The organism is Streptomyces sp. NPDC101219 (assembly GCF_044767675.1).
In the GTDB taxonomy this organism is placed as follows: domain Bacteria; phylum Actinomycetota; class Actinomycetes; order Streptomycetales; family Streptomycetaceae; genus Streptomyces.
The window spans coordinates 111,137-166,694 of the sequence record NZ_JBIWOK010000001.1; the positions used below are offsets into that span (position 1 = coordinate 111,137).

The following is a 55,558-nucleotide window of genomic DNA, read 5'->3' on the forward strand; positions in this document are numbered from 1 at the left end:
CAGCGTGTCGTAGAGCACCGACAGGGCGTGGAAGGAGCCGCCCGGGGAGTTCACGTAGAGCGAGATGTCCCGCTCGGGAGCCAGCTGCTCCAGGTACATGAACTGGGCCGTCACGTCGTTCGCGGAGGTTGCGTCGAGCGGGGCTCCGAGGAAGACGATCCGCTGCTCCAGCAGTTTCGCGTACGGATCGGTGGTCCGGTGTCCCGAGGCCGTGCGTTCGGTGAACTCCGGCAGGGCGTGGCGAGCGGACGGCCGGGTCATGGGACCCCCTCCTGGCAGGCTGTGTCTGTAAAAAATGTACAGGACGTACATCGCGTTAGGATGGAGGTATGGCCTACGAGATTCCGGTGACGCAAGCCAGGGCTGAGCTCGCCGACCTGACCAACCGCGTGGTGTACGGCGGTGAGCGCGTCGTCCTGACCCGGCACGGCAAGCCGCTGGCCGCCCTCGTCTCAGCCGATGACCTGCGACGACTCGAGGAACTGGAACAGCGGGCCCAGGCCGCGGAGGCGGCGGGGGAGCAGGTGGTGGTCAGCACGGTGTCCGGCATCCGCGGGACCGCGTCCGCTCCCGGCGAACAGCACCGCTTCGGCATCACCGCGGAGCACCGGGGAACGGCGCCTTCCTGATTCCGGCCCCCGCGCGGGAAGCGGCCCGCGCACCCCGGCCGCCCGGACACGCCGAAGGGGGAGGTGCGACCGGGACCCCGGCCGCACCTCCCCCCGGATGAACGCCTAGCGCTGCGGCAGCCGCCGCGTGCGCCGTTCGCCAGTGGCCTTCCGGACGGCCTTCCGCTCGGCGTCCGCGGCCTTGGCGGCGGCCGCGTACTGGTCGACGTACTCCTGCTCGGAGAGCGTCAGGATCGCGTACATGATCTCGTCGGTGATCGCCCGCAGGATCGCCTTCTCGTTCTCCATGCCCGCGTAGCGTGAGAAGTCCAGGGGCTCGCCGAACCGGATCACCACCGGGTGGATGCGCGGCACCACCCGGCCGGGGGGCTGGGCCTCGAACGTCCCGATCATCGCACACGGGATCACCGGGACACCCGCCTTCAGGGCCATCACCGCGACCCCCACCTTGCCCTTGTAGAGGCGGCCGTCGTGCGAGCGGGTGCCCTCGGGGTAGATGCCGAGCAGCTCCCCCTTGGACAGCACCCCCAGCCCTTCCCGGATCGCCGCCTGGCCGGCCTCCTTGCCCGAGCGGTCCACCGGGATCTGCCCCGCGCTGCGGAAGAAGGACGCCGTGAGCCGGCCCTTGATGCCGGGCCCGGTGAAGTACTCGGCCTTGGCGAGGAAGGTGATGCGCCGCTTGAGCACGGCGGGCATCAGGAAGTGGTCGGAGAACGACAGGTGGTTGCCCGCCACGATCGCGGCACCGGACGACGGCACGTGCTCCAGCCCCTCGATGCGCGGCCGGAACACCAGTCTCAGCAGCGGCCCCAGCAGCACGTACTTGAGCAAGTAGTAGAACAAGGCACGCTCCTCGGCTCCGGCGGGCCGGTGGACCGCCGTTCTCCAGCAGGCCGACCGGCACGTGGCGGGGTGTCAGTCTAGGTCCGGGCAGCACCGCCCGGCACCAGGTCGGACGGAGCGGCGCGCGGCGCCGCCCGCGGGCGGCACGACGCCCGACCACGCCCGTGCCGGTGGGGACTTGTGCGGCTGGGGTGGTCCGCGGGACACACCCTCCTGCCGGACGGGGGCCGACGGCAACCCGCGCGGGCGTGTGTGACCGGATCTTGAGGGTCGCCGCGGGCGCCCGCGCCCCGGGAGCCGGCCCCGGGAGCCGGCCCCGAGCGCCGCCGAGCAGGGCGTCCGTATGCGGGGCGGAGGTACACGGCGGGACAGGCGCTACGCTCGATGGCATGCGGATCTCCGTCTCCTCCGACATGGACGAACCCGTGGCCCGGGCCCTGGTCGCCGCTCTGCGCGAGCGCGGTCACGAGGTGCGCGCGCACGGTGCACTGAGCCCGGGCGACGACCCGCAGTGGGCGGTCTGCTCCGAGGCGGCCGCCCGCGAGGTCGCTGCCGGCACGGCCGACCAGGCCGTGGTCTGCTGCTGGACCGGCACGGGCGCCGCGATCGCCGCGAACAAGGTCCCCGGGGTACGGGCCGCGCTGTGCACGGACGCCTACACGGCGGACGGCGCGCGCCGCTGGAACGACGCCAACGTGCTGGCGCTCAGCCTGCGGCTGACCTCCGAGCCGCTGCTGGGGGAGATCCTCGACGCCTGGTTCGCGGGTGCGCCCAGCGAGGACGCCGAGGACCGGGGGAACGTGCGGCACATCGAGGATCTCGACGGCGCGCGCGCCCACTGACCGGACCCGGACCCGGACCGGACCGGACCCGGACCGTCCCGGGGAGGCCCGGCGGACGGGCCTCAGTCCGCCGGTCCGGTGACCGGCAGCTCGGCCCAGATGATCTTCCCGTGGGGAGCGAAGCGGGTGCCCCACCGCTGGGCCAGCTGGGAGACCAGCAGGAGCCCGCGCCCGCCCTCGTCCATGGCCCGCGGATGGCGCAGGTGCGGCGCCGTCGCCCCGCTGTCGAACACCTCGCAGACCAGCGAGCGCCCCCGGATCAGCCGCAGCCGCACGGGCCCGTCGGTGTACCGGATGGCGTTCGTGACGAGCTCGCTCACCACCAGCTCCGTGGTGAACACCAGGTCCTCCAGCCCCCAGTCGGCCACCTTCGCCGTCGCCGTCCGGCGCGCCTCGGCCACCACGGTCGGCGTCGACGGGAGATCCCACACCGCGACCCGGTCCTCACCGAGCCGCCGGGTGCGCGCCAGCAGCAGCGCCACGTCGTCGAACGGACGGTCGGGAACCAGCGCGTCCACCACGGCCCGGCAGCACACCTCGAGCGAGGACGGGTGCTCCCGCAGCGCCCTGCGCAGCCGGCTCCGGTCGGCCCCGGCCGCCTCCGGGCCGTCGCGGGCCAGCAGACCGTCGGTGTGCAGGGCGAGCACGCTGCCCTCCGCCAGCGACAGCTCCCGCGCCTCGAACGGCGGGCCGCCCACCCCCAGCGGCGGGCCCTGCGGAAGCTCGACGAAGGTGACCGTGCCGTCGGGCGCCAGCACGGCGGGCGCGGGCTGCCCCGCCGCGGCCATCGCACACGTGCCGTCGACCGGGTCGTAGACCACGTACAGACACCCGGAGCCCACCGACTGGTCCGGTGCCCCCTCGGGGTCGGAGCCCTCGTCCCGGGCCACGCTTCCCACCAGGTCGTCCAGGTGCGCCAGCACCTCCTCGGGCGGCAGGTCCAGCGCGGCCAGCGTGCGGACCGCGGTCCGCAGCCGGCCCATGGCCGCGGCGGCGTCGATGCCGTGCCCGGGGACCTCGCCCACGACCAGGGCGACGCGGGCCCCGGACAGCGGGACGAGGTCGTACCAGTCGCCGCCCAGGCCGGTCAGCTCGTCGGCCGGGCGGTAGCAGGCGGACACCTCGACGGCGTCCTGCTCGGGCAGCCGGCGGGGCAGCAGACTGCGCTGCAGCCCGAGGGCCGCGTTCCGCTCACGGGTGTAGCGGCGGGCGTTGTCGACGCAGACCGCGGCGCGGGAGACGAGGTCCTCGGCCAGGTTCAGGTCGTCCGCGTCGAAGGGGTCCTGGCGGCGGCGCCGGTAGAAGGCCGTCAGGCCCAGGGTGGCGCCCCGGGCCCGGATCGGCACGATCATCACGCTCTGCAGGCCCAGCTCCAGGAAGGTGGACTGCGACGCCCCGGAGTTCACCACCCACTCCGTCTCCAGCGGATCGAGCTGCTCCTGGCGCCAGGACCGGCCCGTGGTCAGGGCCCGGGCCGGGGGCGAGTCGGCGCGGTACGCGGCCACCCCGCCGGTCTCCACACCGGGCCGCGGCAGGTCCTCGTACACCGACCGGTGACCCGCCCGGCGCAGTTCGAGCGTGCCGTTCCCGGCTGCCGGCAGGGGCGGCAGCTCGGCGCCCCGCAGCACGGTCTCCAGCAGGTCCACGGTGACGAAGTCCGCGAGGTCGGGGACGGCGACGTCGGCGAGCTCCTGCGCGGTGCGGCCGATGTCGAGGCTGCGCCCGATGTGTTCGCCGGCCCGGTCCAGGAGGGCCAGGCGCTGCCGGGCCCGGTGCCGCTCGGTGATGTCGACGACTGTGTAGTACACCCCCATGGGGCGACCGCGGTCGTCGTCGAGCCGGTTGAACGACAGCATGTGCGCGGTCTCGCGCAGCGGCGCTGACCGCACCCGGCCGACGTGCTCGTAGCCGACGACCGGCTCCCCGGTGCGCAGCACGTGGCGCATCTGCTCCTCGACCGCCTCGGCGTCCATGCCCGGCTGGACGTCGGCGAAGCGCAGACCCAGCCGCCGGTTCGCGGGCCCGCCCCCGAACTGCTCCAGCGCCGGGTTGGACCACACGAAACGCAGGTCGGTGTCCACGATCGCGAGGCCGATGGGCGACCCGGTGACCAGTTGCTCCAGCACCGCCCGGCTCATGTACCAGCCGGTCGAGCCGGTCAGCTCCGACAGCAGGACCAGCAGCGACGCCTCACCGCGCGGTGCCACGATCGTCGTGATCCGCGCCATGAGCCGCACGGACCGGCCGTCGCGGTGCAGGGCCGTCAGCAGGCCGTCCCAGCCGCCCTCCGTCCGGCACCGCTCCACCAGGTCCGGCGCCCGCCGCGCGTCCTCCTCGGACAGCAGCTCGGCCAGCTTGCGGCCGACGGCGCCCTCGGCCGGATACCCCAGCAGCCGCTCGGCCCCGGGCGTCCAGCCCGACACGACGCCGTGCGGATCGGACAGCAGGGGAACGGCGTCGGCCACGTCGAACCCCTGCCGGGTCGCGTCCTGCTCCTCGTCTCCGCCCACGGCCGGCCTCGCTGTCGCTGGGGGTGGTCTGCGACCTCTTGCCCCCCATCTTCACCCCGGGACCGAGTGCGCGGCTCCCCGGAGCGCCCCGCGGGAAGGGCCGGACGGGAGGGACCGGTGGGACGTCCGGGGAGGGACCGGTGGGACGTCCGGGAGGGACCGGCGGGGCACCCGGCGCGGCACCCGTCCGCGCCGGCCGTCCCGCCGGTCCGCCGCACCCGGGCCTCAGGCCCCCGCGCCCAGCACCTTCTCCAGGGTCCCCAGGGCCCCCGCCAGCTCGTCCGACGTGATCGTCAGCGGCGGCGCGAGCCGGATCGTGGAGCCGTGGGTGTCCTTGACCAGGATGCCCTCACGCATGAGGCGCTCACTGACCTCGCGCCCGGTGCCGAGCGCGGGGTCGACGTCCACCCCGGCCCACAGCCCACGGGCCCGGAAGCCGACGACACCCTTGCCGACCAGCGACTCCAGACCGCCCCGCAGCACCACGCCCAGCTCGGCCGCCCGGCGCTGGAACTCGCCCGTCTCCAGCAGTTCCACCACCGCCGTGCCGACCGCCGCCGCCAGCGGGTTGCCGCCGAAGGTCGACCCGTGCTCGCCCGGGTGCAGCACCTGGAGCACCTCGCGGCGGGCGACCACCGCCGACACCGGCACGATGCCGCCGCCGAGGGCCTTGCCCAGCAGCACCATGTCCGGGACGACCGACTCGTGCTCCACGGCCAGGGTCCGGCCCGTGCGGCCCAGGCCCGACTGGATCTCGTCGGCGACGAACAGGCACCCCTTGCGGGTGGTCAGCTCGCGCACCCCGGCCAGGTAGCCGTCGTCCGGGATGATCACGCCGGCCTCGCCCTGGACCGGCTCGATCAGCACGGCCGCCGTGGTCTCGTCGACGGCCTCCTCCAGCGCCGCCAGGTCGTTGTAGGGGACGACGCGAAAGCCCGGCGTGAAGGGGCCGAAGCCGCCGCGGGCCACCTCGTCCGTGGAGAAGCTGACGATGGTCGTCGTCCGGCCGTGGAAGTTGTCCGCCGCCACCACGATCGTGGCCCGGTCGGCCGGTACGCCCTTCACGTCGTAGGCCCACTTGCGGGCCACCTTGACCGCGCTCTCCACCGCCTCCGCGCCGGTGTTCATCGGCAGCACCATGTCGAGCCCGGTCAGCGCCGTCAGCCGCTCCGCGAACTCGGCGAGCCGGTCGTTGTGGAACGCGCGCGAGGTCAGGGTGAGCCGGTCCAGCTGGCGGTGCGCGGCCTCGATCAGCCCCGGGTGCCGGTGGCCGAAGTTGAGGGCCGAGTAACCGGCCAGCATGTCCAGGTAGCGGCGGCCCTCCACGTCCTCCACCCAGGTGCCCTCCGCCCGGGCGACGACCACGGGCAGCGGGTGGTAGTTGTGCGCGAGGACGGGTTCCTCGGCACCGATCAGACCGGCGGACGAACGAGTACGGGCGGCAGTGGTCATGAGCGGATCTCCTGAGTGCAGCACTTGATGCCGCCGCCGGCCTTGTGGAACTCGGACAGGTCGACGGGGACGGGAACGTAACCGCGGTCGGCGAGCCGGCCCGCGAGGGCCGTCGCCCCGGGCGAGATGAACACGTGGCGGCCGTCCGAGACGGAGTTCAGGCCGAAGGCCATCGCGTCCTCGCGGGTGGCGAGCACCGCGTCCGGGTACAGCCGGGCCAGCACCTCGCGGCTGCCGGGCGAGAACGCCTCCGGGTAGTACGCCACGTTCTCGTCGTCCAGCACGAACAGCGCCGTGTCCAGGTGGTAGAAGTACGGGTCCACCAGCGTCAGGCCGATCACCGGCACCCCGAAGTGCTCCTGCACCTCGCGGTGCGCCTCGCGCGTGGTGCGGAATCCGGTGCCGGCCAGGATCCACCGCCCGGCCGGCACGAGGTCGCCCTCGCCCTCGCACACCGACTCCGGGTGGTGCACCTCGTAGCCCTCGGCCTTGAACCACGTCTCGTACGCCGCGGACTCCGGGCGCCGCTCGGGCGCGTGGAACAGGGAACCGAACACACGGCCCTCCACGACGACCGCCGCGTTCGCGGCGAACACCATGTCGGGCAGACCGGGTACGGGCTTCACGTTCTCCACGGTATGGCCGTGGTCCCGGTACGCGGCGACCAGCGACCGCCACTGGCGCTGGGCGAGAGAGACGTCGACGGGACGGTCGGGGTGCATCCACGGGTTGATCGCGTAGCGCACGGCGAAGTGTCTGGGTTCGCAGACGAGGTAGCGCCGCGGGCTCGGCACACGGGAGTCGGACACAGAGGGTTCCCTCCGCTTCCACACGGTGACGATGGGGTGATTCCACGGTATGGAGACCCCTGGGCGGCAGACAAGCGACATCAGCTGCGCGTTCGCGCACGAACGCTGCGTCTTCACCCCTCCTGGCGCACGTCTGCTGCGCCTTCCGGTGCTGGCTGGCTGGCACCCGCCTCCGGACTGTCCGGGATCAGGTGGGACAGCACCATGACGCTGATCGTCTTCCGCACGAACGGCTCGGCACGGATGCGCTCCAGGACCTCCTCGAAGTGCTCCACGTCCCGCGCCCGCACATGCAGCAGCGCGTCCGCGCCACCGGTCACCGTCATCGCCGCGGCGATCTCCGGATGGTTGCGCACCACCTCCGCCAGCCGCCGCGGCGGCGCCGCGCCCTCGCAGTACACCTCCACGTACGCCTCGGTGCGCCAGCCCAGCGCCGACGGCTCCACCGTCGCCGTGAAGCCGGTGATCACCCCGGTCTCCCGCAGCCGGTCCACCCGGCGCTTGACCGCCGTCGACGACAGCCCGACGGCCGCCCCGATCTCGGAGAAGGACGTCCTGGCGTTCGCCATCAGGGCATTGACGATCTTGCGGTCGAGCTCGTCGAACGGCGTGGGCCTGCTGTTCATGGCGGCACTGTATCCAGCGCCACCCGCCGCCCCCGGCAACCGTCCACCACCCTGTCCTGCGGGAACGTCGACCCGGGGGCGTGTCCAGACGTGGCGTTCGGCCCTAGACTCCCGGCCATGCTGCGCGCCCTCGCCGTCGACGACGAACGCCCCTCACTGGAGGAACTGCTCTACCTGCTCAACGCCGACCCCCGGGTCGGCAGCGCCGAGGGCGCCTCGGACGCCACCGAGGCGCTGCGCCGCATCAACCGCGCCCTGGAGTCCGGCCCCGACGGACCCGACGCCATCGACGTCGTCTTCCTGGACATCCAGATGCCGGGCCTGGACGGTCTCGACCTGGCCCGCCTGCTGTCCGGTTTCGCCCGGCCGCCGCTCGTCGTGTTCGTCACCGCCCACGAGGACTTCGCCGTCCGGGCCTTCGAACTCAAGGCCGTGGACTACGTCCTCAAACCCGTCCGCAAGGAACGCCTGGCCGAGGCGGTCCGCCGGATCGCCGAACGGCGCGTCCCCGCCCCGCGCGAGAGCGCCCCGCGCATCCCGGTGCACGAACCCGACCCCGACCACATCGCCGTCGAACTCGGCGGGGTCACCCGCTTCGTGGCCGTGGACGACATCACCCACGTCGAGGCCCAGGGCGACTACGCCCGGCTGCACACCGACCGCGGCAGCCACCTGGTGCGGATCCCGCTGTCCGCCCTCGAGGAGCGCTGGCGCTCGCGCGGCTTCGTCCGCATCCACCGCCGCCACCTGGTCGCCCTCGGCCACATCGGCGAACTCCGGCTGGACGCGGGTACGGTGAGCGTGCTGATCGGCACCGAGGAACTCCAGGTCAGCAGGCGGCACGCCCGCGAACTGCGCGACCTGCTGATGCGCCGGACCGCGGGATAGAGAAGGACGACGCCATGCCCCAGGACCCCACCGAGCGCCGCGTGGTCGTCACCGGACCGCCCCGCCGCGCGCGCCGTGCCTTCGGCTACTACCGCCCGCGCACCGAGATCGACGAGCAGACCACCCTCGGCCACACCTACGTGCGCTCCCTGATGCGCATCCAACTGCGCGCCGGACTCACCGTGTTCGCGGTGCTGATCCTGCTCATCGGGCCGCTGCCGCTGGTCTTCGCCGCCGCCCCCGACGCCGGCCTGGAGTGGGCGGTGCTCGGCTTCGGCCTGTACGCCCCGCTCGTCCTGCTCGCCCGCTGGTACGTGCGCCGCGCCGAACGCAACGAACGCGACTTCGTGCGGCTCGTCGAGGACCGCTGAGACCGGGACCGCCAGTGCCGTGAACTCCAGCTACGCCGTCCCCGCCGTCGCCCTCGTGCTCATCTCGACCGTCCTCGTGGGCGCCTTCGGCCTGCGCATATCCCGCACCACCTCCGACTTCTACGTCGCCTCCCGCACCGTCGGACCCCGCCTCAACGCCGCCGCCATCAGCGGCGAGTACCTGTCCGCCGCGTCCTTCCTCGGCATCGCCGGACTCGTCCTGGTACAGGGCCCGGACATGCTCTGGTACCCGGTCGGCTACACCGCCGGCTACCTCGTGCTGCTGCTGTTCGTCGCCGCCCCGCTGCGCCGCTCCGGCGCCTACACCCTCCCCGACTTCGCCGAGGCCCGGCTGGCCTCCCAGGCGGTGCGCCGGCTGGCCGGGGCGTTCGTCGTCGGCGTCGGCTGGCTCTACCTGCTGCCGCAGCTCCAGGGCGCCGGGCTCACCCTCACCGTGCTGACCGGCGCGCCCGACTGGCTGGGCGGGGTGAGCGTCGCCGTCGTCGTCACCGCCATCGTCGCCGCCGGCGGCATGCGCAGCATCACCTTCGTCCAGGCCTTCCAGTACTGGCTCAAACTCACCGCCCTGCTCGTCCCCGCCCTGTTCCTGGTCCTCGCCTGGCAGGGCGACGGAGCCCCCCGCCACACCTTCGACGAACCGGCGGCCTTCCGCGAGCAGCGCGCCGTCCGGATCGAGGACAGCCTCACCCTCCGGCTCGACGAGCCGCTCAGCGTCACCGTCGACGGCACCGTCGACGGCCGCCGCCACACCGGCGGCGAGGTCACCCTCCCCGCGGGCGCCCACCACATCGCCGCCGGCACCCGCCTCACCTTCGCCGAGGGCGCCGAGGTGCCCTCCGCCGGGCAGGGCGCCGACGACGCCCTCTCGCCGTCCCGGGCCGAGTCCCGTGAGGAACGCCCGCTCTACGCCACGTACGGCCTGATCCTCGCCACGTTCTTCGGGACCATGGGCCTGCCGCACGTCGTGGTGCGCTTCTACACCAGCCCGCACGGCGTCGCCGCCCGCCGCACCACCGTCGCCGTCCTCGGCCTGATCGGCGCCTTCTACCTGCTGCCGCCGCTCTACGGCGCGCTCGGCCGCCTGTACGCGCCCGAGCTCACCCTCACCGGCAACGCGGACGCCGCCGTCCTGCTGCTGCCCGGGCTGATGATCGGGGGAGCGGGCGGCGATCTGCTCGGCGCCCTGGTGGCGGGAGGGGCTTTCGCCGCCTTCCTGTCCACCGCGTCCGGACTGACCATGGCCGTCGCCGGGGTGCTCACCCAGGACGTGCTGCCCTCCCGGGGGGTGCGCCACTTCCGGCTGGGCACGGTACTGGCGATGGCCGTCCCGCTCGCCGGGAGCCTCCTCGTCGGCGGCCTGCCGGTGGCCGACGCCGTGGGTCTGGCCTTCGCCGTGTCGGCCTCGTCGTTCTGTCCCCTGCTGGTCCTCGGCATCTGGTGGCGCCGGCTGACCCCGCCCGGTGCGGCGGCCGGGATGCTGGTGGGCGGCGGCGCCGCCTTCCTGGCGGTCGCCGCGACCATGGCCGGCTACCCGGGCGAGGGCGCCTGGCACGCGCTGCTCGCCTGGCCCGCGCTGTGGTCGGTGCCGCTGGGCTTCCTCACCATGATCCTCGTGTCGCTGGCCACCCCCGGCCGGGTGCCGCCCGGCACGGCGGCCGTCCTGGCCCGCTTCCACCTGCCGGAGGAACTGCGCACGGAGGTGTCCGCATGAGCGGTTTCCTGGCCGGACTGCTGGTCGCCGTGCTGCCGCTGCTGGCCGCCGGCTTCTGGCTCGGCCGGCGCACCGCCCGCCCGGCGGGCCTGGCCGGACTGGGCACCGACGTCGAGCACGCCACCTTCGAGACCCTGCACACCGCCTCCCTGGCCACACCCCCGCTGCGGGCCGGCCTGACCGAGGAGACCGCCCGCAAGTCGGCCCGCAAACTGCGCTCCCTGCTCGGCACGGACGCCCTGTGCCTCACGGACCGCGAACAGGTGCTGGTCTGGGACGGCGTCGGCGCCCACCACCGTGCGGAGATCATGGAACGCCTCGCCGGTCCGCTCGACACCGGCCGCGGAGAGGCGTTCCCGCTGACCTGCGACACGGCCGACTGCACGGCGCGCTGGGCGGTCGTGGCGCCGCTCACCGTCGACGACCGGGTGCACGGCGCCCTGGTCGCCTGCGCGCCACGGGAGTCCGCGGTGCTCGTGCGGGCCGCCGGGGAAGTCGCCCGCTGGGTGTCCGTCCAGCTGGAGCTGGCCGACCTCGACCAGTCCCGCACCCGGCTCATCGAGGCCGAGATCCGGGCCCTGCGGGCGCAGATCTCCCCCCACTTCATCTTCAACTCACTGGCCGTGATCGCCTCGTTCGTGCGCACCGACCCCGAGCGGGCCCGGGAACTGCTCCTGGAGTTCGCCGACTTCACCCGCTACTCGTTCCGCCGGCACGGGGACTTCACCACCCTCGCCGACGAACTGCACGCGATCGACCACTACCTGGCCCTGGTGCGGGCACGCTTCGGCGACCGGCTCTCGGTGACGTTGCAGATCGCCCCCGAGGTGCTGCCGGTCGCGCTGCCCTTCCTGTGCCTCCAGCCCCTGGTGGAGAACGCCGTCAAACACGGCCTGGAGGGCAAGGCCGACAAGTGCCACATCCAGATCACCGCCCAGGACGCCGGCGCCGAGGCCCTCGTGGTGATCGAGGACGACGGCGCCGGAATGGACCCCGGCACACTGCGCCGCATCCTCGCCCACGAGACCGGCTCCACCGGCGGGATCGGCCTGTCCAACGTCGACGACCGGCTCCGGCAGGTCTACGGCGACGACCACGGGCTCGTCATCGAGACCGCCGTGGGGGCCGGCATGAAGATCACCGTACGGCTGCCGAAATACCAGCCCGGGGTCCATTCCGCGGGGCGGCTCGCCCCGAAGTGAACCAAGGAGGTGTGCTGCCACGCGCGGGCCTCAGCTGCGCGTGGCCGCGACTCCGAGGGTGATCACGCCCAGCACGACCCAGCCGAACCACAGCCAGCCGTTGCTGCCGAGCGCCACCGTGTAGGCCGTCACGGCGACCAGGGCGCCGATGGTGAGCGCCCCCATCGTCTTCACCGGAGTGGAACCGTTCGCAGAACCGGGCATCGCGACACCCTCCTCATGGTTCGGTTCCCTCCATGGTGCCCCCGTTGCGCCGCTTCACGGTGCACACGGCGACCTGTGGGCCGGTTTGCCATGATTTGTCGCTGGTCCAGGCCCCGGACACGTAGAGGGACGGGTCGAAGCCGTAGTCACGCGGCGGCACCTCCCGCGCGCAGGCCTCGACGGCCGCCCCCCGCCCGGCCCCCGCGCGAGGGACGTCCTCTTCGCCCAGTCGGGTGAATCCGAGCACCTGTTCCTCGTACCGCCCGCCGCACGGCACCAGCCGGGCCGTCCCGCGGGGTGTCGCGTCCAGGCAGTCCCGGCGCTGCATGGTCGCGGTGTCGGCGAACTCGGTGCCGAACCGGCGGCGGTCGCCCAGCGGGCCGGACACCGGCCCGTGCGCCCCCAGCACCAGACAGGCCGTGCGCCTCCCGGCCGCCTCGAAACCCTCCGCAGGGGGCACGACGGCGACCCAGCGGACGTCGGCCAGCCGCTCGCGGGCCTGCCTGGTCCGTTCCTCGCAGCGCGCCGCACCGTGGTCCCGCGCCTCCTCGGCGGAGGCGGCCTCCACCACGGCCATGACCTGGCCGTCGGGGGCCCGGTCCGCGCAGCTCGGGTCGACGGTGAGCCGGGGCGCGCCGGCGAAGCGGCGGGCCGTGGGCCAGTCGGCCAGCACGCAGTCCCCCTCCCGCAGCGGCTCGGCCAGCCCCACGGCCTCCCCGTAGGGCAGCGCCGCCGGGCCGCCGCCCCCGCCGGTCCGGTCGGCCAGGGCGTACCAGGCCCCGCCCAGCGACAGGGCGAGTCCGAGGCCGCCCGCGAGGAGGGCCCGCAGGGTGTACGGCCGGGGGCGGCGCCGGGCACCGCCCGGCCGGGGCGCGGGGGCGGTGCGGGAACCGGTGACCGGAGTCGTGCGGGAGAGGTCGCCCCAGGGCGGCTCGGACACCGGGTCGGTCCGCGGCCGCAGCTGCGACTCCGAGTGGGGCAGGACGATCCGCTCCAGTTCCGCACCGGCGGCCGTCGCGGTCGTGCGCCGCCGAGGGTCACACACCAGCAGCCCCCGCAGGACGGGCTCCAGCGCGCCGGCCCGCACCGGCGCCCGTGGCTCCGGCCGGGGCGCCGTCCCGGGAGGCGCGTCGAAGGGGTCGCGGCCCTCCACCGCGAAGTACAGCGTGCGCCCCAGGGCGAAGAGATCACCGGCGGGCCCTGGCGGTCCGCCCCCGGCCCGTGCCGACGCGCTCTGCGGTGCGGGCCCCCGGCTGCTCCCGGCGTCCGGCCCGGCGATGCCGTACCCCGCCAGCAGCACCCGCCCGTGGGGCGCGCCGGTGGCGTCCGGGGCGAGCAGGACGTTCGCCGCGCTCACGTCCCCGTGGGTCAGCCCCCGCGCGTGCCCGGCGGTGAGCGCGTCGAGGACGGCCAGACCGATCCGTGCGACCGCCGCCGGGGCCGGCGGTCCGCGCCGGGCGACCAGCTCCCGCAGGTGGACGGCACCGGCCACGTACTCCGTGACGGTCCACCGGCGCCCCCCGTCGTCCAGGACGTCGTGCACCCCGGCCACGTGCGGGTGGCCCCGCAGGACGTCCGCGCAGCGGGGGCCCGCGCCGCCGGGGGCGGCCGGGGCGGCCTCCCTGAGGACGACCTCGACCACGCGCTCGTGGTCGAGCGCCAGCCAGACCCGGCCCCCGGCGCCGCCCAGCCGGTGCAGCAGTTCGTAGCGGCCGGCCACGAACCGGCCCGGTCCGGACGTCCACGCGCGCAGTGACATGACCGCTCCCCCCGGCGGTTGCACCCTGGAGCGTCATGCTACTGACGGAGGGCACCCTTCCGGGCGAATCGGGGCGAAAGTGAAGAGATGTGCGAGACGGGACTCAGCTGCCCCGAGCGTGCAGCGAGGCGAGGTAGGCGTTGTACGCCTCGAGTTCCTTGTCGCCGTCCCGGTCGGCGGCCCGGTCCTTGCGCTTGGCCTGCCGCTGCTCGGAGGCGTACCACTGGAACAGCAGCGCTATCAGCACCAGCACGGACGGTACTTCGCTGAACGCCCAGGCGATGCCGCCGGCCGCGTTCTGGTCCGCGAGCGCGTCGATGCCCAGCGAGGCGGGCGGGTTCTCGTACGTCGAGACCATCGGCGTGGTCGCCATCATCAGGGCGATGCCGAAGAAGGCGTGGAACGGCATGCCCGCGAACAGCTCCAGCATCCGCATGAGGTGGTTCGGCCGGTGCGGGCCGGGGTCCACGCCCATGATCGGCCAGAAGAAGACCAGGCCCACGGCGAGGAAGTGCACCATCATCACGACATGCCCCACCCGGGAGCCCATCAGGAAGTCGAATCCGGGGGTGAAGTACAGCGCGTACAGGCTCGCGATGAACATCGGGATGGTGAACAGCGGGTGGGTGATCACCCGGATGTACCGGCTGTGCAGCAGCATCAGCAGCAGTTCGCGGATGCCCTTGCGGCCCCGTCCGGCCGTCGGCAGGGCGCGCAGCGCCAGCGTGATGGGGGCGCCGAGCAGGATCAGGATCGGCGAGACCATGCTGATCACCATGTGCTGCACCATGTGCACGGTGAACATGACCATGCCGTAGTCGTTGAGCGCGGTGCACATCATCAGCGCGACGCTCAGCACGCCGAGGACGAAGGACACGGTCCGCCCCACCGGCCACTTGTCGCCGCGCCGGGTGAGCCGTACCACGCCCCAGACGTAGAGGGCCAGTCCCAGGGCGCAGGCGACGAGGAAGAACGGGTCCGCCGACCAGGCGAGTCCGCGCCCCAGCGTGAACGGCGGCAGATCCATCGTCATGCCGTGCCCGCTGTGATCCATCCGCCGGCTCCTGTTTCGTGGGGGTTGTGCGCTGTCTGTCCGGACCCAGACTAGAACCGCCCCCGGCCGCGGCTGCGACCGGGGGCGGCTTTCAGCGGCCGCGAGGACCTACAGCACGCACTGCGACTCGGCGTAGCGCTCCTCGGGCACCGTCTTGAGCGTCGCCACCGCCTCGGCCAGCGGCACCGTCACGATGTCCGTCCCGCGCAACGCGGTCATCCGTCCGAACTCGCCCCGGTGCACGGCCTCCACCGCGTGCCAGCCGAACCGGGTGGCCAGCACCCTGTCGTACGCCGTCGGCGTCCCGCCCCGCTGCACGTGACCGAGGATGACCGGGCGGGCCTCCTTGCCGAGGCGCGTCTCGAGTTCGAGGGAGAGCTGTCGCGCGATCCCCGCGAAGCGCTCGTGGCCGTAGACGTCCTTGCCGCCCTCGTCGAAGTCCATCGTCCCGGGGCGGGGCTTGGCGCCCTCGGCGGCCACCACGATGGCGAACCGCTTGCCGGCCGAGAACCGCGCCCCGATCTTCGCGGTCAGCTCGTCGATGTCGAAGGGACGCTCCGGCACCACGATCGCGTGGGCGCCGGCCGCCATGCCGGAGTGCAGCGCGATCCAGCCGGTGTGACGGCCCATGACCTCCACGATCAGCACCCGCTGGTGCGACTCGGCGGTGGTCTTCAACCGGTCCAGGGCCTCGGTCGCCACGCCGACCGCCGTGTCGAAGCCGAAGGTGACGTCCGTGACGGCGATGTCGTTGTCGATGGTCTTCGGCACGCCCACTATCGGCAGGCCGTTGTCCGACAGCAGCCGGGCCGCCTTCAGGGTGCCCTCCCCGCCGATCGGGATGATCGCGTCGAGGCCCAGTTCCTCGACGTGGCCCCGGGCCCGCTCCACGCCGTCCCGCAGGTGCTCCGGACGGACCCGGGAGGAGCCGAGGATGGTGCCGCCGCGGGCCAGGATGCCGCCGACCGCGTCGAGGTCCAGCTTGAGGTAGTCGCATTCCAGGAGGCCCTTCCAGCCGTCCCGGAAACCGATGACCTCGTCGCCGTGGTCGACGACGGCACGGTGCACGACCGACCGGATGACGGCGTTCAGGCCGGGGCAGTCGCCGCCGGACGTGAGGACACCAATGCGCATAGCCCGAAACAACCTTCTCGAGTGGGCCGGGACCGGACCGCGCTGTCCGGCTCGATCCCCGCCACCCTAGCCCCACCGGGGGGCCGCGCCGTAGCACGCGTCCGCCTGCTGGACGACCCCGCTCACCTGTGCGGACCAGCCGTCAGACGGGCCGGTCCGCGACGGTCCGGACCGGGGTGCGAGCAGGCGGACGGCGCCCTACGCGGGCTGCTGCGCGGCGGCGATGCGCTCGTTGCGCAGGGCCTCGTACCAGCGGTCGTCGGTCGGGGGCAGCGCGTTGACGTCGAGCGCCAGCTTCAGCAGCAGGTCCGCGATCTGCGGATTGCGGGCGAGCACCGGGCCGTGCATGTACGTGCCGAACACGGTGTCGTTGAACGCGCCCTCCGTGCCGTCCCCGGTGCCGTTGCCGTTGCCGAAGCGCACCTGGGCGAACGGGCGGGCGGTGGGGCCCAGATGGGTGACGCCCTGGTGGTTCTCGAAGCCGGTCAGCGGGGGCAGCCCCAGCTGCGGGTTGATGTCCGCGAGCACGTCGCCCACGCAGCGTTCGCCCTCACCGCGCACCGACACCACGTCCAGCAGCCCGAGGCCGGGCTCCCGCTGGCCGAGGTCGTTGATGAACTCGTGGCCGAGGATCTGGTAGCCGGCGCAGACGGAGAAGACGATGGCGCCGTTCTCCACCGCCCGGTGCAGTCCGCCGTCCCGGCGCAGCCGCTCCGCCGCGAGCCGCTGCGGCCGGTCCTCGCCGCCGCCGATCAGGTAGATGTCGCCGGAGGTCGGGATCGGCTGGTCGCTGCGCACGTCGAGCCGGGCCACGTCGAGCCCGCGCTGCCGCGCCCGGCGCTCCACCACGAGCACGTTGCCCTGGTCGCCGTAGGTGCTGAGCAGGTCGGGGTAGATCCAGACGACCCGCAGACTGTTGTCGCTCATGAAGTCACTGTCCTTGTGAGTACGTCGTGCGTCGGGGTGCCGGGACGTCAGTTGCCGACGCGACGGCGCAGGTCCTGGAAGGCGGTGTAGTTGGCGATGACCTCGATCCGGCCGGGCGGGCACTGCTGCACCGCCTGGTCGAGGTCCTCGCACACCTGGAACTGCTGGTCGGCGACCTCCAGGCGGACCGCGAGGTCCAGCTTGCGGTCACCGACGACGCAGATCGGGTGGCCCGTCAGCCGGGTGTAGTCGACGTCCCACAGCCAGGAGGTGTCGGTGCCGTCCGCGGAGCGCGCGTTGACGGAGAGGATCACCGGGGTGGGCGGCGGGTCGATGAGCGAGAACGTCTCCAGCCAGCCCGCGGGGTTCTTGGCGAGCAGCAGGCGCAGGTCGCGCCCCTGGAACTGGACGACGTCGTAGCGTCCGGCCACGGCCTGCACCTGGTACATGCGCTCCAGGGCGACCTGCGGCGGCACGCCGAACACGGCCGCGACGGCCGCGGAGCTCGCCGCGTTGGCCTTGTTGGCGCGGCCGGGCAGCTGCAGGTGGATCGGCCACGCGGAGCCGTGCGGGTCCAGGACCTGGTCGCCGGACAGGGCCCAGCTCGGGGTGGGGCGGCGGAAGCCGCACTCGCCGCAGAACCAGTCGTCGCCGGGGCGCTGCATCACACCGCCGCAGGACGGGCAGGACCAGGCGTCGTCCTTCCACATCTGTCCGGCGGCGACCCAGATCACGTTGGGGGAGGAGGACGCCGCCCACACCACGAGCGGGTCGTCGGCGTTGGCGACGATGACGGCCTTGGAGCCGGCCAGCCCCTCGCGCCAGTTCTCCGCGAGCATCCGGGTCTCGGCGGCGCGGTCGAGCTGGTCGCGGGAGAGGTTGAGCAGCGCGATGCACTTCGGGTCGGTGGCCTGGGCGACGCCGACGAGGTACTTCTCGTCGACCTCGATGACACCGAAGCGGGACTCCGCGCCGGCCGCGAGGGCCGAGGTGATGCCGGCCGGCATGTTGGCGCCGAGGGCGTTGGAGACGACCGGGCCGGCCGCCTTGAGCGCCTCGGCGATGAGCCGCGTGGTGGTGGTCTTGCCGTTGGTCGCCGAGACGAGGGTGACGTCCAGGTGCTGGGCGAGCCGGGCGAGCAGGTCGGGGTCGAGTTTCAGTGCCACCCGGCCACCGATCACCGAACCGCTGCCGCGCCCGGCGGCGCGTGATGCGGCCGCGACCGCCTTGCCGGCGGTCACGGCCAGCTTGGCCCGCGGCGTGAGCGGGTCCGAGTTGCCTGCCATCAGTTCTCGATCCTCCTTGCGTACGCGCCGCGCCGGTGGGGGACGGTCACGTGGTGTGGGCCTCAGCCTATCGAGAGCGCTTCGCACTCCAGAACCGCGGCACCGTGGTGGGACGGACGTTGCCGCAAGGACCGTACCCTTGCCGCCATGCGACACGGTTCCATCCCCGGCGTCCGCGGACGTGTGCGGCCCCTGACCCTGTTCGGCGACCCGGTGCTGCACGCCCCGTGCCGCGAGGTCACCGACTTCGGTCCCGAACTGGCCCGCCTGGTGGAGGACTTGTTCGCGACGATGTACGCGGCCCAGGGCGTGGGCCTGGCCGCGAACCAGATCGGCGAACCGCTGCGGGTCTTCGTCTACGACTGTCCTGACGACGAGGACGTCCGGCACCTGGGGCACGTGGTGAACCCGCGCCTGGTCGAGACGGACGGTGTGGTGCTGCGCGGCCCGGAGGGGTGTCTGTCCCTGCCGGGCCTGGAGGCGGGCACCGAGCGTCACGACCACGCGGTCGTCGAGGGGTTCACGGTGACCGGCGAGCCGGTCACCGTCCACGGCAGCGGGTTCTTCGCCCGCTGCCTGCAGCACGAGTGCGACCACCTGGACGGCCGCGTCTACGCCGACCGTCTGACGGGGTGGCGCCGGCGCCGGCTGCTGCGGCAGGCCGCCCGGGCCGCCTGGGGCCGGCGCTGAGGCGTCAGAAGCCGGGGCCGCCGACCCGGTCGCCGGCCTCCGCCAGCCTGCCCCACAGCAGATCGGCCAGTCCGGCCACCAACTCGGCCCGCGTGCAGGGCCGTTCGCCGAGCCACCAGTCACCGGCCGCGTGCATCATGCCGACGATGCCGTGGCCCCAGACGCGGGCCAGCTGGTGACTGGCCGGACCGAGGTCGAGCCGCTCCTCGATGACCTGGGCGAGTTCCTCGCCCATCCGGCGCAGCAGGGGCGCCGAGTGCTTGCCGACGTCGAAGCCCTGGTCGCCCGGGGATCCCTCCGCCGGGTGCATGAGGAACCGGTACACCTGCGGGCGCAGCTCGATCGCCGCGAGGTAGGTGTCCAGGGTGGCCTCGACCCGCTCGCGGCGGTCGGCCGGGGCGTCCAGCGCGGCCCGCAGCGAGTCGAGCAGCGCGTCGGTGTGCCGCTTGGCCAGGGCCGCGTACAGTCCTCCCTTGTCACCGAAGTGCCGGTAGAGGATCGGCTTGGTGATGCCGGCCTCGGCGGCGATGGCGTTCATCGAGGCGCCCGGGCCGTCGCGCAGCACCACCCGGTCGGCGGCCTCCAGCAGCTCGCGCCGGCGGCGGTCGGCGGACCGCTGCTGGTCGGTCCGCTGTGTGGTGTCCATGATGTGCTCTCCCCACCCGTGCTGATTCGGTGACGCCTGCGCAAACTAGCACTGACGGCGTCCGGTCCTCCGAACGGGATATGAGGGGTCCGGAGGAGTTGACTTTCCCTACCGACCGGTAACAGACTGCGGTTACCGCAAGTAACATGCACGTGTGCCGCCGCTGGAGGAGTCATGGCCGAGTTCACCATGGAGCTCAACGACGAACAGAAGGAGGTGCGGGACTGGCTGCACGGCTTCGCCGCCGATGTCATCCGCCCCGCCGCCGCCGAATGGGACGAGCGTGAGGAGACTCCCTGGCCGGTCATCCAGGAGGCCGCCAAGGTCGGCATCTACTCCCTCGACTTCTACGCCCAGCAGTACTTCGACGCAACCGGCCTCGGCATCCCCATGGCGATGGAGGAGCTGTTCTGGGGCGACGCGGGCATCGCCCTGTCGATCGTCGGCACCGGCCTCGCCGCCGTCGGCGTCCTCGCCAACGGCACCGAGGAGCAGATCGGCACCTGGATCCCCCAGATGTACGGCGACGTCAACGATGTCAAGGTGGCCGCCTTCTGCTCCTCCGAGCCCGACGCCGGCTCCGACGTCGCCTCGATGCGCACGCGCGCGGTCTACGACGAGGTCAAGGACGAGTGGGTGCTCAACGGCACCAAGACCTGGGCCACCAACGGCGGCATCGCCAACGTCCACGTCGTCGTCGCGGTCGTCGACCCGGACCTCGGCTCCAAGGGCCACGCCTCCTTCATCGTCCCGCCGGGCACCCCGGGCCTGGCCCAGGGCCAGAAGTTCAAGAAGCACGGCATCCGCGCCTCGCACACCGCCGAGGTGATCCTCGACAACGTGCGGATCCCCGGCTCCTGCCTGCTCGGCGGCAAGGAGAAGCTGGACGAGCGGCTCGCCCGCGCCCGCGAGAAGGCCCGCAAGGGCGGCGACCGGGTCAAGAACGCCGCCATGGCCACCTTCGAGGCGTCCCGCCCCGCGGTCGGCGCCATGGCCGTCGGCACCGCGCGCGCCGCCTACGAGGTCGCCCTGGACTACGCCACCACGCGTGAGCAGTTCGGCCGCCCGATCATCGACAACCAGGGCGTCGCCTTCCAGCTCGCCGACATGCGCACCCAGATCGACGCCGCCCGCCTGCTGGTGTGGCGGGCCTCCTGGATGGCCGTCAACGGCAAGCCGTTCACGGCCGCGGAGGGGTCCATGTCCAAGCTGTACGCCAGCGAGACCGCCAAGAAGGTCACCGCCCAGGCGATCCAGATCCTCGGCGGCAACGGCTACACGCGCGAGTACCCGGTCGAGCGGATGCACAGGGATGCCGCCATTTACACCATCTTCGAGGGCACCAGCGAGATCCAGCGCCTGGTGATCGCCCGCACCCTGTCGGGCATGCCCATCCGCTGACCCGGCCCGGACACGGACGACCCGGCGGTGCGGACAGCACCACCGGGTCGTTCCCCGTGCGTGTGCCGGGCCCGTGCGGCCCGGCGGCGGCGAAGGACGGTCAGCTCCCGCTGCTGTGCGCGATGCAGGCCACGTCGATGCGGTCGGCCAGCTTCGCCAGCTCGATGGTGAGCGCCGCGACGGTGTCCTCGTCCAGCTTCTGCTCCCCGGACTCCACCAGGCGCAGCCACCGCCCGCCCACCGTGCGGAGCAGCTTGCTGACGTCGGCCGCGGCCACCTGCAGGGTTCCGCTGTCGTCGACGATCAGAGGCAGAGTCACTTCGCGGTTCACAGAGCGGATCGTAGTCGCGGAAGCATCACGCACCGTGCCAAACCGTGGTGATGTTGCAGAACTCGCGGATTCCGTGCCCGGACAGCTCACGCCCGTAGCCCGACCGCTTGACCCCGCCGAAGGGGAGCCCCGGGTGGGACGCCGTCATGCCGTTCACGAACACCCCGCCGGCCTCCAGGTCCCGGACGAACCGGTCCACCTCGTCCTCGTCCCGCGTCCAGACGTTCGAACTGAGGCCGAAGGGGGAGTCGTTGGCGATCAGCACCGCCTCGTCCAGGTCCGCCGCCCGGTACAGGGTCGCGACCGGGCCGAAGGCTTCCTCGCGGTGGATGCGCATCTCGCGCGTGATGTCCGCCAGCACCGTCGGCGGGTAGAACCAGCCGGGGCCGTCGGGCCGCTCGCCGCCGCACAGGACGGTGGCCCCGGACCGCACCGCGTCGTCGACCAGCTCCTCCAGGTCGGTCCGCCCCTGTTCGCTGGCGAGTGGCCCGACGTCCGTGCCGTCCTCCATCGGGTCGCCCACCGTCAGGGCCCTCATCCCCGCGGTGAAGCGCTCGGCGAACGCGTCGTAGACGTCGGTGTGCACGATGAACCGCTTGGCGGCGATGCAGGACTGCCCGTTGTTCTGCACCCGCGCGGTGACCGCGACCTGCGCGGCCCGCTCCACGTCGGCGGACGGCATCACGACGAACGGGTCGCTGCCGCCGAGCTCCAGCACCGTCTTCTTGATCATCTCTCCGGCGGTGGACGCCACCGCCCGCCCGGCCGGCTCGCTGCCGGTGAGGGTGGCGGCCCGTACCCGCTCGTCCCGCAGCACGTCGTCGACCGCCGCCGAGCCGATGAGCAGCGTCTGGAAGGCGCCCTCGGGGAAGCCCGCCCGGTGGAACAGGTCCTCCAGGTACAGCGCCGTCTGCGGCACGTTCGAGGCGTGCTTGAGCAGCCCCACGTTCCCCGCCATCAGCGCGGGCGCGGCGAACCGGACCACCTGCCACAGCGGGAAGTTCCACGGCATCACCGCCAGCACCGGACCAAGCGGCCGGTACCGCACCAGCGCCCGGGACGCCCCGGAGTCCTTCACGTCCGAGGCGTCGGGCTCCTCGTCGGCGAGGAGGTCCGCCGCGTTGTCGGCGTACCAGCGCATCGCCTTGGCGCACTTGGCGGCCTCGGCGCGCGCCTGCCGGAGCGGCTTGCCCATCTCCGTGGTCAGCATCCGGGCGACCTCGTCCTGGTCCTCGTCGAGGACGTCGGCGGCCCGGTGCAGCATCCGGGCCCGCTCGTCGAAGGTGGTCGTCCGGTAGGTGCGGAACGTGGCCTCGGCGAGCTGCAGGCGGCGCTCCACCTCCTCCTCGCCCATGGCCTGGTACGTCTTGAGCGTCTCGCCGTTCGCCGGATTCACCGTTGCGATGGGCATGGCTGACCTCCCTGGGGACGGGCTTCGCGTATCGACCTTCCCGCGCGCCGTGGGGCGGCGCAACGCGGGAGGGCTCTCAGGACGAGTGCTCCGTGAGGCGGTCGAGAAACGCCGTCTGCGCGGAGACGATCACCGCACGGGCCCGGTCCAGCGGCAGCCACGCCACCCGGTCCAGCTCGGGGAACTCGCGCGTGCGTCCCGACTTCGGCGGCCACTCCATCGTGAACGTCCCGGGCACCACCGTGGCCGGATCCAGATCGGCCTCCACGGCCCACACCGTGACCGTCTTGCCCCCGGCCTGCCGGACCTCGCCGAGCGGCAGCGCCGGCCCGTCCGGGGGCGCCACGCCCAGCTCCTCCCGGAACTCCCGGCGGGCCGCGTCGAAGGCGGGCTCGTCCGGCTCGTACTCGCCCTTGGGCACCGTCCACGCACCCGCGTCCCGGCGGGCGAAGTACGGGCCGCCCATGTGCCCGAGCAGCACCTCGACCTCCGGGCCGGTGCGCCGGAACAGCAGCAGACCGGCGCTGCGCGCGCCGCTCACGGCAGCACCCCGGGGTGCGCGGCGAGCAGCGCCTCGACGGTGTCCGCCTCCTCGGGGCGCTTGTCCTCCCGGTAACGCACCACCCGGGCGAAGCGGAGGGTGACCCCGGCCGGGTAGCGGGTGGAACGCTGCAGGCCGTCGTAGGCGATCTCCACGACCAGCTCGGGGCGCACGGTCACGACCTGGCTGCTCTCCTCCACGGCCAGCTCGCGCAGCCGCTCGGTCTGCCAGGCCAGCATGGCGTCGGTCATGCCCTTGAAGGTCTTGCCGAGCATGGCGAAACCACCGTCGGCGGTACGGGCCCCCAGGTGCAGGTTGGACAGCCGGCCGGTGCGGCGGCCGTGCCCCCACTCGGCGGCCAGCACCACGAGATCCAGCGTGTGCACCGGCTTCACCTTCAGCCAGGACGCGCCGCGCCGCCCCGCGCTGTACGGCGCGTCGAGCGCCTTGACGACGACGCCCTCGTGGCCGCGCGCGAGGGTCTCGGCGAGGAACACCTCGGCCCGCGCCGTGTCCCCGGGGCCGGACACCAGGGTGCGCCGCACCCGCATCGGCTCCGGGACGAGCCGGGCGAGCTCCTCGTGCCGGCCGGTGAACGGCAGGTCGAGCAGGTCACGCCCGTCGACGGACAGGGCGTCGAAGAAGACGGGGGCGACGGGCACCTCACGGGCGGCGGCCGTCACGTCGGTCCGCGAGCCGACCCGCCCCGCGGTCTCCTGGAAGGAGCGGGGGCGGCCGTCCCCGTCGAAGGAGATGACCTCCCCGTCCAGGATGAACCGCTCGCCCGGCAACTCCCGCGCCGCCGCGGTCACCTCGGGCAGCCGGTCGGTGATGTCGTCGAGGGTGCGGGTGTACACGCGGACCGTGTCGCCGTCGCGGTGCACCTGGACGCGGATGCCGTCCAGCTTCTCCTCGACCGCGCAGGTCCCCAGCTTCTCGACCGCCTCCGCGACCGAGGAGGCGCTGTGCGCCAGCATGGGCTGCACGGGACGCCCGACGGTGAGCCGGAACGCGGCCAGGGCCTCGGGACCGTCCGCCAGCAGGGCCTCGGCGACCGTCTGCAGGGAGCCCGCGAGCATCACCGCCCGCCGTACGTCCGGGGCGGGCGCCCCGGTGGCCCGCGCCAGGCCCTCCACGGCGACCGCGTCCAGTGCGCCCTGGCGGACCTCGCCGGTGAGCAGACCGACGAGGAACCGCTGTTCCTCCGCGGTGGCGGTGCCCATCAGTGCGCCGACCAGCCGGGCGCGCTCGGCCTGCGAGCCGGCGCCGGAGACCGCGCCGAGCCGGGTGAGGGCGGCGTCGACCTCCCGCACGGTCAGCGTGGGCTCGGCGGCCGGCTCGACCGGCGCACCGAGGGCCTTCCAGCCCACGCCGATCCGCCCCTGCGGCAGCCGGCCCGCCAGGTAGGGGATGACGATCGGCACGTCGTCCGCCTCCGCCTCCCGGAACAGCTCGGCGAGCAGGTCGATCTTCCGGGACCGCGCCGACGTGGCGGCGACCTCCCGGGACACGTGGGCCAGCCGGGTCAGCAGCATGCAGCCATGGTGCTACGCGAGCCCCCCGCGCACACCCGGACCGCGCCGGGCGCCAGGGCGTCCCCGGGGGGCCGCCTTCCGCGCCTACGGGGTGACGGCCGCGTCCAGGTCCTCCATGAGGAGGTCGCCGACGATGGCAGCCGCCGCCCGGTACCCGCCGCTGGCCGCGTGGATCACCTGCTCGGAGAAGCCGATCGCGTTGCCCGCCGCCCAGACGCCCGGCACCGTCGTCAGGCCCGTCGCGTCGACCACGGGGTAGGCGCCGAACGGGGTCTCTTCCAGCTCGGCGCCCAGCCGCTCCAGCAGGCCCGTCCGCGGCAGGGGCCGCGGGGCGACGTAGAGCACGCCGCGCGGGTGCACGGAGCCGTCGGCGAGGCGCACGCCGGTGAACCGGTCGTCCTCGACCACGAGCCCGGCGACCTCACCGGGCACCACGTCGACCCCGGCGGCGGCCAGGCGGCGCAGGTCCTGGTCGGTCAGCTCCGACTCGGCGACGGTGTGCAGGAACAGGGTCACGTCCTTCGACCAGCGGGAGACCATCAGCGCCTGGTGGACGCTCGCCGGGGTGGCGGCGAGCACCCCGAAGGGCTCGTCCCGGACCTCCCAGCCGTGGCAGAACGGGCAGTGCAGCACGTCCCGCCCGAAGCGTTCGGCGACGCCGGGGACGTCCGGCAGCTCGTCCTTCAGCCCGGTCGCGACGACGAGCCGCCGGGCCCGGACCGGAGCCGAGCCGTCCACCGCGACGGTGAAACCGTCGCCCCGGGTCACGTCGGTGACCCGGCCCCGGACCAGCTCGACGCCGTAGCGGGCGATCTCCTCCCGGCCGACGGCCAGGAACTCGGCCGGTGACATGCCGTCGCGGGAGAGGTACCCCTGCATGTGGGGCGACGGGGCGTTGCGTGGGGCGCCGGCGTCGACGACCAGGGTGCGCAGCCGGGCCCGGCCCAGGACCAGCGCGGCCGACAGCCCGGCCGCGCCGCCCCCGACGACGACCACGTCGTAGTGCGTGTGTGCGTGTGTCTCGGTCATGGTGACCACCTCCGTCACCGACCTTCCGCCGCTCCTGCGGGATTGACAAACAACTTTGCCGATTCTGCAATGGATGTCATGAGTATGGATGTCATGAGTACGGAGGAAGTTCTCGCGGACGTCGGCCCCAGGCTGCGGCGGATGAGGAAGGACCGGGAGGTGACGCTGGCGGCGCTGTCGGAGGCGACCGGCATCTCCGTCAGCACGCTCTCCCGCCTGGAGTCCGGGCTGCGCAAGCCCAGTCTGGAGCTGCTCCTGCCGATCGCGCAGGCCCACCAGGTGCCGCTGGACGAGCTGGTCGGAGCACCGCCGGTGGGCGACCCGCGCGTGCGGTCCCGGCCGATCGTGTGGGGCGGCCGCACTCACTGGCCGCTCACCCGCCAGCCCGGCGGCCTCCAGGCGTACAAGGTGCTGGAACCGCAGCGGAAGCAGGAGCCGGAGCCGCGCACGCACGAGGGCTACGAGTGGCTGTACGTGCTCTCCGGGCGGCTGCGGCTGGTGCTCGGCGAGCACGACGTGGTGCTGACGGCGGGGGAGGCTGCCGAGTTCGACACCCGGGTGCCGCACTGGTTCGGATCGACCGGGGAGGGGCCCGTGGAGTTCCTCAGTCTGTTCGGCCCGCAGGGCGAGCGGATGCACGTGCGGGCACGCCCCCGGGGAGCGTGACCGGCACGATGGTTCCCCGATCGGCAAGCGACCGCTTAGTATGCGGGGAACCCGGTCAGGGGAACACATGAGCGCACCCCGTGGAGGCTCCGTATGCAGGCATGGCAAGTACACGAGCTGGGAGAACCGGGCGAGGTGATGCGCCTCGCGGACACGCCGGTACCGACACCCGGTGACGGTCAGGTCCTGCTGAAGGTGCGCGCCGCCGGCATCAACTTCCCCGACGCGCTGATGTGCCGGGGCCAGTACCAGGTCCGGCCGCCCCTGCCCTTCACCCCGGGCGTGGAGATCTGCGGCGAGACCGAGGACGGGCGCCGGGTGCTCGCCAACCCGGCCCTGCCGCACGGCGGCTTCGCCGAGTACGCCGTCGCGGACGCCGACGCGCTGCGGCCCGCCCCCGACGCGCTCGACGACGCCGAGGCGGCCGCCCTGCACATCGGCTACCAGACCGCCTGGTTCGCCCTGCACCGCCGGGCTGCGCTGCAGACCGGTGAGACCCTGCTGGTGCACGCCGCCGCCGGAGGCGTCGGCAGCGCCGCCGTGCAGCTCGGCAAGGCCGCCGGCGCCACCGTCATCGGCGTGGTCGGGGGCCCGCAGAAGGCGGCCGTCGCCCGTGAACTCGGCTGCGACGTCGTCGTCGACCGGCGCGAGCAGGACGTCATCGCGGCCGTCAAGGAGGCCACCGGCGGCCGGGGCGCCGACGTGATCTACGACCCGGTCGGCGGCCAGGCCTACACCCAGTCCACCAAGGTCGTCGCCTTCGAGGGCCGGATCGTCGTGATCGGCTTCGCGAGCGGGTCCATCCCCAGCCCCGGCCTGAACCACGCCCTGGTGAAGAACTACTCGATCCTCGGCCTCCACTGGGGCCTGTACAACACCCGGAACCCCAAGCTGGTCCAGCACTGCCACGAGCAGCTCACCGACCTGGCCGCCCGGGGAGCGATCAAGCCCCTGGTGAGCGAGCGCGTCCCCCTCGCCGGGGCCGCGGCCGCCGTGCAGCGGGTCGCCGACGGCGTCACCACCGGCCGGGTCGCCGTGCTGCCCTCCACGGAAGGAGCCGCCGCATGATGGACGCCGCCGAACTGCGCCGCCGCACCCAGGAGTTCCTGGCCGCCCACCCGCCCGCCGACATCCCGCCGGCACCCCCGGCGGACGCCGCCGGGGACCCGCTCCCCCCGTCCGCCGACGCCGCCCGCCTCGACTTCCTCCGCGCCCGCTTCGACGCCGGACTCGCCTGGGTGCACTATCCCGAGGGCCTCGGCGGACTCGGCGCCCCCCGCGCCCTCCAGGCCGTCGTCGACGCCGAACTGGCCGCCGCCGGAGCGCCCGACAACGACCCGCGGCGTATCGGCATCGGCCTCGGCATGGCCGCGCCGACCATCCTCCAGTACGGCACCGACGAGCAGAAGCGGCGCTTCCTGCGGCCCCTGTGGACGGGCGAGGAGGTCTGGTGCCAGCTGTTCAGCGAGCCGGGCGCCGGATCCGACCTGGCCGCCCTCGGCACGCGCGCCGTCCGCCACGGCGACGAGTGGGTCGTCAACGGACAGAAGGTGTGGACGTCCAGCGCCCACGTGGCCCGCTGGGCCATCCTCATCGCCCGCACCGACCCGGACGTGCCCAAGCACCGGGGCATCACCTACTTCGTCTGCGACATGACCGACCCCGGCGTCGAGGTGCGGCCGCTGCGCCAGATCACCGGCGAGGCCGAGTTCAACGAGGTCTTCCTCACCGACGTCCGCATACCCGACGCCCACCGCCTGGGCGAGACCGGTGACGGATGGCGGGTCGCGCAGACCACCCTCAACAACGAGCGCGTCGCCATCGGCGGCATGCGGCTGCCCCGCGAGGGCGGCATGATCGGCCCGGTCGTGAAGACCTGGCGCGAGCGGCCCGGCCTGCGCACCCACGACCTGCACCAGCGGCTGCTCGCCCTGTGGGTCGACGCCGAGGTGGCCCGCCTCACCGGCGAACGGCTGCGCCAGCAGCTCGCCGTCGGCCAACCCGGCCCCGAGGGCGCCGGGATGAAGCTGGGCTTCGCCCGCCTCAACCAGGCGATCAGCGGCCTGGAAGTGGAACTCCTCGGCGAGGAGGGCCTGTTGTACGACGACTGGACGATGCGCAGGCCCCAGCTCGTCAACTTCACCGGGCGGGAAGCCGGTTACCGCTACCTGCGTGCCAAGGGCAACAGCATCGAGGGCGGGACCAGCGAGGTCCTGCTGAACATCGTCGCCGAGCGTGTCCTGGGCCTGCCGCCCGAGCCGCGCACCGACAAGGACGTCGCGTGGAAGGACCTGGCCCGATGAGCGACCTGCTGTACTCGCCGGAGGAAGAGGCGCTGCGCGCCGCCGTCCGGGACCTGCTCACCGACCACTGTGACCCGGCGGGCGTGATCGCCCGGACCGAGTCGGCCGCCCCGCACGACCTCGCGCTGTGGAAGGCGCTCGCCCAGGACATGGGCCTCGCCGGACTGCTCGTCCCCGAGGAACTCGACGGCCAGGGTGCCACGCACCGGGAGGCCGCCGTCGTCCTGGAGGAGCTGGGCCGCGCGGTCGCGCCGGTGCCGTACCTGACCAGCGCCGTCGTCGCCACCGAGGCCCTGCTGGAGTGCGGGGCCGACGACCTGCTGACGAAGCTGGCCTCCGGCACGGTGATCGGCGCGCTCGCGGTCGCCCTGAACGTCCCGCCCGGCGGCGCCCACCGGACCGTGCGCGCCGAGGACGGCCTGCTCCACGGCGAGCTGACCTCGGTGGCGGACGCGGCCGCGGCCGACGTCCTGCTCGTCCCCGCCGACGACGGCGGCCTGTACGCGGTCGACGCGACCGCCGCCACCGTCACCCCCCGGGTGTCGCTCGACCTGACCCGGCCGGTGGCGACGGTCTCCCTCGACGGCGTGCCGGGCCGCCGGCTCGGCGACGCGGCACCCGCCGTGCGCCGTGCCCTGCGGGCCGGGGCCGGACTGCTCGCCTCCGAGCAACTGGGCCTCGCCGACTGGTCGCTGACCGAGACCGTGCGCTACCTCAAGGAGCGCAAGCAGTTCAACCGGCCGGTCGGCGGCTTCCAGGCGCTCAAGCACCGGCTGGCCCAGCTGTGGCTGGAGGTGGCCGGCGTCCGCGCCGCCGCCCGCAACGCCGCCGACGCCCTGGCGACGGGCGAGGACACCGACGTGGCGGTCGCCGTCGCCCAGGCGTACGCCGCCCCGGTGGCCGTCCACGCGGCCGAGGAGGCGCTGCAGCTGCACGGCGGGATCGGCATGACCTGGGAGCACCCGGTGCACCTGCGTCTGAAGCGCGCCAAGGCCGACGCGCTCGCCCACGGCACCGCAGGCGCCCACCGCGAGGCACTGGCCGGACTGGTCGACCTGCCCGCGCCCTGACCGGCCCACCCGCCCGCGGCACACCCCGGGCCCGCTCCCCGACGGGAGCGGGCCCGGTCGCGTTCCCGTCCCGGGGGGCCGGTCGCGTTCCCGTCCCGGTGCGGGCCCGGTCGCGTTCTCGTCCCGGAGGTGCGGGCCCGGTCGCGTCCCACCCCCGACGGGGGCGGGGACCCCGTCGCGTCCCCGCCCCCCGGAGCGCCCGGGAACCGGTGAACGCACCGCGACCGTTCGGCCAACTCCCCGCACACCTCTGCTTCCTGATGCCCCGTGGGCCCCATACTCGCTGGGGTCGTCGTCCTGCACGGAACCCCGGGAGGCAGAGCATGGCCCTCACCACCCGCCGCAGAGCCCTCACCACCCTCGGCGCCGCCGTCGCCGGCACCGCCGCCCTGCCGGCCACCCACGCCCTGGCCGGTGAACACCCCCGCCACCCGCGCCCGTTGTGGCGCGCCCATGCCCACAACGACTACGAGCACCCCCGCCCGCTGTTCGACGCCCTCGACCACCGCTTCGGCAGCGTCGAAGCCGACGTCTTCCTCGTCGACGGCCGCCTCCTCGTCGCACACGACCCCGAGGACCTCGACCCGTCCCGCACCCTCGAATCCCTCTACCTCGAACCGCTCGCCGCCCGCGTCCGCGCCACCGGCGGCTCTGTGTACCGGGGCCACCGCAGGCCGTTCCAGCTCCTCGTCGACCTCAAGACCGAGGGCGTGTCCACCTACCTCGAACTGCACCGCCGCCTGCGCCGGTACCGGCACCTGTTCACCACCTGCGCGCACGGCCGGGTCCTGCCCGGAGCGGTCACCGCCGTCGTGTCCGGCGACCGGGCGGCCCGGACCCCGATGGCGGCCCAGCGGATACGGCACGCCTTCTACGACGGCCGGACGAGCGACCTCGGCGGCCCCGCGCGTGCCTCCTTCATGCCGCTGATCAGCGACAACTGGAACCTGCACTTCACCTGGCAGGGGACAGGCCCGTTCCCCGCCGCCGAACACCGGAAGCTGCGCGGCATCGTGCACACCGCGCACGCGCGCGGGCAGCGGGTGCGGTTCTGGGCCACCCCCGACCTGCCGGGCGCCGCCCGTGACGCGCTGTGGGGCGCCCTGGCCGACGCGGGCGTGGACCACCTCAACACCGACGACCTCGCGGGCCTGCAGACCTTCCTCGACCGCTACCGGCCCGGGTAGACACCACACGTTCGGCGGACACTCCAGCCGCCCGGACGAACCCTCCGCTACGCCACACTGACGGCCGAACGCCGCGAAGCGGACGTGGCGGAGGAGGTTGACGATGGCCGTTTCCATTTCTGTGGTGCTGCTTCTGGCGGTCCTGGCGGTGATCTTCCTGCGCAACGGCGGACTGAAGGTCTCCCACGCCCTGGTCTGTCTGCTGCTCGGGTTCTATCTGGCCGGCACGAACATCGCCCCGACCATCCACAGCGGCCTGACCGCCACCGCCGACATCGTCGGCAGCCTGCGGCCCTGACGCCTTGACGCCCCTCCCGGGCGTCAAGGCGTCAGCCGGAGGAGAAGACGCCGATGCCGTTCGGCACCGGCCGTTCGGCGCCGCCGGCGGGACGGTTGCGCACCGAGACGCCGGGTGCCCCGGGCATGCGGGCGACCAGCGTCGACGAACCGCCGCCGTCGAGACTGAAGCCGTCGACGGAGCCCAGGTCGCGCAGGGTGGCCGCGAGCTCCGCGACGGTCAGCCCGCCGCGGTACTCGGGCGCGCCGTCGAGCGCGAGCAGCAGCAGACGCCGGCCACCCTCCGCGGTGCCCATGGCCGTCCGTACCGCCGAGGCCGTGTCGTCCAGTCCCGGCAGGGGCCGCCCGCCGGCCAGCACGGGGCAGCCGCCGACAGCGAGCCGGTACGGGATCCGGCTCGCTGACGCCACCAGCCGGTGCCGTACCCGTACCGGCTCCCCGAGGGCCAGCGTCCGCAGGTACCGGGCGCCCTCCTCGCGGCCGACCAGCACCGTACTGCCGGGCGCCACGGGCCCGCTGCCGGGGGTGGCCGAGGTGGCCACCACCCGGCCGCCGCGCACCGTCACCTCGTGGGTGTCGGTACTGCACGGGGCGGCCCGGTCGGTGTCCGTGCCGCAGGTGGCGCGCACCCGGGAGACGCTGCCCCACGCCTCGGTGAACGCCCCGACGGAACCGACGGGCAGTGCGTACTGGTTGAGCCCGCCCAGGGGCAGCCGGGCCGTCCGGGTGCGGACCGAGCCGTCCAGGGCGAGGCGGTCGTGGCGGGCCCGCCGGTCCACCCCCACTCCGAACACGTCCTCGGTCGTCGTGCCCGGCGGCAGCGCGGGGCCGAACCGCTGCCCGTCCGGCACCGCCGCCTTCAGCACCTGCCCGTCCGCGATCGCCGGGCCGACGCTCGCGCCGGTCGCCGCGACGCCGGGGTGCTGGGTCTCCGTGATGTTGAAGAAGTCGCCGTTGACGCCCGCGACGGCGCCCCTCGCGTCCGCCATCACCGAGATGCGGGCCCGCGCGGCCACCGCCCCCGGGTACAGCAGGCCGACCCGGACACGCGGGTCGCGCAGATCGACGGTCAGCAGATGCGCGTGCGCCGTGCCGTGCGACGCCGGGATGTCGAACTCGCGGTAGGTGACCCCCGGGGCCACGTCGGCCGCCGCCCGCAGCGCCTCGGCCGGCGGCGCCCCGGCCAGGCCGGCACCGGCCAGCAGCCCGAGGGCCGTGAGCGCCGTGAGTATCTGCCTGCCCGCCCCGAACCGCCCGCAACGACGTGTCACCGGCACCGGCCGCCCCCTGATGTCTCGTCAACTCTCCCAGGACATCGGGAAGTCCACCAGACGGGGACCGTCCCGGGGGCGCCCTGGGCGCGACCCGTTCGGGAACGGCCGCAAAAGGCACTCCGGTGGAGGTGTGCGGGACCGGGTCGGGGGGTCGGGCAGCGTTGATGCGTTGCTGTGGACCGTCAGGGGCAGGCCGTGGTCCTCGGGGACGCTTGCGCTGCGGCGCGATGCGTCCGGTTCGAGGGTCTGCCGACGTCGGGAGCGGGCGCCTGCTCGCTCCGCGTGCCCCGGGCAGCCGGGGCCCGTCGACGGTGGTTCAGGCCGGCCGGACGGACGCCCCGGCGGGGTCGTCCAGGACGGCCCGCACCACCGAGTGCGCCGCGCCGAGGAGCGGCCCCTCCGGCCCCAGCGGGGAGACGGTGACCGGGCAGGCGGGGCCCGCCGTACGCCGGGCCAGCTCGGCGCGCAGCGACGGGAGGAGCCAGGGCGCGAGGCCGGCGAGCGCACCGCCCAGCACCACCGACTCGGGGTCCAGCAGGTTCACCGCGCCGGTGAGCGCGATACCGAGGGCCGTGCCGGCGTCGTCGAGGGCCCGGCGCACGTCGGCGTCGCCCTGCCCGGCGAGGTCCGCCAGCAGGCCGACCCGGTCCTCGCCCGGGGCGAGACCGGCCGCGCGCAGCACCGCCTCCTCGCCCGCGTACTGCTCCAGGCAGCCGCGCCCGCCACAGGGGCACTCCGGCCCGTCGGGGTGCACGGGCACATGACCCAGCTCGCCGGCGAAGCCGCGGTTTCCGTGCAGCAGCCGGCCGTCCACGACCAGCGCGGCGCCGATACCGATCTCGGCGGACACGTGGAGGAAGTCGCGCGGGGTCCCCTCGCCCAGCCAGAGCTCGGCGAGCGCACCGAAGTTGGCCTCGTTGGCCACCGTCAGCGGGAAGCCGTCGGGGAGCAGGGCGGCGAGGTCCGTGTCCTGCCAGCCCAGGTTCGGGGCGCGCACGACGGTCCGGGCGTCGCGCGCGACCAGGCCCGGTACGGCCACGGCGAGCCCGGCGGGCCACAGGCCCTCCTCCTCGGCCTCGGCGACGACCCGGTCGACCAGCCCGGTCAGCTCCCCGAGCACCGCCTCGGGGGAGCGGCCCCGGCCGGGGGCCTGGCGCACCGCGCGCGCCCGGACCTCTCCGCGCAGGTCGACGGCGCACACCGCCAGGTGATCGACGCCGATCTCGGCACCGATCCCGGCGGGGCCCCGGTCGCTGACGGCGAGCGCGGACCCGGGGCGGCCCACCCGGCCGGGCCGTTCGGGACCCAGCTCGACCAGGAGCCCGGAGCGGATCAGTTCGTCGACCAGGGTGGAGACCGCGGCCCGGGTGAGACCGATCCGCGAGGCGACGGCGGCCCGGGACAGCGGGCCCTCGGCCCGCACGGTGTGCATCACGCGCGCGAGGTTGCGGCGGCGCATGCCCTGCTGGGTGTCGGGCAGCGCGCGCCCCGGACCGGCCGGGCGGGCCTCGTGCAGTGGTGCGGTCATGCCTCAGTCAGTCCTCGGGTGGGGCGCCGTCGCGCGCGGTGTCGGACGTGCCGGCCTCGCGCGGGGCGCGTGGCCGACCGGGGCGGGTGCCCCGACGGGGGAGTGGTGCGCCGGGGCGGGAGCCCCGGGCTCGGAGCGGGGGCGGCCAGGGCGGGAGCCCCGGGCTCGGAGCGGGGACGCCCGTACCGGTACTGGTACCGGCGTCCCGGCGCGCCGTCGCCTGCCTGCCCGTCATCCGTCCCGCACGCCGTGGTCCCGGTCCAGCAGCGGGGCCGCGTCGGAGAGTACCCCGGAGAGCCTCGCCAGGGTCTCCTCGTCCCGCTCCACCGCCTCCAGTACCGGGCCCGCGGCCGTGTTCCAGCGGCGGGCGACCGCGGCCGGGTCCTCCCCGGTCAGCAGACCTGCCGCCTGGGCCGCCGCCCCGAGGGCCACCAGTTCCTTGGCCTCGGGGACCTGTACCGGCCGCCCGGAGAGGCGTCGCACCGTCTCCTGCCAGGCCGTTCCCCGCGCGCCGCCGCCGATCAGCAGCAGCGGGGCCGAACGGTCCGCGTCCTCCTCCAGAACCAGGTCGAGCGCACCGAGCAGGGCATGCACGGCACCGTCGTAGGCGGCCTGGAGCAGCTGCCCGCCGGTCGTGTCATGACGCAGGCCGTGCAGCAGCCCGGAGGCGCCCGGCAGGTTCGGGGTGCGTTCGCCGTCCAGGTACGGCAGGAGCGTGACGCCGCGGCCGGGCTCCACGGCCTCGCGGTCGAGGTGGAGCAGCGCGGCGACCCGGTCCACGGCGAGCGTGCAGTTCAGGGTGCAGGCCAGCGGCAGCCAGTCGCCGCGCGCGTCGGCGAACCCGGCCACCGTGCCGGTCGGATCGGCCGTGCGGCGCCGGGACACCGCGTAGACCGTGCCCGAGGTGCCGAGGCTCATCACCGGCACACCCGGGCGCACGCCGAGCCCCAGGGCGGCGGCGGCGTTGTCACCGGTGCCGCACGCGACCAGGGTGCCCTTGGAGAAGGGCAGGCCGTGGCCGTCGCGGACGGTGCCGGCCACCTCGCCGGGCCGCACGACGCGCGGCAGCAGCGCCGGGTCCAGCCCCACGTGGGCGAGGATCTCCTCGTCGTACGCCTCGGTGCCGGAGGACCACCAGCCGGTGCCGGAGGCGTCGCCGCGGTCCGTCGTGCCCTGCCCGGTGAGCCGCTCGGTGAGGTAGTCGTGGGGCAGACGCACGGCCCTGGTGGCCCGGGCCGCCTCGGGTTCGTGCTCGGCGAGCCAGGCCCACTTGGTGACGGTGAACGACGCGGTGGGCACGCTCCCGGTGCGCTCCGCCCAGCCCTTGGCGCCGCCCAGCTCCTCGGTCAGCCGGTGGGCCTGCGGGGCGGACCGCACGTCGTTCCACAGCAGCGCCGGGCGCACCGGCTCGCCCTGCGCGTCGAGGGTGACCAGACCGTGCTGCTGGCCGCCCACGGACACCGCCGCGGCCTCACGCGCGGGCTCCCCGCACTGGAGCAGGGCCTCCAGCAGGGCGTCCCACCACTGGCGCGGGTCGCTCTCCCGGCCGGCTCCCGTGGTCACCGTGTGCGGGGCCTGGCCGCTCGCGACGATCCTGCCGGTGGCCACGTCGACGACCAGCGCCTTGGTGGACTGGGTGGATGTGTCCACGCCGACGACGAGCGGACCCTCGGCTGCTGACATCGGTTTCTCCCTTTTCGGCGGCTCAGTGGGGTGGCTCTCTTCCCAGAGATGCTCCTGCATACTAATTTGTAAATCGCCATGACGAAATAGTCTCGGCGTTGCCTCAGCGAGCAAGGAGCCGCGGTATGAGCTACCAGCCCACCCCCGAGGACAAGTTCACCTTCGGCCTGTGGACCGTCGGCTGGCAGGGACGGGACCCCTTCGGTGACGCCACCCGGCGCGCCCTGGACCCGGCGGAGTCGGTCCGGCGCCTGGCGGAACTGGGCGCCTACGGCGTCACCTTCCACGACGACGACCTGATCCCCTTCGGCGCGACCGACAGTGAGCGGGAGGAGCACGTCAAGCGTTTCCGGAAGGCGCTGGACGACACCGGCATGAAGGTGCCGATGGCCACCACCAACCTGTTCACGCACCCGGTGTTCAAGGACGGCGGCTTCACCGCCAACGACCGGGACGTGCGCCGCTACGCGCTGCGCAAGACCATCCGCAACATCGACCTCGCCGTCGAGCTCGGCGCCCAGATCTACGTGGCCTGGGGCGGCCGTGAGGGCGCCGAGTCGGGCGCCGCGAAGGACGTGCGGGTCGCCCTGGACCGCATGAAGGAGGCCTTCGACCTGCTCGGCGAGTACGTCACCTCGCAGGGCTACGACCTTCGCTTCGCGCTGGAGCCCAAGCCCAACGAGCCGCGCGGCGACATCCTCCTGCCGACCGTCGGCCACGCCCTGGCGTTCATCGAGAAGCTGGAGCGCCCGGAGCTGTTCGGCGTCAACCCCGAGGTCGGCCACGAGCAGATGGCCGGCCTGAACTTCCCGCACGGCATCGCCCAGGCCCTGTGGGCGGACAAGCTGTTCCACATCGACCTCAACGGCCAGTCCGGCATCAAGTACGACCAGGACCTCCGCTTCGGCGCGGGCGACCTGCGGGCCGCGTTCTGGCTGGTCGACCTGCTGGAGTCGGCCGGATACAGCGGCCCGCGGCACTTCGACTTCAAGCCGCCGCGGACCGAGGACCTCGACGGCGTGTGGGCGTCCGCGGCCGGCTGCATGCGCAACTACCTCATCCTCAAGGACCGTGCGGGCGCCTTCCGCGCCGACCCGGAGGTGCAGGAGGCGCTGCGTGCGTCCCGCCTGGACGAACTGGCCCAGCCCACCGCCGCCGACGGGCTGCGGGGGTTGCTCGACGACCGGGCCGCCTTCGAGGACTTCGACCCCGAGGCGGCTGCCGCCCGGGGCATGGCCTTCGAGCGTCTCGACCAGCTGGCGATGGACCACCTGCTGGGGGCCCGCGGCTGACGCGGCCGAGCCGCCCGGGCGCGTGACCGTGCCCGGGCGGGGCCGACCGCGCCCGTCCGGCAGGGACGTGTCCAGGCGGGTGGGGGATGCGGGGCGTGGTTGCGGGCTGGTCACGATGCCGTGCGGCCGTTTCCCCGTGCTCACACACGTGTGGCGGGGGAGCTTCCGCTTCCTTGGGCGGAGGGCGCGCGGGCGTGGCCTTCGAGCGTCGCGACCGCGACCAGCTCGTGACGGACTACCCGCTGGGCGCCCGCGGCTGACGCGGCCGACCCCGCCCGGGCACGGGTGACCGCCCGGGGCGGGGCCGACCGCGCCCGTCCGGCAGGGACGTGTCCAGGCGGGTGGGGTCGCGGGGGCGGGCGCGAGCCCCGGGGCGTGGTCGCGGTCGCCGGTCACGACCCCGGGCGGCCGCTTCCTCGTGCTCACACACGTGTGGCCGGGGGGAGCTCCTGCCTCCTTGGGCGGAGGGCGCGCGGGCGTGGCCTTCGAGCGTCTCGACCAGTTGGTGACGGACCACCTGCTGGGGGCCCGCGGCTGAGCCAGCCGACCGGCCCGGGAGGGCGACCGGCCCCGGGCGTGCTCGTTCGCGTGGGCTCGGTCGCCGGTTCCGGGCCCGAGCCCGGCTGCTCCCGCGTGCTCGCACGCGTGTGGAGGCGAGAATCATCTTGTCCCCGGGGCGTCCGGCGTGCGAGTCGTCGACCGTGGGCCCTACGCGCTCGGGCGCACCTGCGGCGGCGCCCCGCCCTCACCTCCGGGCTCCGGGAGTCGCGCCCGGGGGCGGGCGGCAGCGCCCCTCACGCGCGAGCGCGGGACCGGCCGGGAGAAGCCGGGAGAGGCGGGTCCTGAGCGGGAGGATCGGGGGCAAGGGTCCGGGCGGGGTGTCGGTGACCGACCGACGGCGGGTGCGGCCGTCTTCCGCTGCCACGGAGGCCGCTCCCGCGCGGGCGCGGGACGGGCGGCGAGGGCCGCCCGTCCCGGCGCGCGGCGCCGCACCGGTCGGCGGCTCCCGCGCGCAGGGACGCGAATATGTCCCGTCGGAAGCACGGCGCACGCGCCCCGAGTGCCTGTCAACTCCGGGCGCCTCCGCGTGAAACCCTCGCTCCGAGGGGCCGCGGGAGGCGACCATGGCCGTATGGCCATGCCTCCCGTACCGCCCCAGCCGCCCTCCGGTCCGCCGGGTGACTCGCCCCCGCCGGGCGACGGCTTCGGACCGCCGCCCTACGGCGGGCCGCCCTCCGACGACGGCCCCCCTTCCTACGGCGGGCCGCCCTCACACGGTGGGGCGCCGCCGCCCGGGCCGCCGGAACAGCCTCCCGGGGACGACCACGGCGGACCGGGACGCGGGCCCGGCGGGGGCCGACGGCTCGTGCTGATCCTGCTCGCCGTCGTCCTGGCCGTCACCGCCGTCTCCCTGGTGGTGTTCCTGGCCGCGGACGGTGACAACGGACCGGAGCGGGAACCAGGCGAGAGCAGCACCAGTACCCGCGGATCCCCCGACCCGTCGCTGGGCATCCCGTCCGAGCTGCCCAGCGGCCTGCCGAGCCGGCTGCCGTCCGAACTGCCCACCGACCTGCCCACCGAGCTGCCGTCCGAGTTGCCGTCGGAGCTGCCGTCCGGCTTTCCGACCGATCTTCCCGGCGGAGTGCCCAGCCACCTTCCGAGCGGGCTGGAGTCGTTGCTGCCGTCCCCCGAGTGACCGGCCTCTTGCCCTGCCCCCCGTGACTCCCGTCCCGCGAGCTCGGGGTCTGCCTGGCGGGCCCGGCCACCGGAGCCGTCTGACCGGAACCGTCTGACCGGAACCGTCTGACCGGTTCCGGGGCCCCAGGAGCGAGACTTTCGCCCCGCTACGAGCCGCCCCGCGCGTGCGTGTCCTCGGCGTCGGTCCCTGCCGCGCGCTCCGCCGTGGCCAGGGCCGTCGCCGGGTCCCGGGAAGGGGCTCCCGCCGGGACCCAGCGCCCGCGCTCCTCGCGGTACGGCCACCAGCGCCCCGCGCGGTCCAGGCGCAACTGGAGGGGAGCCCCGGCGACGGTCCACCGGTTCGCGCGGGCCCGCAGCGACGGTCGCTCGTCCTCCTCCCAAGCCGCGTCGAGCACCGCCCGCGCGCGTGCGGCCGCCTCGCCCTCGACGGCCCACTCCTCGTCCAGTACGGCCAGCGCCGCCGCCCCGCCCGCGCGCCAGGCGCGTACGGCGACCGCCAGCCCCTCCCGGCCGCGCCCCGACCCCTCGGCGAGCCGGGCCGCCACGGAGGCCGGAGGACTCCCGGCAGCCAGGCGCACCGCGTCCTGCGCCACCGTCGCTTCCGGCTCCACGGGCCGGTCTGCGTGCCCCTCGCGGAGTGCCTCCGCCAGCAGCCGGTGCGCCTGCGCGGCCGTCCGGGCCGCAAGGAACTCCAGGGCCGCCGGATCGACAGCGGCCATCGGTGCCGCGTCCGTGTCCAGCGACGGGGGCGTACCTGGCACCTCGGGGAGCAGGGGTGGGCCGGGGAGGGGCGGCAGGATGTCCCCGGTCGCGTAAGCATCGGCCGCGTCGACGCCCTCCGGCGCGGCGCCGGACTGCCCGGCCGGTACGGCGTTCCCTGCGCCGAGGTCGTCCAGCAGCGCCCGTTCGTCCCGCCCCCGGAGCAGCAGGAGCACGAACGGGTCCTCATCCAGGAGCCGCGCCACCTGGTAGCAGAGCGCCGCCGTGTGACCGCAGTGGTCCCAGACCCCGCAGCCGCACTCCGGTTCGAGGTCGCCGGGCCCGGGCAGCAGGTCCACACCCACCAGTTCCGCGTCCTCGACCAGATGCGTCGGCATCTCCCGGTCGAGCAGGGCGGCGACATGCCCGGCCCGTCCGGCGGCCATCGCCAGGAAGCGGTCCCACTGGTCACCGGACAGCTCCTGCACCAGCACGTCCGCGCGGTGCGCGGTCCCGTCACGGTCCCGCACGACCGCCGTGAGGCGGCCCGGCCGCACCGACACCGCGCCGACCGCTCCCGCGCGGGAGAGCCTGCGGCCCGCCTTCAGCTGCCCGGAGTCCAGGGCCGTGGCCTCCAGGGCGGTCAACCAGGCCCGCCCCCACCACGATTGCGCGAAGGCCCGCCCCCGGGCGGGCGGCAGCGCCGCGAACGTGCGCTCCGGTCCGGCCACCCCGCCGTGGGCGTCCCCGGCGTAGGCGTTGCCGTCGTCGTAGCGGCTCATCCCAGCTCCCCCCGCAGTTCCACCAGGTCCGTCAGCTCCGCGTCCGACAGCTCCGTGAGCGCGGCGCCGCCGGAGCCCAGCACCGCGTCGGCCAGGTCTTGCTTGCGCCGCAGCAGGGCGGCGATGCGGTCCTCGATCGTGCCCTCCGCGATGATCCGGTGCACCTGCACGGGCCGGGTCTGGCCGATGCGGTACGCGCGGTCGGTCGCCTGCGCCTCGACGGCGGGATTCCACCAGCGGTCGTAGTGCACGACGTGTTCGGCCCGGGTGAGGTTCAGTCCGGTGCCCGCCGCCTTGAGCGACAGCAGGAACACGGGCACCTCGCCGTCCTGGAAGCGCCGCACCATCGCGTCCCGCGCGGCGACCGGTGTGCCGCCGTGCAGGAACTGCGACGGCACGCCCCGCGCGGCGAGGTGCCGCTCCAGCAGCCGTGCCATCCGCACGTACTGCGTGAAGACCAGCACGCCCGCCCGTTCCGCGAGGACGGTGTCGAGGAGTTCGTCGAACAGCTCCAGCTTCCCGGACCGTCCGGAGATCACCGGGCGGTCCTCCTTGAGGAACTGCGCGGGGTGGTTGCAGATCTGCTTCAGGCCGGTCAGCAACTTCACGATCATCCCGCGCCGCTCCATGCCGTCCGCACCGGCGATCCGCTCCAGGGCTTCACGCACCACGGCCTCGTACAGACCCGCCTGCTCCTCGGTGAGCGACACGGCGTGATCGGTCTCCGTCTTCGGCGGCAGCTCGGGCGCGATCCCGGGGTCCGACTTGCGGCGGCGCAGCAGGAACGGCCGCACCAGCCGGGCCAGCCGGTCCGCCGCGGCCGGATCCTGGGCGCCCTCGACGGCGTCCGCGTACCGCCTGCGGAACGCGGGGAGCGGGCCCAGCAGCCCGGGCGTCGTCCAGTCGAGGATCGCCCACAGCTCGGAGAGGTTGTTCTCCACCGGCGTGCCGGTGAGAGCCACCCGCGCGCGTGCGCCGATGGACCGCAGGGCACGCGCCGTCGACGCGTAGGGGTTCTTGACGTGCTGTGCCTCGTCGGCCACCACCATGCCCCATGGGACCGCGGCCAGGCGCTCCGCGTCCAGGCGCATGGTGCCGTACGTGGTGAGGACGAACCCGTCCTCCGCGAGGTCGTCCAGGCTGCGCCGGACGCCGTGGAAGCGGCGCACCGGAGTGCCCGGCGCGAACCGCTCGATCTCCCGCTGCCAGTTGCCCATCAGCGAGGCCGGACAGACCACGAGCGTCGGTCCCGCCGCCCCGGGCTCGTTCTGCCGGTACAGGTGCAGGGCGATCAGGGTGATCGTCTTGCCGAGCCCCATGTCGTCGGCGAGACAGCAGCCCAGGCCCAGCGACGTCGTCCGCGCCAGCCAGGTCAGGCCGCGCCGCTGGTAGTCCCGCAGGGTGGCGGCCAGGTCGGCCGGCTGCGCGACGGGCTCCTGTGCCTCGGGGGCCGCGAGCCGGTCCCGCAGCGTCGCGAGCCATCCGGTGGGCCGCACCTCGACCCGTTCCCCGTCGACGTCCACCGAGCCGGTGAGGGCCGCCCCCAGTGCGTCGAGCGGCGCGACCTTGTGATCCTGACGCGCGCGGGCGCGCCGCACCACCCGCGGATCGATCAGCACCCACCGGTCGTGCAGCCGCACGACGGGACGGTGCGCCTCGGCGAGCAGGTCCAGCTCGTCGCGCGTGAGCCGCCGTTCGTCCCCCAGGGCGAAATGCCAGTCGAAGGCGAGGAGCGCGTCCGCCGACAGCAACGACGGGCCCGCCGAGGCACCCGGCCCCGGTGTTCCGTCGGCCGGACCGATCTCCGCGCGGGTGGTCAGCCCTCGGGTCAGATCCCTGGGCCAGTGCACCTCGACGCCCGCGCCGGCCAGCGCCCGGGCACCCTCCCCGAGCAGGTCGGTGATGTCCTCGTCGGCGAGGTCGACCGTGTCCGGCACGGCCGCCGCCAGCAGCGGCGACAGCGGTGGCCAGGCGCGGGACGCGCGGCGCAGGGCGAGGAGCGTGTCGTGTGTGACACCGGGGCCGAAGCCGGCGCCGGCCGCCCCCGCCCAGACGTCGGCGGCGTCGGCGACGAGCGCCGGGTCGCTCACGCCGTGCACCTGCAGTACGGCGCGGAACGCGATGGCGTCGTCGGAGTCGGAGTGGGAGTGGGAGTCGGCGTCGGGGACGGCTTCGGGGTCGAGGCCCTCCCGCGCGCGGGTGTCGGCATCGTGCCGACCGGTTGCCTCCGTCGGGCGGCGCACCTCGATCCGCAGGGACAGACGTACGCCCGCGTCGTGGCCCGCGGCGACGTCGGCGGCCCAGTCGCGCAGCCCGGGCAGGTGCTGCGGCTCCGGCACCGCGTAGCCGGGCGTGCCGGTGACGAGGAAGGCGGCGGGGGAGCGGGGCAGGGTGTCGGCGACCGCGTCCAGGAAGGCGCGCAGAAGGTGTTCGGGCTCGGGGAGGCGTACGGAACCCGTGTCGTCCAGGGGTGTGGCGTGCGCCTCCGGAGGCATGGCGGCCGCGAGTCCGCGCACCGCGTCGAGGTCCTCGCCGGGCAACGGGCCCGTCCGCCAGGCGTCGCGGTCGTCGGCGGTCAGACCGGGCAGCAGCAGACCGCGGGCCAGCAGGTGCAGGGCGTGCACGGCGGCGGCACCCCAGAACAACGTGGACCGGTGCCCGTCCCCGGCAGCCCACGCACGCGTGAGCACCGGCAGCGCGGCGCGTACGGGCATCAGCACGGCGGGAACACGAACCGCCCCGACGCCCGAGCCGTCCGGCAGCACGACGGTGATGTCCTCGACGGTCGCCCCCTCGCCCGCAACGGCAGGCGGGTCCGATCCGTCGGGGCTCCAGAAGGCGACCCGCCCGGTGCGGGCGGGCGCGCCGGCCACGAACAGCGTGCAGCAGCGGGACGACGGCAGGGACGGGGCGGAGGACGGAGAAGCGGGAGCGGTCTCTGCGGTGATGGCGAGTCCTCAAACTTGACTAGTGGGGACGGTCGCCGAGGATACACTCCGACCCGCTTGATCCGGTCGGCCGTCGCCGTGACCTGCGTCACCGCCGCAGCGGGCCCGAGGTCTCCGCTCGTCGGGGGCGGGACGGGCGCGGAACCGGGCCACCGCGTTCGCTCGGCCACTGGCCCTGTCCCCGGTAGAGGAGGACCCTAGGGGGCGCACTTCAGGGACGTCTCAGGGTCGCGGTGTGGAACTGCGGGCAGCGCGGGCCCGTTTTCACGACAGAGAGCGGCAGTGGCCGCGAAGGAGGCGACACTCATGTCGAACAACGCCAAGATTGCCGCGGGGGGTGTGGCAGCCGGGCTCATCCTGCTCATCTGGCTGCCCTGGTGGGCCGCGCTGCTGATAGTCCTCGGAGTCCCGGCCGCCGCGTACCTCGCCCTGGACCCCGCGCAGCGGCGCAGGCTCCGCCGCGTGTCCCGCAAGGAGCTGGGCCACTGAGCAGAACGACTGAGCGACTGGGCCACTGAGTCAATGGGCCACTGAGCCAATGGGCCAGTAATGCGGCTCGGGTCGGGCGCGGTGCCGCGCAGGCGGAGACGCTGCGGGCGAACCCCGGCCGGCCTGCGTGCCGCACCAGCTACGCCAATGGCCCACGCCCCGCCGCGCCCTGCTCGCCGCCGGTGTGGCCGTCGCGGTGAGCGAGTACGGCCGGGCACCGGACGCCGGCCTGGCCTGGTCGCGCATGACGGGCAACACTGGACGCCACGGCCAGGCCGGGGCGCAGGTGGATCCGGCGCGCCCGTGCGCCTGCCCGTTCCCCGGCCCCGCCCGTCGGACGCGCAGGCACCGAATGCCCGGTTGCCGTCCACGGGCGGTGCAGCCCCGCACAGCCCTCTGCGGCACCGTGCCCCCCTGTCGACCCCAGCACAGCGCGGTCAGAGAGGGCGCACGGCCATCGCGTCGAGGGCCTGAAGGAGGCCCGGGAGTTCCGGACCCCGGCCCACCGGAAGGACCTCACCCGGCTCTTCGTCCAGCAGCACGAACGCGATGTCGTCCGTCCTCGCCACCATCGACCAGCCCGGGCCGTCGGCACGCAGGGTGCGCGCGTCGCCCGACGCGAACGACGAGCGGACCCGGCCGAGGGGTGGCGGCGACTCGACGTAGGCGCGGGCCTCCGCCAGCACCCTGCGGATGCCGCGGTGCTTGGGCTGTCCATCCCCACTGCGGTCACCGCCGGCGCCGTCCTCTGCCGGTGTGCCCTCGGGGACGTCGGCATCGGCGTCCGCGGCGTGCGAGGCGGATCCTCCTCCGCCGTCCGCACCCGCAGCGTCGCCCCCGCGCCCGCCGCCGGAGTCGCCTCCGGAGCCGGGGCCGGGGCCGGAGCCGGATCGGGAGGCGCCGGAGTCCGGGGTGGCGAACGCCGAGTCGTCGATCTGCTCCCGCCACGTCGCCCACTGGAGCGCGATCTCGTCCGCCCCCAGGCGGCGCTGGGCAGGCCCCCACACACTCGTGTCCGGAGGGGTCAGCGGCGGCCCGGCGATCCCCGGGTCGGGGTCGTGCGGCGCGGGCACGTCCGGCGCCGACACGGCGACCGCCAGAGGCCAGCCCGGCAGGGCGGCCACGACCGTGCGCTCGTCCGGCGACAGGTCGTGCTCCATGCCGCAGTCCCAGGACGCGATCGCCACCGCGACGAGCGAGACGTCGTCGACGACGACGGTCCACCGGGCGCCCTCGCCGTCCTGGCCGAGCACCAGCCCGTACCCGTCGGCGAGCGGCGCGAGACCGAGGGCCGCGCAGGCCTCCGGATAGTCGTCGCCCAGCACGCTCGGGAACTTCGCCGGCGTCAGCAGCACCGCCGTGAGCACATAGAGCGCGTCGTCCGTGGCGGCGACGGCTTCCTCATCCGTCCCGGCCATCCCAGCCTCCCCGTCGGTTCGTCCCTCGGCGCGCACCCTAAACCGACCCAACGGCGCTTGTCACGACCCGGCAGGCGTCCCCCGAGCTGCAGGTTTCCGGCCGGACGGGGGCGAAACGGCCATCTGCCGCGGAGCCGGTCAGGCCGCCGGAAGCCCCAGCAGCGACCGCGCGACCGCCGCCGGCGACTCGTCCCGTTCCCGCGCCAGCGCGACGACGGCCCGGCAGGCCAGTTCGTTGACCCCGAAGGACAGCGCCTCGGGCGACACCCAGCCGGACGCCTCCTCCATCCGGTCCTGGTCGTCCTCCGCGCAAGCCGTCACGTAGGCCGCGGCGGCCTCGAAGAGATTGTGCGGACGCGTCCGCGGCACCGTTGCCGTCCTCTCCCCGGCGCGCGAACGGCCGACGAGTCCGCCGAGGACCTCACGAACCCTGCCCCACATACGGTCCACCTTCCCCAATGCACGTGCCGCTGCCGACCGTTGGTGTCCCGCCACTCCACGTAAGGTCCCCAACGTAAGGTTCCAGGACCCGCGGCAGAAGGGGGCGGACCCGGCGCGGCGCCGACGACGGCCGGAAGCCGCCGCCCCGCCGCCCACGACGGCCGGAAGCCGCCCGCCCCGTCGCCCACGACGGCCGCACCCCGGCTCCCATCCCGGCCCGCGCCCCGCCCCCACCCCGGCCCGCGCCCCGCCCCCACCCCGGCCCGCGCCCCGCCCCCACCCCGGCCCGCGCCCCGCCCCCACCCTGGCCCCCGTCCGGCCCTCACCCTGGCCCCTGTCCGGGCCCCCACCCGGCCCGCGGCCCGGCTCCCGTCAGCGCGTCCGGACCGCCAGTGCCAGGAACCGGGTGTTCTCGTCCGCGTACGAGGTCATCCGCCACCCCGAGGCAGCCAGCAGCGGCCGCAGGTTGAGCTCGGCGCGCAGGTCGTCGTCGGTCAGCCGGCGGCCCTGGCGCGCGGCGAGCGCGGCCCGGCCGATCGGGTGGAAGAGCGCCAGCACTCCGCCGGGCCGCACCACACGGGCCAGCTCCCGCAACGTGTCGGCGGGGCGCGGCAGGTGGGCGACGAGCCCGGCGGCGAAAACGGCGTCCAGCACCTCGGCACGCAGCGGCAACGCGGCCACGTCGGCGAGCAGCAGCACCCCGTCGCCGTCGCGTCCGGCCCGGGCGGCCGCGTGCAGCATGGCCGGAGTGAGATCGGCGCCGATCACCGTGCCGGAGGCCCCCACGGCGGCACGCAGCGGGGGCAGGGCCCGCCCGGTGCCGCAGCCCGCGTCCAGCACCCGGTCGCCCGCACGCAGTCCCAGTGCGGCGACGGCCGCCGCGTAGGCGGGACCGTCGTCGGGGAACCGGCTGTCCCAGTCGGCGGCCCGGGCGGTGAAGAATTCCTGGACATGCGTGTGGTCGTCACTCATGCCCGCATGGTCCCGCACACCGCCCGCCTCAGTCCGCGACTCCCTTCTCCGCGACGACCTTGTCGATCGTGACCCGGACGAGGAGTTCACCGGGCACGCCGTTGCGGCGGCCGAACTCCTCGGCACGGTCCGCGCCCATGTACCGCGCGCCGATCCGGGCCGCCCAGTGCCGCAGCTCGGCGGGGTCCTCCGAGAGCCGGGCCCGCCCCTGCAGCACCACATAGTGGAACGGAGGGCGGTCGTCGTCCACGCAGAGCGCGACCCGGCCGTCGCGGGCCAGATTGCGCCCCTTCACGGTCCCGCTGCCGGTGTTGAACACCACCTCGTCCCCGTCGACCAGGAACCACACCGGCGCCACATGCGGGCTGCCGTCGGCGCGGACGGTGCAGAGCTTGCCGGTGCGGGTCCCGTACGAGACGAATTCCCGCCACTCCTCATCGGTCATCTTCTGTCCCATGACGCCCATTGTTCTTGCCCGCCGCTCGATCGTGGGGAAGGCTGGCGCGAGGGGAGCCCGCGCGGGGGAGGCGGCAGGGGACGTTCCACGGGGAGTACAGGGGGAGATGCACGGCATGGCGCAGAACCAGGGTCTCGAGTGGCTGCTGGACGATCTCACCCAGCGCGTCGAGCACATACGGCATGCGCTGGTCCTGTCCAATGACGGGCTGGTGACGGGGACGAGTACCGGACTGCGCAGGGAGGACGCGGAATACCTCGCCGCCGTCTCCTCCGGACTGCACAGTCTCGCCAAGGGGTCCGGCCGGCACTTCGGCGCGGGCGAGGTGCGCCAGACGCTCGTCGAGTTCGACGACGCGGTGCTGTTCGTCACCGCGGCCGGCGCCGGGAGCTGCCTCTGCGTCCTGAGCGGCGCTGAGGCCGACCTGGGCCGTGTCGGCTACGAGATGACCCTCCTCGTCAGCCGGGTCGGAGAACACCTGGGCGTGGACCCCCGCCGCCCCGGCTCCGATCCCGGCACGGGCCTCTGACCTGCGCGTTCGCCCCGAGACGTCGGGCCCTCCGGGAGTTGTCCACAGGGGCGGCACGGAGCGTGACGGAGCGGATACCGTCGTGTCCGGGCGGACGCACCGGGCGTCCGCCGCAGGCTCCACGGGGGAGACGACCATGACCGCACACACCGTCACACACCGGCGCCCGACCACCGCCGGTCCACACGCAGACGTCCGGCACGGCCCGGACGCGTCCGTCGCGCCGGGCCGCGCGGCGCTCGGACTGCACCTGAAGCCGACGGAGTTCGACCTGGCGGTCCGGCTCGGCCGGATCCGCACCGTGCCCGGTGACCGGGGAGGCGGGCCGAGGATCGAGCGCGCCGAACTGGAGCGGCTGCGTGCCCGCCCGGGCTTCCCGGAGGAACTGCGGGAGAGCGTGCGCGCCGTGGGCACCGCGGAGGGGGCCGCACTCATGGGGGTGTCGAAGGACCGGTTCACCCGCCTCGCCCGGCTGGGCCTGCTGAGCCCCGTGAAGTACTACCTGAACTGCTACCGCGCCGTGGTCTGGCTCTACCTCGCCGACGAGGTACGGCAGTTCACCGCCGACCCGGGCAACGCCCCACTGCTCACCGGCCGTTTCCCCGAGGCCCTGCGCGGCCGTCTCGACGCCGGGCTCGACCTGCGGCCCCGCAACTGGCGCCACCGGCACCTGGGCTTCCTGCTCCGCCAAGCCGGCGACCCCTGGGCACGGGCCGGCGCCGTGGCCGCGCTCCTCGACCCGCTCCACGTCTGCGAGGTCGTCGGTGACCCCTACGAACGCTCCCGGGTCAACGTGTTCCGGCCCGACCCGCCGGCCCACGGCGCCCCCGGGTCCCCGGCCGCCGACCTGGCGCGAGAACTCGCGACGGCCCAGGACGCGGACGAGATCGCCTGGCTGCGCGCCGACCTCGCACGGCTGGTGGCCGAGGCGCGCACCCACCGGCCTGCGCCCCGCCCCGCACCCCGGCACCCCGGGCCGAGCGCCCGGCCGGTGCCGCACGGGCCCGCGCGATCGCCCTCCCGGCTGCGCCGCCTGCTCCGCCGCCGACGCCGGACACCGGCCGGCTGACGCCCGGAACAGCCCCTCGGCAGGGCCTGAACGGCCCCCGCCCGAGGCGCCGAACACCAGACCTACAGCGCCCGGAACAACCCCTCCTGGACGACCGACACCAGCAGCCGTCCCGCACGGTCGTAGATCCGGCCCCGGGCCAGACCCCGCCCGCCCGTGGCCACCGGCGACTCCTGGTCGTACAGGAACCACTCGTCCGCGCGGAACGGACGGTGGAACCACATCGCGTGGTCCAGCGACGCCATGTCGAAGCCGCGCGGCCCCCACAGCGGCTCGACGGGGATCCGCACGGCGTCCAGGAGCGTCATGTCGCTGGCGTACGTCAGGGCGCAGGTGTGCACCAGCGGGTCGTCGCCGAGCGGACCGACCGCCCGCATCCACACCGCGCTGCGCGGCTCGGCGCCCCTGACCTCGTCCGGATCCCAGCGCAACCGGTCCACGTACCGGATGTCGAAGGGCTGACGCCGGGCCATCCGCTCCAACTGCTCCGGCAGCTCGCCCAGATGCTCCCGCAGCTCGTCCGCCAGGGTCGGCAGCGACTCAGGCTCGGGGAGCTCGCAGGCGGGCGGCACCTGATGTTCGAAGGCAGCCGGCTCCGGCCGGTGGAAGGAGGCGGTGAGATTGAAGATCGTCCGGCCCTGCTGGACCGCGGTGACCCGGCGGGTGGTGAACGACCGCCCGTCCCGCACCCGTTCCACCTGGTACACGATCGGCACGCCCGGCCGGCCCGGCCGCAGGAAGTACGCGTGCAGCGAGTGCACGGGACGGTCCCCGTCGGTGGTGCGGCCCGCGGCGACCATCGCCTGCCCCGCCACCTGGCCGCCGAAGACGCGCTGCAGCGACTCCTGCGGACTGCGCCCGCGGAAGATGTTCACCTCGATCTGCTCCAGGTCGAGCAGGGCGACGAGGCTGTCGGCCGGATTCGTCATGGGTGGTCTGCTCCCGCGGTCACAGCTGGCCGACATCGGTGACCCGCACGATCGCGCGGCCCTCCGCGTCGGAGGCGGCCAGGTCGACCTCGGCGCTGATGCCCCAGTCGTGGTCGTCGTTCGGATCGTCGAAGATCTGCCGGATCCGCCACAGCCCGTGCTCCGGCTCCTCCTCGATGAGCAGCAGCTTGGGGCCGCGCGCGTCGGGTCCGGTGCCGAGCTCTTCGTACTCGTCCCAGTACCTGTCCATCGCCTCGCCCCACGCGTCGGCGTCCCAGCCGGACTCGGCGTCCAGCTCGCCCAGCTCGTCCACCCGGTCCAGCGCGGCGAGCTCCACCCGGCGGAACATGGCGTTGCGCACCAGCACCCTGAAGGCCCGCGCGTTGGCCGTGACGGGCTTGACCTGGTCGGCCTTCTCCTGGGCCTCCTCGGCGGTCATCTCCTCCGGGTTGGCCAGCTGTTCCCACTCGTCGAGAAGGCTGGAGTCCACCTGGCGCACCATCTCGCCCAGCCAGGCGATCAGATCCTGCAGATCCTCCGACTTGAGGTCGTCCGGCACGGTGTGGTCCAGCGCCTTGTAGGCACTGGCGAGGTAGCGCAGCACGATGCCCTCGGTGCGGGCCAGTTCGTAGTGCGCGACCAACTCCGTGAAGGACAGCGCCCGTTCGTACATGTCACGGACCACGGACTTCGGCGACAGCGGATGGTCGCCGACCCAGGGGTGACTCTTGCGGTACGTGTTGTAGGCGTGGAAGAGCAGCTCCTCCAGCGGCTTCGGGTACGTGATGTCCTGGAGGCGCTCCATGCGCTCCTCGTACTCGACGCCGTCCGCCTTCATCGCGGCGACGGCCTCCCCGCGGGCCTTGTTCTGCTGGGCGGCGAGGATCTGCCGGGGATCGTCCAGCGTCGACTCCACCACCGACACCATGTCCAGGGCGTAGGACGGCGATTCGGGGTCGAGCAGTTCGAACGCGGCCAGCGCGAACGTGGACAGCGGCTGGTTCAGCGCGAAGTCCTGCTGGAGATCCACGGTGAGACGCACGATGCGGCCCTCGGCGTCCGGCGTGTCCAGCTTCTCGACGATGCCGCCGTCCAGCAGCGAGCGGTAGATGGCGATGGCCCGCCGGATGTGCCTGAGCTGCTGCTTGCGCGGCTCGTGGTTGTCCTCCAGCAGCCGGCGCATCGCCTCGAAGGCGTTGCCGGGCCGGGCGATCACCGACAGCAGCATCGTGTGCGTGACGCGGAAGCGGGAGGTCAGCGGCTCAGGTTCGGAACCGATGAGCTTCTCGAAGGTCTGCTCCGACCACGCCACGAAACCCTCGGGGGCCTTCTTGCGCACCACCTTGCGGCGCTTCTTGGGGTCGTCGCCCGCCTTGGCCAGCGCCTTCTCGTTCTCGATGACGTGCTCGGGAGCCTGGGCGACGACGAACCCCTCGGTGTCGAAGCCGGCGCGCCCGGCACGGCCCGCGATCTGGTGGAACTCCCGCGCCCGCAGGGTGCGCACCCGGCTGCCGTCGTACTTCGTCAGCGCGGTGAACAGCACCGTGCGGATGGGCACGTTGACGCCCACGCCGAGCGTGTCCGTACCGCAGATCACCTTCAGCAGCCCGGCCTGCGCCAGCTTCTCCACCAGCCGCCGGTACTTGGGCAGCATGCCGGCGTGATGGACGCCGATGCCGTGCCGGACGTACCGGGACAGGTTGCGGCCGAAGCGGGTGGTGAAGCGGAAGTTGCCGATCAGGTCGGCGATCTTGTCCTTCTCCTCACGGGTGCACATGTTGATGCTCATCAGCGCCTGCGCCCGTTCCACCGCCTGCGCCTGCGTGAAGTGCACGATGTAGACCGGCGCCTGCCGGGCGGCCAGCAGGTCGGTGAGCGTCTCCGTGAGCGGCGTGTACCGGTACTCGTAGGACAGCGGCACCGGCCGGGTCGCCGACCGGACCACCGCGGTGGGTCGGCCGGTACGGCGGGTGAGGTCCTTCTCGAAGAAGGAGACGTCACCGAGCGTCGCCGACATCAGCACGAACTGTGCCTGCGGCAGCTCCAGCAGCGGGATCTGCCAGGCCCAGCCGCGGTCCGGCTCGGCGTAGAAGTGGAACTCGTCCATGACGACCTGGCCGACGTCCGCGTCCTTGCCGTCGCGCAGCGCGATCGACGCCAGGACCTCGGCGGTGCAGCAGATGACCGGCGCGTCCGCGTTCACGGATGCGTCGCCGGTCAGCATGCCGACGTTCTCTGTGCCGAAGATCTTGCACAGTTCGAAGAACTTCTCCGACACCAGCGCTTTGATCGGCGCCGTGTAGAAGGTCACCTCGTCCCGCGCCAGAGCGGCGAAGTGCGCCGCCGCAGCGATCATGCTCTTGCCGGAACCGGTGGGCGTCGAGACGATCACGTTCGCCCCGGAGACCACCTCGATCAGCGCCTCCTCCTGGTGGGAGTAGAGCGTGAGACCGCGTTCGACGGCCCACGACTCGAAGGCTTCGTACAGGGCGTCGGGGTCGGCGGTCGTCGGCAGCTGATCGATGAGGGTCACGCACCCATCTTGCCTGCCCGGCCACCCGATGCGGGAATCGGATGCGGGGCCGAAGATCGCGAACGCTACGCTGTGTCGCCGACGGAGCGTCAACGCACCGGGTCAACCGGGCGGCAGTGCACAAGAAATGGGGCGGGCCACGGCGATGATGGGACCAGCACACTCACTGTCGGGCGCCGCCGCCTGGCTCGGCGTCGGCGCGGCCACCGCCGCGGCCGGGCAGCCCATGCCCTGGCCGGTCCTCCTGGCCGGCGCGCTGATCTGCGCGGGAGCCGCGCTCGCCCCCGACCTGGACCACAAGGCGGCCACCATCTCGCGCGCCTTCGGACCGCTGTCCCGGTGGCTCTGCGAGATCGTCGACAAACTGTCCTACGCCGTCTACAAGGCGACAAAGAAGCAAGGCGACCCCCGTCGCACCGGTGGACACCGCACCCTCACCCACACCTGGCTGTGGGCCGTCCTGATCGGCACCGGCACCTCCGCGCTGGCGATCACCGGCGGCCGCTGGGCGGTGCTGGCGATCCTCTTCGTACACATGGTGCTCGCCATCGAGGGCCTGCTGTGGCGGGCCACCCGCGGCTCCAGCAGCGACGTCCTGGTGTGGCTGCTCGCGGCGACCAGCGCGTGGATCATCGCCGGCATCCTCGACCAGCCGGGCAACGGGGCCGACTGGCTGTTCACCGCGCCGGGCCAGGAGTACCTGTGGCTCGGTCTGCCGATCGTGCTGGGCGCGCTGGTCCACGACATCGGCGACGCGCTGACCGTCTCGGGCTGCCCGATCCTGTGGCCCATACCGGTGGGCCGCAGACGTTGGTACCCCGTCGGCCCGCCGAAGGCGCTCCGGTTCCGGGCCGGCAGCTGGGTGGAGCTGAAGGTGCTGATGCCCGCCTTCATGCTGCTCGGCGGCGTGGGCTGCGCGGCGGCGCTCAACGTCATCTGACGGCGGCGGGCCCGCCGGCGCGCCGGGCGGGCCCGGGCGCGGCCCGGTCAGCCGGTGCCCTCACCGCCGTAGCGGCGCTCGAAGCGGGCGACGCGCCCCTCCGTGTCCACCGTCCGGGCCTTGCCGGTGTAGAAGGGGTGGCTCTCCGAGGAGATCTCCACGTCCACCACCGGGTAGGTCTCGCCGTCGTCCCAGTCGATGGTCTGTTCGCTGGTCGCGGTGGACCGGGTCAGGAAGGCGTATCCGGCGGCCCGGTCGCGGAAGACGACGGGGTGGTAGTCGGGGTGCTTGTCCTGCTGCATGGATGCTCCTCGGGCGACTCGGACAGGCGCGGGGCCTGGGCAGGTGCAGAGCGGGTGGCAGGGCGGGGGCGCGGATCAGCCGGGCAGGGCGTCCTCGTCCACGACGTGCATGGCGGCCTCCTCGGCGGAGGCGGCCGCGCCGTCGATGCCGACGTCCGTGGCGACCAGGGCCTCCTCCTCGTCCTCGTGGGCCCCCTCGTCGGGGGCCACCAGACGGCCGGAGCGGACCGCGCCGACCTCGTTGTCGAGGAGTTCCCCGTCGCTGCCCTCGCAGTCCCCGAGACCGTCGCCGTCGGGCACGGCCGGCTCCGGCAGCTCCTCGGCGAGCCGCTGGTCCAGGGTCTCGCCCCGACGGCGTTCGGCCGCCGTCACGCCGGGGTGTTCCACGGCCCAGGGCCGCTCGGGCGGGGACCAGCCGCGGTCGAGGGGGTCGTCGACACCGTCGTTGTCCAGGGTGTCCTCGGCATCGAGCAGTCCGGCGTCGTCCTGAATGTCGGACGCGTCCGGCTGGTAGACGTCGTCTCCCCATCCGTCGGCGCTGTTCACGGGTACCTCCAGGGGGTGGGGACGGGCCGCCCGCGTTCCCGCCGCGGCCCGCACCGGACCGCCCTTGTACGGGACACCGGCGCCACCCGTCCCGGTCCGCCGGGGACCCGGGTGTTCCCCGAGCCGGTGCCTGACTCCAGCCTTCCACCCCGCTTCGGGACCGCGCAACGCCACGGCTCCCCTCCGCCGGCGGCCCGCACGGCACCCTCCTGCTCCGGCAGGGGCCACAGCCACCGCGCCGGGACGCGGCCGGGCCCGCGGCCGAGGGGAGCCACGGGGTGCGGCCCCCTCCCGGGGCCACACCGCCACGGGGGTGCGGCCCTTCCCGGCGCGGCACCTTCCGCCTTGCCGTCCGTCCCGGCCCCGGCGGCCCGGCGCGGCCCCGCCCCGCGGGTCAGCCGTGCCAGGACCGCCACAGGGCCGCGTACGCGCCGTCCGTCGCGACCAGCTCGTCGTGGCTGCCGAGCTCACTGATGCGGCCGTCCTTGACCACGGCGATGACGTCCGCGTCGTGGGCGGTGTGCAGGCGGTGCGCGATGGCGACCACCGTGCGCCCGTCCAGGACCCGGGACAGCGACCGCTCGAGATGGCGGGCCGCCCGCGGGTCCAGCAACGACGTCGCCTCGTCCAGCACCAGGGTGTGAGGGTCGGCCAGTACCAGCCGGGCCAGGGCGATCTGCTGGGCCTGGGCCGGGGTGAGCGCCAGTCCGCCCGAGCCGACCTCGGTGTCCAGGCCGTCGTCCAGCGCGCGGGCCCAGCCGTCCGCGTCCACCGCGCCGAGGGCCGCCCACAGTTCGGCGTCCCCGGCGTCCGCGCGGGCGAGCCGCAGGTTGTCGCGCAGCGAGCCGACGAAGACGTGGTGTTCCTGGTTGACGAGGGCCACATGGGTGCGGACACGCTCGGCGGTCATCCGGGCCAGCTCGGCGCTGCCCAGGGTGACCCGGCCGTCCCGGGGCGCGTAGATCCCCGCCAGCAGCCGGCCGAGGGTGGACTTGCCCGCGCCCGAGGGACCGACCAGCGCCAGCCTGGTGCCGGGCGGGACCTCCAGCGAGACCTTACGGAGCACGTCGACGCCCTCCCGGTACCCGAAACGCACCCGGTCCGCGCGGACGTGGCGTCCTTCGGGCGTGAGCTCCGCGTCCCCGGCGTCCGGCTCGATGTCCCGTACGCCCACCAGCCGGGCCAGCGACACCTGCGCCACCTGCAGCTCGTCGTACCACCTGAGGATCAGTCCGACCGGATCCACCAGCATCTGGGCGATCAGGGCGCCCGTCGTCAGCTGGCCGACGCCGATCCAGCCCTGCAGGACGAACACCCCGCCGATCATCAGGACGGACGTGAGCACGGTGACGTGGGTCAGACTGACCACCGGGAAGAGCACCGACCGCAGCCAGAGCGTGTAGCGCTCCCAGGCCGTCCATTCCCGCACCCGCTGGTCCGACAGCGCGACGCGCCGCTCGCCGAGGCGGTGCGCCTCGACGGTCCGTCCCGCGTCCACCGTCTCGGTGAGCGCCGCGGCCACGGCCGCGTACCCGGCGGCCTCGGACCGGTAGGCGGCCGGTGCCCGCCGGAAGTACCAGCGGCAGCCGGCCACCAGCAGCGGCACGGCCACCAGGACGGCCGGCGCGAGTTCGGGTGCCGTGGCGACCAGGCC

Annotated in this window: 52 protein-coding genes (2 of these 52 cut by a window edge); 20 read left to right on the forward strand and 32 right to left on the reverse strand. The window is 74.1% G+C overall.

The genetic code is table 11. From position 1 onward, the window contains the following. Positions 1 to 261 carry the 5' portion of an ATP-dependent Clp protease proteolytic subunit gene (locus ACIRPP_RS00570; protein WP_403636714.1) on the reverse strand. It extends 375 nt beyond the left edge of the window, so 261 of the gene's 636 nt are visible here — the first part of the coding sequence; it begins with the start codon at positions 259 to 261; the stop codon falls past the left edge of the window. Between the two features lie 68 nt (positions 262 to 329). Between ACIRPP_RS00570 and ACIRPP_RS00575 the strand changes: the two genes are divergently transcribed. Next, a complete protein-coding gene (locus ACIRPP_RS00575) occupies positions 330 to 629 on the forward strand; it encodes a type II toxin-antitoxin system Phd/YefM family antitoxin (protein WP_403636716.1) in 300 nt (99 codons plus the stop codon). A 105-nt stretch (positions 630 to 734) separates the two neighbouring features. Here ACIRPP_RS00575 and ACIRPP_RS00580 read toward each other — a convergent pair whose 3' ends face one another. Beyond that, entirely contained in the window at positions 735 to 1,472 is a 738-nt protein-coding gene (locus tag ACIRPP_RS00580) for a lysophospholipid acyltransferase family protein (RefSeq protein WP_403636718.1), read from the reverse strand. A 389-nt stretch (positions 1,473 to 1,861) separates the two neighbouring features. Between ACIRPP_RS00580 and ACIRPP_RS00585 the strand changes: the two genes are divergently transcribed. After that, positions 1,862 to 2,314, forward strand: a complete 453-nt coding sequence (locus ACIRPP_RS00585) for an RpiB/LacA/LacB family sugar-phosphate isomerase (protein ID WP_403636719.1) — start codon at positions 1,862 to 1,864, stop codon at positions 2,312 to 2,314. Between the two features lie 62 nt (positions 2,315 to 2,376). On the opposite strand, the gene ACIRPP_RS00590 is transcribed toward ACIRPP_RS00585, so the two are convergent. From ACIRPP_RS00590 to ACIRPP_RS00605, 4 genes are all read right to left on the reverse strand, one after another. After that, positions 2,377 to 4,824: a SpoIIE family protein phosphatase gene (locus tag ACIRPP_RS00590; RefSeq protein WP_403636721.1), complete on the reverse strand. Its 2,448-nt coding sequence runs from the start codon at positions 4,822 to 4,824 to the stop codon at positions 2,377 to 2,379. Between the two features lie 225 nt (positions 4,825 to 5,049). After that, positions 5,050 to 6,276, reverse strand: a complete 1,227-nt coding sequence (rocD, locus tag ACIRPP_RS00595; protein WP_403636722.1) for an ornithine--oxo-acid transaminase — start codon at positions 6,274 to 6,276, stop codon at positions 5,050 to 5,052. Next, positions 6,273 to 7,085, reverse strand: coding sequence for a dimethylargininase (gene ddaH, locus ACIRPP_RS00600; RefSeq protein WP_403636724.1), 813 nt, complete (start codon positions 7,083 to 7,085; stop codon positions 6,273 to 6,275). The genes rocD and ddaH overlap by 4 nt, the downstream gene beginning before the upstream one ends. A 113-nt stretch (positions 7,086 to 7,198) precedes the next feature. Further along, a complete protein-coding gene (locus ACIRPP_RS00605; RefSeq protein ID WP_403636725.1) occupies positions 7,199 to 7,711 on the reverse strand; it encodes an Lrp/AsnC family transcriptional regulator in 513 nt (170 codons plus the stop codon). 117 nt (positions 7,712 to 7,828) lie between these two features. Here ACIRPP_RS00605 and ACIRPP_RS00610 point away from each other — a divergent pair, with 117 nt between their 5' ends. The 4 genes from ACIRPP_RS00610 to ACIRPP_RS00625 are packed head-to-tail and all read left to right on the forward strand — an operon-like array spanning position 7,829 to position 11,904. After that, positions 7,829 to 8,599, forward strand: a complete 771-nt coding sequence (locus tag ACIRPP_RS00610) for a LytTR family DNA-binding domain-containing protein (protein WP_164345811.1) — start codon at positions 7,829 to 7,831, stop codon at positions 8,597 to 8,599. Positions 8,600 to 8,613: 14 nt separating this feature from the next. Next, the gene (locus ACIRPP_RS00615) at positions 8,614 to 8,970 is read left to right on the forward strand and encodes a hypothetical protein (protein ID WP_403636726.1); all 357 of its coding nucleotides are present in this window, start codon (positions 8,614 to 8,616) and stop codon (positions 8,968 to 8,970) included. 19 nt (positions 8,971 to 8,989) lie between these two features. Continuing rightward, positions 8,990 to 10,702: a cation acetate symporter gene (locus ACIRPP_RS00620; protein ID WP_403636728.1), complete on the forward strand. Its 1,713-nt coding sequence runs from the start codon at positions 8,990 to 8,992 to the stop codon at positions 10,700 to 10,702. Next, positions 10,699 to 11,904, forward strand: a complete 1,206-nt coding sequence (locus ACIRPP_RS00625; RefSeq protein WP_403636729.1) for a sensor histidine kinase — start codon at positions 10,699 to 10,701, stop codon at positions 11,902 to 11,904. Before ACIRPP_RS00620 ends, ACIRPP_RS00625 begins: the two co-directional genes overlap by 4 nt. Positions 11,905 to 11,934: 30 nt before the next feature. Here the strand turns inward: ACIRPP_RS00625 and ACIRPP_RS00630 are convergent, their stop codons facing one another. The 6 genes from ACIRPP_RS00630 to ACIRPP_RS00655 form a co-directional block, all read right to left on the reverse strand. Further along, on the reverse strand, positions 11,935 to 12,108 hold the full coding sequence (locus ACIRPP_RS00630; RefSeq protein ID WP_192229406.1) for a hypothetical protein: 174 nt from the start codon (positions 12,106 to 12,108) through the stop codon (positions 11,935 to 11,937). A gap of 13 nt (positions 12,109 to 12,121) precedes the next feature. Beyond that, on the reverse strand, positions 12,122 to 13,867 hold the full coding sequence (locus tag ACIRPP_RS00635) for a septum formation family protein (protein WP_403636731.1): 1,746 nt from the start codon (positions 13,865 to 13,867) through the stop codon (positions 12,122 to 12,124). Positions 13,868 to 13,970: 103 nt separating this feature from the next. Then, a complete protein-coding gene (locus tag ACIRPP_RS00640) occupies positions 13,971 to 14,921 on the reverse strand; it encodes a cytochrome c oxidase assembly protein (protein WP_403636733.1) in 951 nt (316 codons plus the stop codon). Between the two features lie 108 nt (positions 14,922 to 15,029). Further along, a complete protein-coding gene (locus ACIRPP_RS00645) occupies positions 15,030 to 16,055 on the reverse strand; it encodes a 6-phosphofructokinase (protein ID WP_164443049.1) in 1,026 nt (341 codons plus the stop codon). Positions 16,056 to 16,253: 198 nt separating this feature from the next. Further along, positions 16,254 to 16,982, reverse strand: a complete 729-nt coding sequence (locus ACIRPP_RS00650; RefSeq protein WP_192229409.1) for a type 1 glutamine amidotransferase — start codon at positions 16,980 to 16,982, stop codon at positions 16,254 to 16,256. A gap of 47 nt (positions 16,983 to 17,029) precedes the next feature. Then, a complete protein-coding gene (locus ACIRPP_RS00655; RefSeq protein ID WP_403636735.1) occupies positions 17,030 to 18,268 on the reverse strand; it encodes a MurT ligase domain-containing protein in 1,239 nt (412 codons plus the stop codon). A gap of 147 nt (positions 18,269 to 18,415) precedes the next feature. On the opposite strand from ACIRPP_RS00655, the gene def reads away from it, so the two are divergent. After that, positions 18,416 to 18,958 carry a peptide deformylase gene (def, locus tag ACIRPP_RS00660; RefSeq protein ID WP_403636737.1) on the forward strand — a complete coding sequence of 181 codons (543 nt, stop codon included), beginning with the start codon at positions 18,416 to 18,418 and terminating at the stop codon, positions 18,956 to 18,958. Positions 18,959 to 18,962: 4 nt separating this feature from the next. On the opposite strand, the gene ACIRPP_RS00665 is transcribed toward def, so the two are convergent. Beyond that, entirely contained in the window at positions 18,963 to 19,604 is a 642-nt protein-coding gene (locus tag ACIRPP_RS00665) for a TetR family transcriptional regulator (RefSeq protein WP_192229411.1), read from the reverse strand. A gap of 174 nt (positions 19,605 to 19,778) precedes the next feature. Here ACIRPP_RS00665 and ACIRPP_RS00670 point away from each other — a divergent pair, with 174 nt between their 5' ends. Next, positions 19,779 to 21,005 (forward strand): acyl-CoA dehydrogenase family protein, encoded by a 1,227-nt coding sequence (locus ACIRPP_RS00670; RefSeq protein ID WP_403636738.1) that lies wholly within the window; start codon positions 19,779 to 19,781, stop codon positions 21,003 to 21,005. 100 nt (positions 21,006 to 21,105) lie between these two features. Here ACIRPP_RS00670 and ACIRPP_RS00675 read toward each other — a convergent pair whose 3' ends face one another. The 5 genes from ACIRPP_RS00675 to ACIRPP_RS00695 all read right to left on the reverse strand — a co-directional run bounded on the left by ACIRPP_RS00675 (position 21,106) and on the right by ACIRPP_RS00695 (position 25,852). Further along, positions 21,106 to 21,336, reverse strand: coding sequence for a DUF6213 family protein (locus tag ACIRPP_RS00675; RefSeq protein ID WP_164338628.1), 231 nt, complete (start codon positions 21,334 to 21,336; stop codon positions 21,106 to 21,108). A gap of 25 nt (positions 21,337 to 21,361) precedes the next feature. Beyond that, entirely contained in the window at positions 21,362 to 22,747 is a 1,386-nt protein-coding gene (locus ACIRPP_RS00680; RefSeq protein WP_403636739.1) for an NADP-dependent succinic semialdehyde dehydrogenase, read from the reverse strand. Between the two features lie 76 nt (positions 22,748 to 22,823). Then, entirely contained in the window at positions 22,824 to 23,288 is a 465-nt protein-coding gene (locus ACIRPP_RS00685) for an NUDIX domain-containing protein (RefSeq protein ID WP_403636741.1), read from the reverse strand. Continuing rightward, positions 23,285 to 24,823, reverse strand: coding sequence for an ATP-dependent DNA ligase (locus ACIRPP_RS00690; protein ID WP_403636742.1), 1,539 nt, complete (start codon positions 24,821 to 24,823; stop codon positions 23,285 to 23,287). Before ACIRPP_RS00690 ends, ACIRPP_RS00685 begins: the two co-directional genes overlap by 4 nt. A gap of 84 nt (positions 24,824 to 24,907) precedes the next feature. Further along, positions 24,908 to 25,852 carry an NAD(P)/FAD-dependent oxidoreductase gene (locus ACIRPP_RS00695; protein ID WP_403636744.1) on the reverse strand — a complete coding sequence of 315 codons (945 nt, stop codon included), beginning with the start codon at positions 25,850 to 25,852 and terminating at the stop codon, positions 24,908 to 24,910. A gap of 93 nt (positions 25,853 to 25,945) precedes the next feature. Between ACIRPP_RS00695 and ACIRPP_RS00700 the strand changes: the two genes are divergently transcribed. The 6 genes from ACIRPP_RS00700 (at position 25,946) to ACIRPP_RS00725 (ending at position 31,376) form a co-directional block, all read left to right on the forward strand. After that, complete coding sequence (locus tag ACIRPP_RS00700; protein WP_403637547.1) at positions 25,946 to 26,518, forward strand: helix-turn-helix domain-containing protein; 573 nt, start codon at positions 25,946 to 25,948, stop codon at positions 26,516 to 26,518. Positions 26,519 to 26,611: 93 nt separating this feature from the next. After that, entirely contained in the window at positions 26,612 to 27,586 is a 975-nt protein-coding gene (locus tag ACIRPP_RS00705) for an NADPH:quinone oxidoreductase family protein (RefSeq protein WP_403636745.1), read from the forward strand. Then, the gene (locus ACIRPP_RS00710) at positions 27,583 to 28,821 is read left to right on the forward strand and encodes an acyl-CoA dehydrogenase family protein (RefSeq protein ID WP_403636746.1); all 1,239 of its coding nucleotides are present in this window, start codon (positions 27,583 to 27,585) and stop codon (positions 28,819 to 28,821) included. The genes ACIRPP_RS00705 and ACIRPP_RS00710 overlap by 4 nt, the downstream gene beginning before the upstream one ends. Next, the gene (locus ACIRPP_RS00715; protein WP_403636747.1) at positions 28,818 to 29,891 is read left to right on the forward strand and encodes an acyl-CoA dehydrogenase family protein; all 1,074 of its coding nucleotides are present in this window, start codon (positions 28,818 to 28,820) and stop codon (positions 29,889 to 29,891) included. Before ACIRPP_RS00710 ends, ACIRPP_RS00715 begins: the two co-directional genes overlap by 4 nt. A 323-nt stretch (positions 29,892 to 30,214) precedes the next feature. Next, positions 30,215 to 31,078 (forward strand): phosphatidylinositol-specific phospholipase C/glycerophosphodiester phosphodiesterase family protein, encoded by an 864-nt coding sequence (locus ACIRPP_RS00720; RefSeq protein WP_403636749.1) that lies wholly within the window; start codon positions 30,215 to 30,217, stop codon positions 31,076 to 31,078. A 103-nt stretch (positions 31,079 to 31,181) separates the two neighbouring features. Next, entirely contained in the window at positions 31,182 to 31,376 is a 195-nt protein-coding gene (locus ACIRPP_RS00725; RefSeq protein WP_164333472.1) for a hypothetical protein, read from the forward strand. A 31-nt stretch (positions 31,377 to 31,407) separates the two neighbouring features. On the opposite strand, the gene ACIRPP_RS00730 is transcribed toward ACIRPP_RS00725, so the two are convergent. The 3 genes from ACIRPP_RS00730 to xylB all read right to left on the reverse strand — a co-directional run bounded on the left by ACIRPP_RS00730 (position 31,408) and on the right by xylB (position 35,860). Further along, positions 31,408 to 32,646, reverse strand: coding sequence for a phosphodiester glycosidase family protein (locus tag ACIRPP_RS00730; RefSeq protein ID WP_403637549.1), 1,239 nt, complete (start codon positions 32,644 to 32,646; stop codon positions 31,408 to 31,410). 319 nt (positions 32,647 to 32,965) lie between these two features. Beyond that, on the reverse strand, positions 32,966 to 34,177 hold the full coding sequence (locus ACIRPP_RS00735; protein ID WP_403636750.1) for an ROK family protein: 1,212 nt from the start codon (positions 34,175 to 34,177) through the stop codon (positions 32,966 to 32,968). Positions 34,178 to 34,408: 231 nt separating this feature from the next. Further along, a complete protein-coding gene (xylB, locus tag ACIRPP_RS00740) occupies positions 34,409 to 35,860 on the reverse strand; it encodes a xylulokinase (RefSeq protein ID WP_403636752.1) in 1,452 nt (483 codons plus the stop codon). Positions 35,861 to 35,985: 125 nt separating this feature from the next. Between xylB and xylA the strand changes: the two genes are divergently transcribed. Further along, positions 35,986 to 37,152 (forward strand): xylose isomerase, encoded by a 1,167-nt coding sequence (gene xylA / locus ACIRPP_RS00745; protein ID WP_403636753.1) that lies wholly within the window; start codon positions 35,986 to 35,988, stop codon positions 37,150 to 37,152. A 1,366-nt stretch (positions 37,153 to 38,518) separates the two neighbouring features. Next, positions 38,519 to 38,848 (forward strand): hypothetical protein, encoded by a 330-nt coding sequence (locus ACIRPP_RS00750; RefSeq protein WP_403636754.1) that lies wholly within the window; start codon positions 38,519 to 38,521, stop codon positions 38,846 to 38,848. Positions 38,849 to 38,996: 148 nt separating this feature from the next. Here the strand turns inward: ACIRPP_RS00750 and ACIRPP_RS00755 are convergent, their stop codons facing one another. Next, on the reverse strand, positions 38,997 to 40,331 hold the full coding sequence (locus ACIRPP_RS00755; RefSeq protein ID WP_403636756.1) for an SWF or SNF family helicase: 1,335 nt from the start codon (positions 40,329 to 40,331) through the stop codon (positions 38,997 to 38,999). Beyond that, positions 40,328 to 43,045, reverse strand: a complete 2,718-nt coding sequence (locus tag ACIRPP_RS00760) for a DEAD/DEAH box helicase (protein WP_403637551.1) — start codon at positions 43,043 to 43,045, stop codon at positions 40,328 to 40,330. The genes ACIRPP_RS00755 and ACIRPP_RS00760 overlap by 4 nt, the downstream gene beginning before the upstream one ends. A gap of 540 nt (positions 43,046 to 43,585) precedes the next feature. On the opposite strand from ACIRPP_RS00760, the gene ACIRPP_RS00765 reads away from it, so the two are divergent. Continuing rightward, a complete protein-coding gene (locus ACIRPP_RS00765; protein WP_164348716.1) occupies positions 43,586 to 43,768 on the forward strand; it encodes a hypothetical protein in 183 nt (60 codons plus the stop codon). Positions 43,769 to 44,205: 437 nt separating this feature from the next. Here the strand turns inward: ACIRPP_RS00765 and ACIRPP_RS00770 are convergent, their stop codons facing one another. From ACIRPP_RS00770 to ACIRPP_RS00785, 4 genes are all read right to left on the reverse strand, one after another. Continuing rightward, positions 44,206 to 45,186: a hypothetical protein gene (locus ACIRPP_RS00770; RefSeq protein WP_403636758.1), complete on the reverse strand. Its 981-nt coding sequence runs from the start codon at positions 45,184 to 45,186 to the stop codon at positions 44,206 to 44,208. 138 nt (positions 45,187 to 45,324) lie between these two features. Further along, complete coding sequence (locus ACIRPP_RS00775) at positions 45,325 to 45,627, reverse strand: hypothetical protein (RefSeq protein ID WP_403636760.1); 303 nt, start codon at positions 45,625 to 45,627, stop codon at positions 45,325 to 45,327. 372 nt (positions 45,628 to 45,999) lie between these two features. Continuing rightward, positions 46,000 to 46,599, reverse strand: coding sequence for a class I SAM-dependent methyltransferase (locus ACIRPP_RS00780; RefSeq protein WP_403636761.1), 600 nt, complete (start codon positions 46,597 to 46,599; stop codon positions 46,000 to 46,002). Positions 46,600 to 46,627: 28 nt separating this feature from the next. After that, on the reverse strand, positions 46,628 to 47,056 hold the full coding sequence (locus tag ACIRPP_RS00785) for a PPOX class F420-dependent oxidoreductase (RefSeq protein ID WP_403636762.1): 429 nt from the start codon (positions 47,054 to 47,056) through the stop codon (positions 46,628 to 46,630). 115 nt (positions 47,057 to 47,171) lie between these two features. On the opposite strand from ACIRPP_RS00785, the gene ACIRPP_RS00790 reads away from it, so the two are divergent. Together ACIRPP_RS00790 and ACIRPP_RS00795 are read left to right on the forward strand one after the other, a co-directional pair. Then, positions 47,172 to 47,585 carry a roadblock/LC7 domain-containing protein gene (locus ACIRPP_RS00790; RefSeq protein ID WP_403636764.1) on the forward strand — a complete coding sequence of 138 codons (414 nt, stop codon included), beginning with the start codon at positions 47,172 to 47,174 and terminating at the stop codon, positions 47,583 to 47,585. Positions 47,586 to 47,721: 136 nt separating this feature from the next. Then, the gene (locus ACIRPP_RS00795) at positions 47,722 to 48,654 is read left to right on the forward strand and encodes a DUF6397 family protein (RefSeq protein ID WP_403636765.1); all 933 of its coding nucleotides are present in this window, start codon (positions 47,722 to 47,724) and stop codon (positions 48,652 to 48,654) included. Positions 48,655 to 48,716: 62 nt separating this feature from the next. Here ACIRPP_RS00795 and ACIRPP_RS00800 read toward each other — a convergent pair whose 3' ends face one another. Further along, on the reverse strand, positions 48,717 to 49,583 hold the full coding sequence (locus tag ACIRPP_RS00800) for an acyl-CoA thioesterase (protein WP_403636766.1): 867 nt from the start codon (positions 49,581 to 49,583) through the stop codon (positions 48,717 to 48,719). 19 nt (positions 49,584 to 49,602) lie between these two features. Next, positions 49,603 to 52,116 (reverse strand): DEAD/DEAH box helicase, encoded by a 2,514-nt coding sequence (locus tag ACIRPP_RS00805; RefSeq protein ID WP_403636768.1) that lies wholly within the window; start codon positions 52,114 to 52,116, stop codon positions 49,603 to 49,605. 145 nt (positions 52,117 to 52,261) lie between these two features. Here ACIRPP_RS00805 and ACIRPP_RS00810 point away from each other — a divergent pair, with 145 nt between their 5' ends. Continuing rightward, complete coding sequence (locus tag ACIRPP_RS00810) at positions 52,262 to 53,056, forward strand: metal-dependent hydrolase (protein WP_403636770.1); 795 nt, start codon at positions 52,262 to 52,264, stop codon at positions 53,054 to 53,056. A gap of 47 nt (positions 53,057 to 53,103) precedes the next feature. On the opposite strand, the gene ACIRPP_RS00815 is transcribed toward ACIRPP_RS00810, so the two are convergent. From ACIRPP_RS00815 to ACIRPP_RS00825, 3 genes are all read right to left on the reverse strand, one after another. Then, a complete protein-coding gene (locus ACIRPP_RS00815; protein WP_403636772.1) occupies positions 53,104 to 53,358 on the reverse strand; it encodes a type B 50S ribosomal protein L31 in 255 nt (84 codons plus the stop codon). A gap of 75 nt (positions 53,359 to 53,433) precedes the next feature. Continuing rightward, positions 53,434 to 53,904, reverse strand: coding sequence for a DUF5709 domain-containing protein (locus ACIRPP_RS00820; protein WP_403636774.1), 471 nt, complete (start codon positions 53,902 to 53,904; stop codon positions 53,434 to 53,436). 394 nt (positions 53,905 to 54,298) lie between these two features. Next, a protein-coding gene (locus ACIRPP_RS00825) for an ABC transporter ATP-binding protein (RefSeq protein WP_403636776.1) crosses the window boundary here: on the reverse strand, positions 54,299 to 55,558 show its 3' portion. It continues 522 nt past the right edge of the window; the window shows 1,260 of its 1,782 coding nt (coding positions 523–1,782); its start codon lies beyond the right edge, outside the window; the stop codon is at positions 54,299 to 54,301.

Bases quoted from the DNA above. Each gene is read 5' to 3' on its own strand.
- ACIRPP_RS00630 (WP_192229406.1), bottom strand. From the start codon at position 12,108: ATGCCCGGTTCTGCGAACGGTTCCACTCCGGTGAAGACGATGGGGGCG.
- xylB (WP_403636752.1), bottom strand. From the start codon at position 35,860: ATGTCAGCAGCCGAGGGTCCGCTCGTCGTCGGCGTGGACACATCCACC.
- ACIRPP_RS00765 (WP_164348716.1), top strand. From the start codon at position 43,586: ATGTCGAACAACGCCAAGATTGCCGCGGGGGGTGTGGCAGCCGGGCTC.
- ACIRPP_RS00665 (WP_192229411.1), bottom strand. From the start codon at position 19,604: ATGGACACCACACAGCGGACCGACCAGCAGCGGTCCGCCGACCGCCGC.
- ACIRPP_RS00785 (WP_403636762.1), bottom strand. From the start codon at position 47,056: ATGGGACAGAAGATGACCGATGAGGAGTGGCGGGAATTCGTCTCGTAC.
- ACIRPP_RS00800 (WP_403636766.1), bottom strand. From the start codon at position 49,583: ATGACGAATCCGGCCGACAGCCTCGTCGCCCTGCTCGACCTGGAGCAG.
- ACIRPP_RS00625 (WP_403636729.1), top strand. From the start codon at position 10,699: ATGAGCGGTTTCCTGGCCGGACTGCTGGTCGCCGTGCTGCCGCTGCTG.
- ACIRPP_RS00775 (WP_403636760.1), bottom strand. From the start codon at position 45,627: ATGTGGGGCAGGGTTCGTGAGGTCCTCGGCGGACTCGTCGGCCGTTCG.
- ACIRPP_RS00715 (WP_403636747.1), top strand. From the start codon at position 28,818: ATGAGCGACCTGCTGTACTCGCCGGAGGAAGAGGCGCTGCGCGCCGCC.
- ACIRPP_RS00640 (WP_403636733.1), bottom strand. From the start codon at position 14,921: ATGGATCACAGCGGGCACGGCATGACGATGGATCTGCCGCCGTTCACG.
- ACIRPP_RS00795 (WP_403636765.1), top strand. From the start codon at position 47,722: ATGACCGCACACACCGTCACACACCGGCGCCCGACCACCGCCGGTCCA.
- ACIRPP_RS00690 (WP_403636742.1), bottom strand. From the start codon at position 24,823: ATGCTGCTGACCCGGCTGGCCCACGTGTCCCGGGAGGTCGCCGCCACG.
- ACIRPP_RS00710 (WP_403636746.1), top strand. From the start codon at position 27,583: ATGATGGACGCCGCCGAACTGCGCCGCCGCACCCAGGAGTTCCTGGCC.
- ACIRPP_RS00755 (WP_403636756.1), bottom strand. From the start codon at position 40,331: ATGAGCCGCTACGACGACGGCAACGCCTACGCCGGGGACGCCCACGGC.
- ACIRPP_RS00655 (WP_403636735.1), bottom strand. From the start codon at position 18,268: ATGGCAGGCAACTCGGACCCGCTCACGCCGCGGGCCAAGCTGGCCGTG.
- ACIRPP_RS00605 (WP_403636725.1), bottom strand. From the start codon at position 7,711: ATGAACAGCAGGCCCACGCCGTTCGACGAGCTCGACCGCAAGATCGTC.
- ACIRPP_RS00725 (WP_164333472.1), top strand. From the start codon at position 31,182: ATGGCCGTTTCCATTTCTGTGGTGCTGCTTCTGGCGGTCCTGGCGGTG.
- def (WP_403636737.1), top strand. From the start codon at position 18,416: ATGCGACACGGTTCCATCCCCGGCGTCCGCGGACGTGTGCGGCCCCTG.
- ACIRPP_RS00815 (WP_403636772.1), bottom strand. From the start codon at position 53,358: ATGCAGCAGGACAAGCACCCCGACTACCACCCCGTCGTCTTCCGCGAC.
- ACIRPP_RS00650 (WP_192229409.1), bottom strand. From the start codon at position 16,982: ATGAGCGACAACAGTCTGCGGGTCGTCTGGATCTACCCCGACCTGCTC.
- ACIRPP_RS00615 (WP_403636726.1), top strand. From the start codon at position 8,614: ATGCCCCAGGACCCCACCGAGCGCCGCGTGGTCGTCACCGGACCGCCC.
- ACIRPP_RS00705 (WP_403636745.1), top strand. From the start codon at position 26,612: ATGCAGGCATGGCAAGTACACGAGCTGGGAGAACCGGGCGAGGTGATG.
- xylA (WP_403636753.1), top strand. From the start codon at position 35,986: ATGAGCTACCAGCCCACCCCCGAGGACAAGTTCACCTTCGGCCTGTGG.
- ACIRPP_RS00585 (WP_403636719.1), top strand. From the start codon at position 1,862: ATGCGGATCTCCGTCTCCTCCGACATGGACGAACCCGTGGCCCGGGCC.
- ACIRPP_RS00575 (WP_403636716.1), top strand. From the start codon at position 330: ATGGCCTACGAGATTCCGGTGACGCAAGCCAGGGCTGAGCTCGCCGAC.
- ACIRPP_RS00680 (WP_403636739.1), bottom strand. From the start codon at position 22,747: ATGCCCATCGCAACGGTGAATCCGGCGAACGGCGAGACGCTCAAGACG.
- rocD (WP_403636722.1), bottom strand. From the start codon at position 6,276: ATGACCACTGCCGCCCGTACTCGTTCGTCCGCCGGTCTGATCGGTGCC.
- ACIRPP_RS00760 (WP_403637551.1), bottom strand. From the start codon at position 43,045: ATGCCCGTACGCGCCGCGCTGCCGGTGCTCACGCGTGCGTGGGCTGCC.
- ACIRPP_RS00645 (WP_164443049.1), bottom strand. From the start codon at position 16,055: ATGCGCATTGGTGTCCTCACGTCCGGCGGCGACTGCCCCGGCCTGAAC.
- ACIRPP_RS00720 (WP_403636749.1), top strand. From the start codon at position 30,215: ATGGCCCTCACCACCCGCCGCAGAGCCCTCACCACCCTCGGCGCCGCC.
- ACIRPP_RS00610 (WP_164345811.1), top strand. From the start codon at position 7,829: ATGCTGCGCGCCCTCGCCGTCGACGACGAACGCCCCTCACTGGAGGAA.
- ACIRPP_RS00790 (WP_403636764.1), top strand. From the start codon at position 47,172: ATGGCGCAGAACCAGGGTCTCGAGTGGCTGCTGGACGATCTCACCCAG.
- ACIRPP_RS00770 (WP_403636758.1), bottom strand. From the start codon at position 45,186: ATGGCCGGGACGGATGAGGAAGCCGTCGCCGCCACGGACGACGCGCTC.
- ACIRPP_RS00810 (WP_403636770.1), top strand. From the start codon at position 52,262: ATGATGGGACCAGCACACTCACTGTCGGGCGCCGCCGCCTGGCTCGGC.
- ACIRPP_RS00780 (WP_403636761.1), bottom strand. From the start codon at position 46,599: ATGAGTGACGACCACACGCATGTCCAGGAATTCTTCACCGCCCGGGCC.
- ACIRPP_RS00670 (WP_403636738.1), top strand. From the start codon at position 19,779: ATGGCCGAGTTCACCATGGAGCTCAACGACGAACAGAAGGAGGTGCGG.
- ACIRPP_RS00635 (WP_403636731.1), bottom strand. From the start codon at position 13,867: ATGTCACTGCGCGCGTGGACGTCCGGACCGGGCCGGTTCGTGGCCGGC.
- ACIRPP_RS00700 (WP_403637547.1), top strand. From the start codon at position 25,946: ATGAGTACGGAGGAAGTTCTCGCGGACGTCGGCCCCAGGCTGCGGCGG.
- ACIRPP_RS00695 (WP_403636744.1), bottom strand. From the start codon at position 25,852: ATGACCGAGACACACGCACACACGCACTACGACGTGGTCGTCGTCGGG.
- ACIRPP_RS00735 (WP_403636750.1), bottom strand. From the start codon at position 34,177: ATGACCGCACCACTGCACGAGGCCCGCCCGGCCGGTCCGGGGCGCGCG.